At 70.0% G+C, this 56,366-nt stretch carries 51 protein-coding genes (2 of these 51 running past the window's edge); 32 read left to right on the plus strand and 19 right to left on the minus strand.

The features are described from left to right. Window positions 1-242 carry the 5' portion of a hypothetical protein gene (locus ACF1FZ_RS12380; protein WP_391773316.1) on the minus strand. Its footprint begins 343 nt before the window's first position, so the window shows 242 of its 585 coding nt (coding positions 1-242); it begins with the start codon at window positions 240-242; its stop codon lies beyond the left edge, outside the window. Between the two features lie 292 nt (window positions 243-534). Between ACF1FZ_RS12380 and hemL the strand changes: the two genes are divergently transcribed. The 7 genes from hemL (at window position 535) to ccsB (ending at window position 8,271) form a co-directional block, all read left to right on the plus strand. After that, on the plus strand, window positions 535-1,842 hold the full coding sequence (hemL, locus tag ACF1FZ_RS12385; RefSeq protein ID WP_391773317.1) for a glutamate-1-semialdehyde 2,1-aminomutase: 1,308 nt from the start codon (window positions 535-537) through the stop codon (window positions 1,840-1,842). Further along, window positions 1,839-2,537 carry a histidine phosphatase family protein gene (locus tag ACF1FZ_RS12390; RefSeq protein WP_391773318.1) on the plus strand — a complete coding sequence of 233 codons (699 nt, stop codon included), beginning with the start codon at window positions 1,839-1,841 and terminating at the stop codon, window positions 2,535-2,537. The genes hemL and ACF1FZ_RS12390 overlap by 4 nt, the downstream gene beginning before the upstream one ends. Window positions 2,538-2,795: 258 nt before the next feature. Next, window positions 2,796-4,049 carry a hypothetical protein gene (locus tag ACF1FZ_RS12395; RefSeq protein ID WP_391773319.1) on the plus strand — a complete coding sequence of 418 codons (1,254 nt, stop codon included), beginning with the start codon at window positions 2,796-2,798 and terminating at the stop codon, window positions 4,047-4,049. A 67-nt stretch (window positions 4,050-4,116) separates the two neighbouring features. Continuing rightward, window positions 4,117-4,719 (plus strand): TlpA family protein disulfide reductase, encoded by a 603-nt coding sequence (locus ACF1FZ_RS12400; RefSeq protein ID WP_391773320.1) that lies wholly within the window; start codon window positions 4,117-4,119, stop codon window positions 4,717-4,719. Window positions 4,720-4,781: 62 nt separating this feature from the next. After that, the gene (locus tag ACF1FZ_RS12405) at window positions 4,782-5,489 is read left to right on the plus strand and encodes a cytochrome c biogenesis CcdA family protein (protein ID WP_391773543.1); all 708 of its coding nucleotides are present in this window, start codon (window positions 4,782-4,784) and stop codon (window positions 5,487-5,489) included. Between the two features lie 5 nt (window positions 5,490-5,494). Beyond that, window positions 5,495-7,192, plus strand: a complete 1,698-nt coding sequence (locus tag ACF1FZ_RS12410; RefSeq protein WP_391773321.1) for a cytochrome c biogenesis protein ResB — start codon at window positions 5,495-5,497, stop codon at window positions 7,190-7,192. Continuing rightward, entirely contained in the window at window positions 7,189-8,271 is a 1,083-nt protein-coding gene (ccsB, locus tag ACF1FZ_RS12415; RefSeq protein WP_391773322.1) for a c-type cytochrome biogenesis protein CcsB, read from the plus strand. Before ACF1FZ_RS12410 ends, ccsB begins: the two co-directional genes overlap by 4 nt. A gap of 63 nt (window positions 8,272-8,334) precedes the next feature. Here ccsB and ACF1FZ_RS12420 read toward each other — a convergent pair whose 3' ends face one another. Continuing rightward, window positions 8,335-9,660, minus strand: a complete 1,326-nt coding sequence (locus ACF1FZ_RS12420; RefSeq protein ID WP_391773323.1) for an aldehyde dehydrogenase family protein — start codon at window positions 9,658-9,660, stop codon at window positions 8,335-8,337. Continuing rightward, on the minus strand, window positions 9,657-10,352 hold the full coding sequence (locus ACF1FZ_RS12425) for a type 1 glutamine amidotransferase domain-containing protein (RefSeq protein ID WP_391773324.1): 696 nt from the start codon (window positions 10,350-10,352) through the stop codon (window positions 9,657-9,659). Before ACF1FZ_RS12425 ends, ACF1FZ_RS12420 begins: the two co-directional genes overlap by 4 nt. Window positions 10,353-10,527: 175 nt before the next feature. Between ACF1FZ_RS12425 and ACF1FZ_RS12430 the strand changes: the two genes are divergently transcribed. Then, the gene (locus ACF1FZ_RS12430; RefSeq protein WP_391773325.1) at window positions 10,528-10,968 is read left to right on the plus strand and encodes a MarR family winged helix-turn-helix transcriptional regulator; all 441 of its coding nucleotides are present in this window, start codon (window positions 10,528-10,530) and stop codon (window positions 10,966-10,968) included. 65 nt (window positions 10,969-11,033) lie between these two features. Here the strand turns inward: ACF1FZ_RS12430 and ACF1FZ_RS12435 are convergent, their stop codons facing one another. Further along, window positions 11,034-11,420, minus strand: coding sequence for a PLD nuclease N-terminal domain-containing protein (locus ACF1FZ_RS12435; protein WP_391773326.1), 387 nt, complete (start codon window positions 11,418-11,420; stop codon window positions 11,034-11,036). A gap of 89 nt (window positions 11,421-11,509) precedes the next feature. Here ACF1FZ_RS12435 and ACF1FZ_RS12440 point away from each other — a divergent pair, with 89 nt between their 5' ends. Beyond that, window positions 11,510-12,967 carry a menaquinone biosynthesis decarboxylase gene (locus ACF1FZ_RS12440; RefSeq protein WP_391773327.1) on the plus strand — a complete coding sequence of 486 codons (1,458 nt, stop codon included), beginning with the start codon at window positions 11,510-11,512 and terminating at the stop codon, window positions 12,965-12,967. Continuing rightward, window positions 12,964-13,875 (plus strand): menaquinone biosynthesis prenyltransferase MqnP, encoded by a 912-nt coding sequence (gene mqnP, locus ACF1FZ_RS12445; protein ID WP_391773328.1) that lies wholly within the window; start codon window positions 12,964-12,966, stop codon window positions 13,873-13,875. Before ACF1FZ_RS12440 ends, mqnP begins: the two co-directional genes overlap by 4 nt. Here the strand turns inward: mqnP and ACF1FZ_RS12450 are convergent. After that, window positions 13,865-14,461 carry a rhomboid family intramembrane serine protease gene (locus ACF1FZ_RS12450; protein WP_391773329.1) on the minus strand — a complete coding sequence of 199 codons (597 nt, stop codon included), beginning with the start codon at window positions 14,459-14,461 and terminating at the stop codon, window positions 13,865-13,867. The two genes, mqnP and ACF1FZ_RS12450, sit on opposite strands and share 11 nt — an antisense overlap. Before the next feature lie 113 nt (window positions 14,462-14,574). Between ACF1FZ_RS12450 and ACF1FZ_RS12455 the strand changes: the two genes are divergently transcribed. Beyond that, entirely contained in the window at window positions 14,575-15,240 is a 666-nt protein-coding gene (locus ACF1FZ_RS12455) for a UbiX family flavin prenyltransferase (RefSeq protein WP_391773544.1), read from the plus strand. Window positions 15,241-15,250: 10 nt separating this feature from the next. Here ACF1FZ_RS12455 and ACF1FZ_RS12460 read toward each other — a convergent pair whose 3' ends face one another. Beyond that, complete coding sequence (locus ACF1FZ_RS12460; protein WP_157841704.1) at window positions 15,251-15,400, minus strand: hypothetical protein; 150 nt, start codon at window positions 15,398-15,400, stop codon at window positions 15,251-15,253. A 121-nt stretch (window positions 15,401-15,521) separates the two neighbouring features. Here ACF1FZ_RS12460 and ACF1FZ_RS12465 point away from each other — a divergent pair, with 121 nt between their 5' ends. From ACF1FZ_RS12465 to ACF1FZ_RS12485, 5 genes are all read left to right on the plus strand, one after another. Next, window positions 15,522-15,977: an Lrp/AsnC family transcriptional regulator gene (locus ACF1FZ_RS12465; RefSeq protein WP_391773330.1), complete on the plus strand. Its 456-nt coding sequence runs from the start codon at window positions 15,522-15,524 to the stop codon at window positions 15,975-15,977. Between the two features lie 91 nt (window positions 15,978-16,068). Beyond that, complete coding sequence (mqnE, locus tag ACF1FZ_RS12470) at window positions 16,069-17,232, plus strand: aminofutalosine synthase MqnE (RefSeq protein ID WP_391773331.1); 1,164 nt, start codon at window positions 16,069-16,071, stop codon at window positions 17,230-17,232. 113 nt (window positions 17,233-17,345) lie between these two features. Continuing rightward, complete coding sequence (locus tag ACF1FZ_RS12475; RefSeq protein WP_391773332.1) at window positions 17,346-17,873, plus strand: GNAT family N-acetyltransferase; 528 nt, start codon at window positions 17,346-17,348, stop codon at window positions 17,871-17,873. Between the two features lie 114 nt (window positions 17,874-17,987). Beyond that, on the plus strand, window positions 17,988-18,284 hold the full coding sequence (locus ACF1FZ_RS12480; protein WP_391773333.1) for a DUF4229 domain-containing protein: 297 nt from the start codon (window positions 17,988-17,990) through the stop codon (window positions 18,282-18,284). Between the two features lie 390 nt (window positions 18,285-18,674). After that, window positions 18,675-20,036 (plus strand): dicarboxylate/amino acid:cation symporter, encoded by a 1,362-nt coding sequence (locus ACF1FZ_RS12485; RefSeq protein WP_391773334.1) that lies wholly within the window; start codon window positions 18,675-18,677, stop codon window positions 20,034-20,036. A gap of 55 nt (window positions 20,037-20,091) precedes the next feature. Here ACF1FZ_RS12485 and ACF1FZ_RS12490 read toward each other — a convergent pair whose 3' ends face one another. Continuing rightward, on the minus strand, window positions 20,092-21,288 hold the full coding sequence (locus tag ACF1FZ_RS12490) for an alpha/beta hydrolase family protein (RefSeq protein ID WP_391773335.1): 1,197 nt from the start codon (window positions 21,286-21,288) through the stop codon (window positions 20,092-20,094). Between the two features lie 235 nt (window positions 21,289-21,523). Here ACF1FZ_RS12490 and ACF1FZ_RS12495 point away from each other — a divergent pair, with 235 nt between their 5' ends. Next, entirely contained in the window at window positions 21,524-22,144 is a 621-nt protein-coding gene (locus ACF1FZ_RS12495) for a TetR/AcrR family transcriptional regulator (RefSeq protein ID WP_391773545.1), read from the plus strand. Window positions 22,145-22,150: 6 nt separating this feature from the next. On the opposite strand, the gene ACF1FZ_RS12500 is transcribed toward ACF1FZ_RS12495, so the two are convergent. Beyond that, window positions 22,151-22,990, minus strand: a complete 840-nt coding sequence (locus tag ACF1FZ_RS12500; RefSeq protein WP_391773336.1) for a MaoC family dehydratase — start codon at window positions 22,988-22,990, stop codon at window positions 22,151-22,153. A 3-nt stretch (window positions 22,991-22,993) separates the two neighbouring features. Further along, on the minus strand, window positions 22,994-24,316 hold the full coding sequence (locus ACF1FZ_RS12505; RefSeq protein WP_391773337.1) for a 3-oxoacyl-ACP reductase: 1,323 nt from the start codon (window positions 24,314-24,316) through the stop codon (window positions 22,994-22,996). A gap of 74 nt (window positions 24,317-24,390) precedes the next feature. Between ACF1FZ_RS12505 and ACF1FZ_RS12510 the strand changes: the two genes are divergently transcribed. The 6 genes from ACF1FZ_RS12510 (at window position 24,391) to ACF1FZ_RS12535 (ending at window position 35,102) form a co-directional block, all read left to right on the plus strand. Then, the gene (locus ACF1FZ_RS12510; protein ID WP_391773338.1) at window positions 24,391-25,668 is read left to right on the plus strand and encodes an acetyl-CoA C-acetyltransferase; all 1,278 of its coding nucleotides are present in this window, start codon (window positions 24,391-24,393) and stop codon (window positions 25,666-25,668) included. 120 nt (window positions 25,669-25,788) lie between these two features. Next, on the plus strand, window positions 25,789-27,705 hold the full coding sequence (locus ACF1FZ_RS12515; protein ID WP_391773339.1) for an AMP-dependent synthetase/ligase: 1,917 nt from the start codon (window positions 25,789-25,791) through the stop codon (window positions 27,703-27,705). A 255-nt stretch (window positions 27,706-27,960) separates the two neighbouring features. Beyond that, window positions 27,961-29,529, plus strand: coding sequence for an APC family permease (locus ACF1FZ_RS12520; RefSeq protein WP_391773340.1), 1,569 nt, complete (start codon window positions 27,961-27,963; stop codon window positions 29,527-29,529). Between the two features lie 157 nt (window positions 29,530-29,686). Next, window positions 29,687-30,532, plus strand: a complete 846-nt coding sequence (locus ACF1FZ_RS12525; RefSeq protein ID WP_391773341.1) for an LLM class F420-dependent oxidoreductase — start codon at window positions 29,687-29,689, stop codon at window positions 30,530-30,532. A 134-nt stretch (window positions 30,533-30,666) separates the two neighbouring features. Next, window positions 30,667-32,151 (plus strand): peptidoglycan D,D-transpeptidase FtsI family protein, encoded by a 1,485-nt coding sequence (locus tag ACF1FZ_RS12530; protein WP_391773342.1) that lies wholly within the window; start codon window positions 30,667-30,669, stop codon window positions 32,149-32,151. Window positions 32,152-32,525: 374 nt separating this feature from the next. After that, window positions 32,526-35,102: a bifunctional FO biosynthesis protein CofGH gene (locus ACF1FZ_RS12535; RefSeq protein WP_391773343.1), complete on the plus strand. Its 2,577-nt coding sequence runs from the start codon at window positions 32,526-32,528 to the stop codon at window positions 35,100-35,102. 25 nt (window positions 35,103-35,127) lie between these two features. Here the strand turns inward: ACF1FZ_RS12535 and ACF1FZ_RS12540 are convergent, their stop codons facing one another. After that, on the minus strand, window positions 35,128-36,063 hold the full coding sequence (locus ACF1FZ_RS12540; protein WP_391773344.1) for an SDR family oxidoreductase: 936 nt from the start codon (window positions 36,061-36,063) through the stop codon (window positions 35,128-35,130). 194 nt (window positions 36,064-36,257) lie between these two features. Next, entirely contained in the window at window positions 36,258-36,632 is a 375-nt protein-coding gene (locus tag ACF1FZ_RS12545; RefSeq protein ID WP_391773345.1) for a MerR family transcriptional regulator, read from the minus strand. A 59-nt stretch (window positions 36,633-36,691) separates the two neighbouring features. Between ACF1FZ_RS12545 and ACF1FZ_RS12550 the strand changes: the two genes are divergently transcribed. From ACF1FZ_RS12550 to ACF1FZ_RS12560, 3 genes are all read left to right on the plus strand, one after another. Further along, window positions 36,692-37,798: an alkene reductase gene (locus ACF1FZ_RS12550; RefSeq protein WP_391773346.1), complete on the plus strand. Its 1,107-nt coding sequence runs from the start codon at window positions 36,692-36,694 to the stop codon at window positions 37,796-37,798. Between the two features lie 246 nt (window positions 37,799-38,044). Further along, window positions 38,045-38,518: a carboxymuconolactone decarboxylase family protein gene (locus ACF1FZ_RS12555; RefSeq protein WP_391773347.1), complete on the plus strand. Its 474-nt coding sequence runs from the start codon at window positions 38,045-38,047 to the stop codon at window positions 38,516-38,518. Window positions 38,519-38,730: 212 nt separating this feature from the next. Continuing rightward, a complete protein-coding gene (locus ACF1FZ_RS12560) occupies window positions 38,731-39,846 on the plus strand; it encodes an ADP-ribosylglycohydrolase family protein (protein WP_391773348.1) in 1,116 nt (371 codons plus the stop codon). A 115-nt stretch (window positions 39,847-39,961) separates the two neighbouring features. Here ACF1FZ_RS12560 and ACF1FZ_RS12565 read toward each other — a convergent pair whose 3' ends face one another. The 4 genes from ACF1FZ_RS12565 to ACF1FZ_RS12580 form a co-directional block, all read right to left on the minus strand. After that, window positions 39,962-41,539, minus strand: coding sequence for a sodium:solute symporter family protein (locus ACF1FZ_RS12565; RefSeq protein ID WP_391773349.1), 1,578 nt, complete (start codon window positions 41,537-41,539; stop codon window positions 39,962-39,964). 539 nt (window positions 41,540-42,078) lie between these two features. Beyond that, a complete protein-coding gene (locus tag ACF1FZ_RS12570; protein ID WP_391773350.1) occupies window positions 42,079-42,285 on the minus strand; it encodes a DUF397 domain-containing protein in 207 nt (68 codons plus the stop codon). Between the two features lie 186 nt (window positions 42,286-42,471). Then, window positions 42,472-43,329 (minus strand): helix-turn-helix domain-containing protein, encoded by an 858-nt coding sequence (locus ACF1FZ_RS12575; RefSeq protein ID WP_391773351.1) that lies wholly within the window; start codon window positions 43,327-43,329, stop codon window positions 42,472-42,474. 238 nt (window positions 43,330-43,567) lie between these two features. Beyond that, window positions 43,568-44,287: a GPP34 family phosphoprotein gene (locus ACF1FZ_RS12580; protein WP_391773352.1), complete on the minus strand. Its 720-nt coding sequence runs from the start codon at window positions 44,285-44,287 to the stop codon at window positions 43,568-43,570. 164 nt (window positions 44,288-44,451) lie between these two features. Between ACF1FZ_RS12580 and ACF1FZ_RS12585 the strand changes: the two genes are divergently transcribed. The 3 genes from ACF1FZ_RS12585 to ACF1FZ_RS12595 all read left to right on the plus strand — a co-directional run bounded on the left by ACF1FZ_RS12585 (window position 44,452) and on the right by ACF1FZ_RS12595 (window position 50,218). Then, window positions 44,452-47,073 (plus strand): serine hydrolase, encoded by a 2,622-nt coding sequence (locus ACF1FZ_RS12585; protein ID WP_391773353.1) that lies wholly within the window; start codon window positions 44,452-44,454, stop codon window positions 47,071-47,073. Between the two features lie 213 nt (window positions 47,074-47,286). Next, window positions 47,287-49,116 (plus strand): MFS transporter, encoded by a 1,830-nt coding sequence (locus tag ACF1FZ_RS12590; RefSeq protein WP_391773354.1) that lies wholly within the window; start codon window positions 47,287-47,289, stop codon window positions 49,114-49,116. A 229-nt stretch (window positions 49,117-49,345) separates the two neighbouring features. After that, entirely contained in the window at window positions 49,346-50,218 is an 873-nt protein-coding gene (locus tag ACF1FZ_RS12595) for an oxygenase MpaB family protein (protein WP_391773355.1), read from the plus strand. Between the two features lie 283 nt (window positions 50,219-50,501). Here the strand turns inward: ACF1FZ_RS12595 and ACF1FZ_RS12600 are convergent, their stop codons facing one another. Then, a complete protein-coding gene (locus ACF1FZ_RS12600; protein ID WP_391773356.1) occupies window positions 50,502-51,584 on the minus strand; it encodes a Gfo/Idh/MocA family protein in 1,083 nt (360 codons plus the stop codon). A 319-nt stretch (window positions 51,585-51,903) separates the two neighbouring features. Next, entirely contained in the window at window positions 51,904-52,242 is a 339-nt protein-coding gene (locus tag ACF1FZ_RS12605) for a hypothetical protein (protein WP_391773357.1), read from the minus strand. 355 nt (window positions 52,243-52,597) lie between these two features. Between ACF1FZ_RS12605 and ACF1FZ_RS12610 the strand changes: the two genes are divergently transcribed. Then, on the plus strand, window positions 52,598-52,723 hold the full coding sequence (locus tag ACF1FZ_RS12610; RefSeq protein ID WP_382194852.1) for a hypothetical protein: 126 nt from the start codon (window positions 52,598-52,600) through the stop codon (window positions 52,721-52,723). Window positions 52,724-53,791: 1,068 nt separating this feature from the next. Here the strand turns inward: ACF1FZ_RS12610 and ACF1FZ_RS12615 are convergent. Beyond that, the gene (locus ACF1FZ_RS12615; RefSeq protein WP_391773358.1) at window positions 53,792-54,457 is read right to left on the minus strand and encodes a YdcF family protein; all 666 of its coding nucleotides are present in this window, start codon (window positions 54,455-54,457) and stop codon (window positions 53,792-53,794) included. Continuing rightward, complete coding sequence (locus tag ACF1FZ_RS12620; RefSeq protein ID WP_391773359.1) at window positions 54,454-55,248, minus strand: GntR family transcriptional regulator; 795 nt, start codon at window positions 55,246-55,248, stop codon at window positions 54,454-54,456. Before ACF1FZ_RS12620 ends, ACF1FZ_RS12615 begins: the two co-directional genes overlap by 4 nt. Window positions 55,249-55,408: 160 nt before the next feature. On the opposite strand from ACF1FZ_RS12620, the gene ACF1FZ_RS12625 reads away from it, so the two are divergent. Together ACF1FZ_RS12625 and ACF1FZ_RS12630 are read left to right on the plus strand one after the other, a co-directional pair. Further along, window positions 55,409-55,738 (plus strand): hypothetical protein, encoded by a 330-nt coding sequence (locus ACF1FZ_RS12625; RefSeq protein ID WP_109878396.1) that lies wholly within the window; start codon window positions 55,409-55,411, stop codon window positions 55,736-55,738. Between the two features lie 2 nt (window positions 55,739-55,740). Then, a protein-coding gene (locus ACF1FZ_RS12630) for an FtsK/SpoIIIE domain-containing protein (protein WP_391773360.1) crosses the window boundary here: on the plus strand, window positions 55,741-56,366 show its beginning. 721 nt of this gene lie beyond the right edge of the window; the window shows 626 of its 1,347 coding nt (coding positions 1-626); it begins with the start codon at window positions 55,741-55,743; its stop codon lies off the right edge, out of view.

A 56,366-nucleotide genomic window follows, 5' to 3' on the forward strand; every position in this document is an offset into this window, starting at 1 on the left:
TCGTCTCCGCCCAGTTCCTCGGGACGCATGGAAATGGGCACGCGTGCGGCGGTGGCCCCGTCAGGGGCACCGAAGTATTTGTAGGTCACCCCCACCCGTCCACTGCTCCTGCTCCCGGAACCATCGGCACCACCCGCCTGAACGTCCCGTACCCGCTCGGCCTTGCGCCGGTGCCGCCCTCGCCGGGCAGGCTCGGGCCCCAGGTCGTCGGTCCCTTCGCCCACTCCGCCACCGCGATGCATATCTCATCCACCCGACTACTTCTTAGGAGACACAGCCCCGCCGCGCAACCCGATCATCGTCAGTGACCTCCCCCACGGGCGTGCGGTGAAACACCTGTCCGCAATACCGTCGACGCCTCTGACACCATGGCATGTGTGAGCTTTCCCTATGACGCCCAAGTTTCGCAGACGCGAGGAGACTGACGCCCTTTCGTTGTACGAGCCTCATACGGGAAGAGCGCGCTCCCCGCTCACCGGCGGCCGGAGTGTTCCGGCCGGCCCCCCGATCCCCGAACCGCAGATCAGGACCAAAGTGGCGTATTCATACGAAGCCCCAGTTTCGCAGACGCTTTTCGACCGTGCGTCCCTCGTGACGCCCGGTGGCGTGAACTCTCCCGTACGTGCCTTCCGGGCCGTGGGCGGTACGCCCAGGTTCATGGTGTCCGGTGCGGGCCCGTACCTCACCGACGCCGACGGCCGTGAGTACGTCGACCTCGTGTGTTCGTGGGGGCCGATGATCCTCGGCCACGCGCACCCCGACGTCACCGCGGCCGTCCAGGAGGCGGTGGCCCGCGGCACCTCGTTCGGTACGCCCGGAGAGGGTGAGGTCGCGCTCGCCGAGGAGATCGTGGCCCGGATCGACCCCGTCGAGCAGGTGCGGCTGGTGTCGTCCGGCACCGAGGCGACGATGTCCGCGATCCGGCTCGCCCGTGGATTCACCGGCCGCGCCAAGGTGGTGAAGTTCGCCGGGTGCTACCACGGGCACGTCGACGCGCTGCTGGCGGCGGCCGGCTCCGGGGTCGCGACCTTCGGCCTGCCCGACACGCCCGGCGTGACCGGCGCCCAGGCCGGGGACACGATCGTGCTGCCGTACAACGACCTGGAGGCCGTGCGCGCCGCGTTCGCCGCGCAGCCGGGTGAGATCGCCTGCGTGATCACCGAGGCGTCGCCGGGCAACATGGGTGTCGTACCGCCGCTGGACGGTTTCAACGCCGGGCTGAAGGAGATCTGCGCCGCCAACGGCGCGCTGTACATCTCCGACGAGGTGATGACCGGATTCCGTACGTCGAAGGCCGGCTGGTACGGCATCGACGGGGTGCGGCCCGACCTGATGACCTTCGGCAAGGTCATGGGCGGCGGCTTCCCGGCCGCGGCCTTCGGCGGGCGCGCCGACGTGATGGCTCACCTGGCCCCCGCCGGCCCCGTCTACCAGGCGGGCACTCTCTCCGGGAACCCGGTCGCCACCGCGGCCGGCCTCGCCCAGCTGCGACTGCTCGACGACGCGGCGTACGCGAAGGTCGACGCGGTCTCCGCGGAGCTGCGCTCCCTGGTCGGGAAGGCGTTCACCGAGGCGGGCGTCGCGCACACGGTGTCGGCGGCGAGCAACATGTTCTCCGTCTTCTTCACCGAGGCGCCCGTCCGTGACTACGAGGACGCCAAGAAGCAGGAAGCTTTCCGCTTCACCGCCTTCTTCCACTCGATGCTGGAGCAGGGCGTGTACCTGCCGCCGTCCGCCTTCGAGTCCTGGTTCGTCTCCACCGCCCATGACGCGCGGGCTCTGGAGCGGATCGCCGCGGCGCTGCCCGCCGCGGCCCGCGCCGCGGCGGGGGCCGTCGCATGAGCGGGACCGGCGACGACAGGGCGAAGGACATCACCGTCGTCCATCTGATGCGCCACGGCGAGGTGCACAATCCGGACGGCGTGCTCTACGGGCGCCGTTCCGGCTACAGCCTGTCCGAGCTCGGCCGCCGGATGGCCGACCGGGTCGCCGAGCACCTGGAGAAGCGCGACGTCACGCATGTGGTGGCCTCCCCCCTGGAACGCGCCCAGGAGACGGCCGCGCCGATCGCCGCGTCGCACGGTGTGGACCTGGCCACCGACGGGCGCCTCATCGAGGCCGCCAATGTCTTCGAGGGCAAGACCTTCGGGGTCGGTGACGGCGCGCTGCGCAGGCCGGAGAACTGGAAGCACCTCACCAACCCCTTCAAGCCGTCCTGGGGCGAGCCGTACATCGAGCAGGTCGTACGGATGATGGGCGCCCTGGACGCCGCGCGCGACGCCGCGCGCGGTCACGAGGCGGTCTGCGTCAGCCATCAGCTGCCGATCTGGATCGTGCGTAGCTTCGTGGAGCGGCGCAGGCTGTGGCACGACCCGCGCAAGCGGCAGTGCACCCTGGCCTCGCTGACGACCTTCACGTACCAGGGCGACACGATCGTGTCCGTCGGGTACACCGAGCCCGCCCGGGACCTGGTGCCGGCGCACCTGCTCGCGGGCGCGAAGCCGGTCAAGGGGAAGTCGAAGGCCTTCGGGGCCTAGGGCTGTCCCGCCGGAAACTGCGGGACAGCCCTAGGGGTCTTCCGTTCGGCACGAGCCGGACGGGAGGCCCTGGCCGCCGCATCTCGCGCACAGCGCTCCGCGCGCTCCGCCGTTCTGTGTGTCATGTGCGGCACCTGTAAGGGTCTGTTCACGTGACAACTTTTGTGATTATCAGCGGAACCCTCGTGTTGCTTCCCTCATCTAAGCCATCGCCAGTTTGTATGGCATTGAGGTAATACGACCGTAGATGGGGACGCTATGCGTGAAATCAACCGGAGGGGTCTGCTCGGGGCCGGGCTGGGAGCCGCAGCCGCACTGTCGATGACCGGCTGCGGCTCCCCCGGCTCTCCGGACGGCGGCAGGCCGGATCCCGAGAAGGGGTCCCGGGGCGGCGAAGGGCCGCACGGCAACGGCGGTCGTCCCGGAGAAAAGGTCAGGCTCATCGGTGACGGCTCCACGGCGGACACCGGAAAGCAGCCGAACCAGCCCGCCGCGCCCGTTCCGCTCGAGCCCGGCCAGAAGCCGCCGCAGTTCGTGATCTTCTCCTGGGACGGGGCGGGCGAGGTCGGCAACGGTCTCTTCCCGCGTTTTCTCGAACTCGCCGAGGAACACGACGCGGCGATGACCTTCTTCCTCTCCGGGCTCTACGTGCTGCCCGAGTCGAAGAAGTCCCTCTACCGCCCGCCCAACAACCCCCGGGGCGCCTCCGACATCGGCTACCTCACCGATGACCACGTCAAACAGACCCTGAAGTACGTCCGCCAGGCCTGGCTCGACGGGCACGAGATCGGCACCCATTTCAACGGGCATTTCTGCGGCGGTCCAGGATCCGTCGGAAACTGGTCGCCCGCGCAATGGCGGAGCGAGATCGATCAGGCGGTCTCGTTCGTCACCGAATGGCGGACGAACACCGGCTGGACGGATCTCGACCCGTTGCCCTTCGACTACCGCAAGGAACTGGTCGGCGGCCGCACACCCTGCCTGCTCGGCCAGGACAATCTCCTCCCGACCGCGAAGCAGCTGGGCTGGCGTTACGACGCGAGCTCACCCGGCGGCACCCAGATGTGGCCCGAGAAACGCCAGGGCGTCTGGGATCTCCCGCTGCAGGCGATTCCGTTTCCCGGCCACACCTTCGAAGTCCTCTCCATGGATTACAACATTCTCGCCAACCAGTCGAAGAATTCGACCAACGGCATGCCCTCGCGCTATCCGGGATGGCGCACCCAGGCCACCGAGGCGTATGTCACCGGATTCGACCGCGCCTACGAGACGAACCGCGCGCCCTTCTACATCGGCAACCACTTCGAGGAGTGGAACGGCGGCATCTACATGGACGCCGTGGAGAACGCGCTCACACACATGGCGGGCAAGCCCGACGTGCGCCTCGTCTCCTTCCGGCAGTTCGTCGACTGGCTCGACGTACAGGATCCGGCAGTGCTCGCGAAGCTGCGTACGCTCCAGGCCGGGCAGGCCCCCGGAGGTGGCTGGAACACCTTCTTCAAGCAGGCCTGACAAGGGGCTTCACGGGCATCGAGGGGGGTGCCCAAGATCCCTGGAACTGTCATGCGAAACTTTTCACATGAGCTATGGCCGCGCACCCCGACGCCGCTTCACCCTGCTCGCCGCCACGGCCGTGGCCGGTGCCCTGGTCCTGTCCGCATGCGGCGGCGGCACCAAGGCCGGCGGTGGCGGCAACACGAACTTCGTCACCGGCAGCGGCGGCGTCTCCACCGTGGCCAAGGGTGAGCGTACGGACGCGCCGGAGCTCGACGGCACGACCCTGGACGGCAAGGCGCTCGACATCACCGACTACAAGGGCAAGGTCGTCGTCCTGAACTTCTGGGGATCGTGGTGCGGCCCCTGCCGCGCCGAGGCCAAGCACTTCCAGAAGGTGTCGCAGGAGACCGAGGACCAGGGCGTCCAGTTCGTCGGGATCAACACCCGGGACCCCCAGAAGTCCCTCGCGGTCAGCTTCGAGGAGGACTTCGGTGTCACCTACCCGAGCATCTACGACCCGACCGGGAAGCTGCTCCTGCGCTTCCCGAAGGGCACGCTGAACCCCCAGGCCATTCCGTCGACCGTGGTCGTCGACCGGGACGGGAAGCTCGCCGCCCGCACACTCGCCGCCCTCGACGCGCAGAAGCTGCGGAAGATGATCGACCCGCTGATCGCGGAGAAGTGACCCGGGTGTCCGAGCTTGCCGTGGTCGCCGGCGGAAACGAGACGGTCTTCAGCGGCGCCCTCATGGTGGCGCTGCCCATCGCCCTCCTCGGTGGTCTCGTCTCGTTCTTCTCGCCGTGCGTCCTGCCGCTGGTGCCCGGCTACCTCAGCTACGTCACCGGGGTCAGCGGCGCCGATCTGGCCGAGCGGCGCCGGGGCAGGACCGTCGCCGGGGCCTCGCTCTTCGTCCTCGGCTTCACCGTCGTCTTCGTGTCGGGCGGCGCGCTCTTCGGCTTCTTCGGCCAGACCCTCCAGGAGTACAGCGGGACGCTCTCCAAGGTCCTCGGCGTACTGATGATCCTCCTGGGGATCTTCTTCATGGGCCTCATGCCCTGGATGACGCAGCGCGAGTTCCGCATCCACAGGAGGCCCGTGACCGGACTGGCGGGCGCACCGCTGCTCGGTGCCCTCTTCGGCATCGGCTGGACCCCGTGCCTCGGCCCGACGCTCGCCTCCGTCAACGCACTCGCGTTCGACCAGGCGACCGCGGGCCGCGGGGCGATCCTGTCCGTGGCGTACTGCCTCGGGCTCGGCGTCCCCTTCGTCCTGGCGGCGATCGCCTTCCGCAAGGCACTCGGCGCGTTCGGCTGGGTCAAGCGCCACTACGCATGGGTCATGCGGACCGGCGGCGGCATGATGATCGTGACCGGGATACTCCTGCTGACGGGCGCCTGGGACGTGCTCATCCAGGAGATGCAGGTCTGGTCCAACGGCTTCACTGTGGGGATCTGAGTTTCATGAGCAACACCGACATCAGGGATGAGCGCGACCTCGGCCAGGCCGGGGAGCAGCTCTCCACCGCCCCGCGCGAAGAGGCCGCCGCCGCCTCCGTGCCCGCCATGGGCGTCATCGGCTGGGCCCGCTGGTTCTGGCGGCAGCTCACCTCGATGCGGGTCGCCCTGATCCTGCTCTTCATGCTGTCGCTCGGCGCCATCCCCGGATCGCTGATCCCGCAGAACAGCGTGGACGAACTGAAGGTGCAGACCTTCAAGGAAGCCCACACCACCGTCACCCCGATCTACGAGAAGCTGCAGTTCTTCGACGTCTACAGCTCGGTGTGGTTCTCCGCGATCTACATCCTGCTGTTCATCTCGCTGATCGGCTGCATCATCCCGCGCACCGGCCAGTTCATCGGCCAGCTGCGCGGCCGCCCGCCCGGCGCCCCGAAGAAACTGACCCGGCTGCCCGCGTACACCACCTGGCGCACGGACGCCGATCCCGGGCAGGTCCGCGAGGCCGCCCTCGGCATCCTGCGCAAGCGCCGCTTCCGCTCGCACGTCGTGGGCGGCGCGGTGTCCGCCGAGAAGGGCTATCTGCGCGAGACCGGGAACCTGTTGTTCCACATCGCGCTGATCGTCATGCTGGTCGCGTTCGCCGGGGGACAGCTCTTCAAGTCCGAGGGCGGCAAGCTCATCGTCGAGGGGGACGGCTTCGCCAACACGATCACCCAGTACGACGACTTCAAGTCCGGCTCGCTCTTCGACAACGACGATCTCGCTCCCTTCAGCTTCGACCTGCAGGACTTCGTCGGGACGTACGAGCGCACCGGCCCCCAGCGCGGCACGCCCCGGACCTACGAGGCCCGGGTGACGTACTCCGAGGGTGCGCACGGGAAGACGAAGAAGAAGGTCATCGAGGTCAACAAGCCGCTCGTCGTCGACGGCACGAAGGTCTACCTCAACGCGCACGGCTACGCCCCGGTCGTCTCGGTCAAGGACGGCAGGGGCAAGGAGGTCTACAGGTCCTCCGTCCCGCTGCTGCCCATCGACAACAACGTCACCTCCACCGGCGCGATCAAGGTGATGGACGGTTACAAGGACAAGAACGGCGAGAGGGAGCAGCTGGGCTTCCAGGCCTTCTTCGTCCCGACGTTCGCGGGCGACGGCAAGGGCACGATGTTCTCGCAGTACCCCGGCCTCGACTACCCGGTCCTCGCGCTCAACGGCTACTACGGCAGCCTGGGCGTCGACTCCGGACTGCCGCAGAACGTGTACCAGCTCGACACGTCGCAGATGAAGCAGTTCGAGGACAGCAACGGCGACCAGCTCAAGAAGCGGCTGCGTCCCGGCGAGACCATGAAGCTCCCCGACGGCGCGGGTTCGATCACCTTCGAGAGCGTCGAGGAGTGGGCGAGCTTCCAGATCACACGCCAGCCCGCCAGCGGCTGGGCCCTCACCGGCGCCGTCGCCGCCATCGTCGGACTCGCCGGTTCGCTCTTCATCCAGCGCCGCCGCGTGTGGGTGCGGGCCGTGAAGGGACCGGACGGGGTCACCGTCGTCGAGATGGCCGGCCTCGGCCGCAGCGAGTCCGCGAAGCTCCCCGAGGAGCTGGCCGACCTCGCGATCGCGCTGCACACGGTGGCGCCCACCGCGCCCGACCCCGAATCCGAGACCGAACAACCCTCCGAAGAACCTGCCGAAGGGGCTGAGAAGTGAATCTCGCCGCCGCAACCAACGAGAGCCTGGCGAACGCCAGCAACACGCTGATCTACTCGTCCATGGCCGTCTACACCCTGGCCTTCTTCGCGCACATCGCGGAGTGGGTGCTGGGCAGCCGCAGCAAGGTCGGCCGCACGGCCGCCGCGCTGAAGAAGGAATCGGCCGCCGGCGGCTCCACGGTGAAGGTGCGGGTCGCGCAGCGGGGCGGCACCGCCGTACTGGACCGCCCCGAGGTCGTCACCCGGTCCGCCGCCGGCACGCGCGACGTCCCGGACGGCCCCGGTGCCGCCGGCGGCACCTTCAAGGGCGACCTGTGGGGGCGGATCGCGATCTCCCTGACCGTCGTGGCCTTCGCCGTCCAGGCGGCCGGAGTGGTCGCACGCGCCCTGTCGGTGCAGCGGGCCCCCTGGGGCAACATGTACGAGTTCTCGATCACCTTCTCCACGGTGGCCGTCGGCGCGTACCTGACCCTGCTGGCGCTGCGGAAGAACGTCCGCTGGATCGGTCTGCTGCTGGTCACCACCGTCCTGCTGGACCTCGGCATCGCGACCACCACGCTGTACACCGAGAGCGACCAGCTGGTGCCGGCGCTGCACTCCTACTGGCTGTGGATCCACGTCTCCACCGCCATCATCTGCGGCGCGGTCTTCTACCTCGGCGCCGTCGGCACCCTGCTCTACCTTTTCCGCGACAGCTACGAGAACAAGCTGGCCAACGGCATCACGCCCGGGAAGTTCGCGACCTCCGTCCTGGAGCGGCTGCCCTCCGCGAAGACCCTGGACACCTTCTCGTACCGCGTCAACGCCGCCGTGTTCCCGCTGTGGACTTTCACGATCATCGCGGGCGCGATCTGGGCGGGCGACGCCTGGGGCCGCTACTGGGGCTGGGATCCCAAGGAGGTCTGGTCCTTCATCACCTGGGTCGCGTACGCCGCCTACCTGCACGCCCGCGCGACGGCCGGCTGGAAGGGGCGCAAGGCCGCCTACCTGGCGCTGGCCGCCTTCGGCTGCTGGCTCTTCAACTACTACGGCGTGAACATCTTCGTCACCGGCAAGCACTCCTACGCCGGGGTCTGACCGGCACAGCCGTGAGGGCGCGACCGCACCGCGGCGGTCGCGCCCTCACGGCATGTACGGGTGTCAGCCCAGCGGGGTGTCCAGAACCGCCTTGCGGTGGCTGAACGTCTCCAGGGAGTACCGGCCGTGGTAGTTGCCCATGCCGCTCTCGCCGACCCCGCCGAACGGCAGGTCCGAGACGGTCAGGTGGGCCAGCGGCAGTCCGATGCCGACCCCGCCCGAGGAGGTCTCGGACAGCAGCCGCTCCCGCACTGCGGGGTCCTGGGTGAACGCGTACAGGGCGAGCGGCTTGTCACGGTCGTTGATGAAGCCGATGGCCTCGTCGAGCCCGTCCACGGTGATGACCGGCAGGACCGGACCGAAGATCTCCTCCCGCATCACGGGGGAGTCCGGGGCGACATCGGCCAGCACCGTCGGGGCGATGTACTTCTCGTCCCGGTCGTGGTCGCCACCCGTCACCGCGCGGCCGGAGCCCAGGAGGCCCACCAGCCGGTCGAAGTGGCGCTCGTTCACGATCCTGCCGTACTCCGGGCTGGTGGACGCGTCCGGCCCGAACAGTGCCTCGACCGCCGCCTTGAGGGCGTCCTCCAGGGCCGGCGCGGTCTCCGGGTCGGTCAGGACGTAGTCGGGGGCGACGCACGTCTGGCCGGCGTTGAGGAACTTCCCGGAAGCCAGCCGGGCGGCCACCGTCTCCAGGTCCGTGCCGCGGTCCACGAACGCGGGTGACTTCCCGCCCAGTTCGAGCGTCACCGGCGTGAGGTGCTTCGCCGCCGCGGCCATCACGATCCGGCCTACCGTGCCGTTGCCGGTGTAGAAGATGTGGTCGAAGCGCTCGGCGAGCAGCGCGGTGGTCTCCGGGACCGCGCCCTCCACCACGGCGACCGCGTCCGTGTCCAGATACCGCGGCAGCAGGCCGGCCACGGCGGCGGAGGTCGCGGGCGCCAGCTCGCTGGGCTTGGCGACGACCGCGTTGCCCGCGGCCAGCGCGCCCACGAGGGGCGCGAGAAGCAGCTGGACCGGGTAGTTCCACGGAGCGATGACGAGGACGACCCCGAGCGGGTCCTGCACCGTGTGCGCCGTGGCCCCCTTGAGGACCGCCGGTACGGGGGCGGGCTCGGGCTCCAGCCAGCCCTCCAGGCGCTCCAGGGTGTGGTCGATCTCGCGGACCGTGAAGTCGATCTCGGTCCGGTAGGCCTCCTTGCGGCTCTTGCCGAGGTCGGCGCGGAGCGCCTCGGCCAGTGCGTCGCCGCGCTCGGTGAGCAGGGCGCGCAGCCGCGTCAGCTGGGCGGTACGCCAGGCGAGGTCCCTGGTGCGACCGGTACGGAAGGTGTCCCGGAGCCGGGCGACGACCTCGGCCGGTGCCTCCCGCACGGTCGTGGCGGCGCTCACAGGGCCGCCACGATCTCGCGGGCCAGCTGCTCGGAGGAAGCCGGGTTCTGGCCGGTGTGCAGGTTGCGGTCGTGCACGGTGTGCACCGCCCACGGTTCGGCGGCGGCGTAGTCGGCGCCGAGCTCGACGAGGCGGTTCTCCAGCAGCCAGGGCGCCTTGGCGGCGAGGCCCGCCTGGGTCTCCTCGGCGTTGCTGAAGCCGGTCATGCGGTAACCGGCGAACGGCCAGCTGCCGTCCTCGCGGCGGGCGGGCAGCAGTGCGGCGGGCGCGTGGCACAGCACGGCGACCTGGGCGCCGGAGTCCAGGGCCGAGGTGAGCAGCCGGCCGGACACCTCGTTGACGGCGAGGTCCTCCATGGGCCCGTGGCCGCCGGGGTAGAAGACGACGTCGTACGAGGTGGGGACGACGTCTTCCAGCCGGGCGGGGATACGGAGCAGCTCGTCGATCGAGGCGAGGTAGGAGGCGACGGCGTCGGCCTGCTCCTGGCCTCCGTTGGCTTCGGCGGCGAGGCTGGCGGTGTCCACGGTGGGGGCCACGCCGCCGGGGGTGGCGATCGTGATGTCGAAGCCGGCCTGCGTGAAGACGCGATGGGGGGCCGCGAGTTCCTCGGCCCAGAAGCCGGTGGGGTGGGTGGTGCCGTCGTTGAGGGTCCAGTGGTCGGCACCGGTGAGGACGAAGAGTACGGAGGGCATGGGGGATGCTCCCTACGAGACGCGAGACGTACGACGCGTGGACTTGAAGCTTGATATGCTCAAGCAATACCCTTCATGTAACGGGTCAAAGTTGAGCATGTCAAATGAATGCGGGTGCGTGGCGGACTGGGTCCGGGCCTCCGGACCGCGTGTACCGATCGAAGGATGACCGACCATGACGACGGAACCGGCACCCCGCGCCGTCCCTACTCCGGACGAACTGCTGGAACCTCTCGCAGTCGTCGTCCGCGGCCACCACGACGACCTCACCGCGGTCGCCGGCCGCCACGGTCTCAGCACCTCGCAGGCCCGGGCGCTGATCGCTCTCAACGAGCCCATGCCCATGAGCGCGCTGGCCGGTCACCTGGTGTGCGACGCCTCCAACGCCACCGGGCTCATCGGCCGCATGGAGGCCCGCGGGCTGGTGACGCGCACTCCGGCGCCCGGCGACCGCCGCTCCAAGGTGGCCTCCCGCACAGCGGAGGGCACCGAGCTGGCGCACCGCATCCGTGCCGAGATGCGCGTGGTGCACGAAGCCCTGGAGGCTCTCACTCCCGAGGAGCGCACGGCGCTGCTGCCCCTGCTCCACCGGCTGGGACGCCTGCTGTCCTCATGAACGCGTGACGTGCCCCATGACGTGACGTGCGTCATGACGTGACGTGACTCGTCACGTGGTGCGGCTCATGACGTGGCGGGCGGAGTCGTGTCCTCGGGGCCGGCGCCGCCCTCCCGGCGCTTGGTCTCCTCCTCGCGGCGGCGCAGGTCCGCCTCCCGGTCATCGAGGCGGGACTCGTCCTTCCCGGTCTCGCTCTTCAGCGACTTCAGGAAGTCCGGGTTGTCGTCGGGCGCCACCCATGCGGTGCGGCGCCCGCGCCCCCCGCCCGGCGCGGTGCGGGTCTTGCCCGCGGCGAGCCAGACGACCGGCCCGACGATCCAGAACAGCAGGATGATGAAGACCCAGGCGACCTTCGGCAGGTGCTTCGTCTCGTTCTCCGGGGTGTTCAGACAGTCGATGAACGCGAAGATCGTCAGTGCCAGCGGCAGAAGAAAGATCAGGGCCCTGAGCATCGTGCAAGATCCCCCGAGGTGAGGTGAGGGGGCGCACGGACCGCCCCCGGTGACGGGCCCAGGGTATCGGGTGTCCGATACTGGGCCTTATGGCTTACGACGATCTTCGCTCCCTGCTCCGTGCTCTGGAGCGCGAGGGCGATCTCAAGCGCATCAAGGCCGAGGTCGACCCGTATCTGGAGGTCGGCGAGATCGTCGACCGGGTGAACAAGGCGGGCGGCCCCGCGCTGCTCTTCGAGAACGTCAAGGGGGCGTCCATGCCCCTGGCCATGAACGTCTTCGGGACCGACCGGCGGCTGCTCAAGGCGCTCGGGCTGAAGTCCTACTCCGAGATCAGCGACAAGATCGGCGGCCTCCTCAAGCCGGAGCTGCCTCAGGGGTTCGTCGGGATCCGTGAGGCGTTCGGGAAGCTCGGCGCGGTGACGCATCTGCCGCCGAAGAAGGTCAAGTCCGACAGCGCCCCCGTCCAGGAAGTCGTCCTGACCGGCGACGACGTGGACCTCGACCAGCTGCCCGCGCTCTTCACCTGGCCCGGGGACGGCGGCTCCTTCTTCAACCTGGGCCTCACGCACACCAAGGACCCCGAGACGGGGATCCGCAACCTCGGGCTCTACCGGCTGCAGCGCCACGACAAGCGCACCATCGGGATGCACTGGCAGATCCACAAGGACAGCCGCAACCACTACCAGGTCGCGGCCAGGCGCGGGGAGAAGCTGCCCGTCGCCATCGCCTTCGGGGCGCCGCCCGCCGTCACGTACGCCTCCACGGCACCACTGCCCGGGGACATCGACGAGTACCTCTTCGCCGGTTTCGTCCAGGGCAAGCGGATCGAGATGGTCGACTGCAAGACCGTCCCGCTCCAGGTCCCGGCGCAGGCCGAGGTGGTCATCGAGGGGTGGCTGGAGCCGGGCGAGATGCTGCCCGAGGGCCCGTTCGGCGACCACACCGGCTTCTACACCCCGCAGGAACCGTTCCCCGCTCTGAAGATCGACTGCGTGACCATGCGCAGGCGTCCGCTGCTGCAGTCGATCGTGGTGGGCCGGCCGCCCACCGAGGACGGCCCGCTGGGGCGTGCCACCGAACGGTTCTTCCTGCCGCTGCTCAAGATCATCATTCCGGACATCGTGGACTACCACCTGCCGGAGGCGGGCGGTTTCCACAACTGTGCGATCGTGTCGATCGACAAGAAGTACCCCAAGCACGCCCAGAAGGTGATGAGTGCCATCTGGGGGGCGCACATGATGTCGCTGACCAAGCTGATCGTCGTCGTGGACGCCGACTGTGATGTCCACGACCTCCATGAGGTGGCCTGGCGGGCGCTCGGCAACACCGACTACGCCCGTGACCTGCTGCTCACCGAGGGCCCGGTCGATCACCTCGATCATGCTTCCTACCAGCAGTTCTGGGGTGGCAAGGCCGGGATCGACGCGACGCGGAAGCTGCCCGAGGAGGGCTACACCCGGGACGGGGGCTGGCCGGAGATGGTCGAGTCCGACCCGGAGACGTCCGACCGGGTGACGCGACGCTGGAAGGAGTACGGACTGTGAGCGCCTCGGCCTCCGCCGGCGCCGTGCCGCAGCCCCGCAGCAAGCCACGCGCGTTCCTGCGGCTGGTGATGATCGAGCACTCGGTCTTCGCGCTGCCTTTCGCGTACATCGCCTCGTTGACCGCGATGTTCCAGCTGGACAGGACGTTCCACTGGGGCACGCTGCTGCTCGTGACCGTCGCGATGGTCGGGCTGCGTACGTTCGCGATGGCCGCCAACCGGATCATCGACCGGGAGATCGACGCCCGTAATCCGCGCACGGAGGGCCGGGAGCTCGTGACCGGCGCGGTCACGGTGAAGTCCGCGTGGACGGGCGCGGTCGTGGCCGTCGTCGTGTTCCTCGGCGCCGCCGCCCTGCTGAACCCCCTCTGCCTGGTGCTGGCGCCGGTCGCCGTCGTGCCGATGGTCGTCTACCCGTACGGCAAGCGGTTCACGAACTTCCCGCACGCGATCCTGGGCCTCGCCCAGGCCATGGGACCGATCGGCGCCTGGCTGGCGGTGACCGGGAGCTGGTCGTGGGACGCGGTGATCCTGGGGCTGGCCGTCGGCATCTGGATCGGCGGCTTCGACCTGATCTTCGCGTGCCAGGACGTGCAGGCCGACCGGGCCCACGGGGTGCTCTCCTTCCCCGCGCGCTTCGGGATCCCGGCCGCGCTGTGGGGCGCGCGGGTCTGCCACGTGGTGACGACCGGGCTGCTGGTGTGGTTCGGCCTGGCGACCGACGCGGAGATCTTCTACTGGATCGGCATGGCGATCGTCGCCGTGGCCTTCGTCTACGAGCACCGGGTCGTGCGGCCGCACGACCTGTCCCGGCTCAACCGGGCCTTCTTCTCGGTCAACGGCTTCATCGGCATAGCGCTCTTCGCCTGCGCGCTGCTCGACCTGCTGGTGCGGGGCCTCACACCGTGACGTAGGTCCGGGGGCGGCGGGGGCGGCGGAGGAAGAACGCCGCCGCCACCCCGCCTATGAGGCCGAAGAGGTGGCCCTGCCAGCTGATGCCGGAGTCCGTCGGCAGCACGCCCCAGAGCAGGGAGCCGTAGACCGCGGCGATGATCACGCCGATGACGACGTCCAGCGGGCGCCGGTCCACGAACCCGCGGACCAGAAGGTAGCCGAAGAGGCCGAAGACCACACCGGACGCGCCGAGCGTCACCGTGTCAGGCGGCGCGGTGAGCCAGACGCCGAGGCCCGCCGTCACGATCACCACGAGGACCACGGCGGCGAACCTGCGTATCCCGCCGAGCGCGGCGATGAAGCCGAGGACCAGCAGCGGGACGCTGTTGGACGCCACGTGCTCCCAGCCGCTGTGCAGGAACGCGGACGGCACGACGTCGGCCAGTTCCGGGACTTCGCGGGGGCTGACGCCGTAGGTGTCGAGGGAGTTGCCCGTCGCCATGTCGACGCCCTCCAGGAGCCACAGCAGCGCGAGCCAGGCGAGCATGACCGTGCCGGCCGTGACGGCCCGTGCGGTGGCGCTCGTGCGTGTGCCCTTCATGGCCACCCCCTGCCCATGGCTGTTCCCTCGTCCGTTGCAACGTCCGGAGCCCCTGGCTCAGTTCCTGGAGCAGAGCGCCGGATAGGCTCGACGGTGTGAGTACCGGGACTTCGATGAGTCAGCAGCAGCGCAGACCTTGGATTGTCGGGGTGTCGGGCGCATCGGGCACGCCCTTCGCGGCCGCGGTGCTGCGCGGGCTGCTGGCCGCCGGGGAGAGCGTCGATCTGGTGGTCAGCCGCGCCTCGCGGCTGACGCTCCTGGACGAGACGGGGATCGCGTTCCGCGACGCCCACTGGCAGGAGGACCTGCGGAGCTGGCTGGCGCGGGGCGCGGACGGGAAGCCGGACGCCTTCGGCCCGGACATCACCGGTGTACGGCACTGGGCGGCCGGCGATCTGGCGGCCGGACCGTCGTCGGGGTCGTATCCGGCGAAGGGGATGCTGATCGTCCCGGCGTCGACGGCGTGCGTGGCGGGGGTGGCCCTCGGGCTCTCGAAGGATCTGCTGCAGCGGGCGGCGAGCGTGACGCTCAAGGAGCGGCGGAAGCTCGTCGTGGCCGTACGCGAGACGCCGCTCAGCGGCCGGACACTGAAGCAGATGGTCGCGCTCGACGAGGCGGGCGCCGTGGTGCTGCCCGCCTCGCCGGCGTTCTACGCGGGAGCGACGCACATCCAGGACCTGGTGGACTTCGTCGCGGGGCGGGTGCTGGACGCGGCAGGGGTGCCGCACCAGCTGTACCGCCGGTGGGAGGGGGAGCTCGGTGGCGCCTCCCGGGGCTGATCCGGCGGGGTCAGCGCTTCTTCCTGTTCACGCGCGGGGTGCGCGTGCGGTCGACCCGGTGGGCGGCGGCGGGCTGGTGGGCACGCGAGCGGTTGGCCAGGTCCTGCAGCTCGCGCATCCGGGCGTAGGCCATCTCGATCGAGTACACGGTGAAGGTCACTCCTGAAGATTCGAAAGCTTTTCTTGGATGGTGGAGAAGATTTACAGGGCTTGACCCTGTTACGCCTTAGATTCTACACATAAGCTCGCGGTACTGCTGAACAATGGAAGGTTTCAGTCATATGGACGCGGTGGACAGACAGCTCATCCAGGCCCTGAGGGAGAACGGCAGGGCCTCGTACGCCGAGCTGGGACGGCTCGTGGGGCTTTCCGGGCCCAGCGTCACCGACCGCATCAACCGGCTGGAATCCGCCGGTGTCATCACCGGTTACCGCGCGACCGTCGACGCCGCCTCGCTGGGGCTCGGGGTCACCGCGCTGATCGGCATCTCCCTCTCCGACGCCGCCGACCACGAGGACGTCGCGCACCGGCTGAAGGACCTCGCCGAGATCGAGGACTGCTGGTTCATCGCGGGTGACGACTCGTTCATGCTCAAGGTGCGGGTGGGGGACGTGGACGGTCTGGAGAAGACGATCCGCAGGCTCGGCGGCACGAAGGGCGTCTCCCGGACCCGGACGACGGTCGTGCTCTCCACCAAGTGGGAGAACCGGGTCGGGGAGCTCCCCGAGGAGGAGTGACGCGGAGCGGTGACGGGGGTCCTCCCGCTCTTCGGGCGGGGGAGTACCGTGGGCTGCCGGATCTGTCACACGGAGATATGGAGGCGCCCTGGTGGACGCGGGACTCAAGCGCGAGCTGGAGGAGAAGGTCCGGGCCGGCGAGCGGCTGACCCGCGAGGACGGGATCGCGCTCTACGAGTCCGACGACCTGGCCTGGCTCGGCGGGCTGGCTCACAAGGTGCGTACGCGGAAGAACGGCGACGTCGTCCACTTCAACGTCAACCGTCACCTCAACATGACCAACGTGTGCACCGCGTCCTGCGCGTACTGCTCGTTCCAGCGCAAGCCGGGTGAGAAGGACGCGTACACGATGCGCATCGAGGAGGCCGTCCGGCTCGCGAAGGCGATGCAGGGCGAGAACCTCACCGAGCTGCACATCGTCAACGGGCTGCACCCCACCCTGCCGTGGCGCTACTACCCGCGCTCGCTCAGCGCGCTCAAGGAAGCCCTGCCGGAGGTGGCGCTCAAGGCGTTCACGGCGACGGAGATCCATCACTTCGAGACGATCTCCGGGCTCTCGGCCTCGGAGATCCTCGACGAGCTGATCGAGGCCGGTCTGGAGTCGCTGACCGGCGGTGGCGCGGAGATCTTCGACTGGGAGGTCCGTCAGCACATCGTCGACCACAACACCCACTGGGAGGACTGGTCGCGCATCCACCGCCTCGCGCACGAGAAGGGTCTCAAGACCCCGGCGACGATGCTGTACGGGCACATCGAGGAACCCCGTCACCGCGTCGACCACGTGCTGAGGCTGCGGGAGATGCAGGACGAGACCGGCGGCTTCCAGGTCTTCATCCCGCTTCGCTACCAGCACGACTTCGTGGACATGAAGGACGGCAAGGTCCGTAACACCCTCCAGGCGCGGACGTCGATGGCGACCGGCGCGGAGGCGCTCAAGACCTTCGCGGTCTCGCGGCTGCTCTTCGACAACGTCCCGCACGTCAAGGTGTTCTGGGTGATGCACGGCGTGCAGACCGCGCAGCTCGCACTCCAGCACGGTGCGGACGACATGGACGGCTCGGTCGTCGAGTACAAGATCACGCACGACGCCGACGACTACGGCACGCCGAACAAGCTCGGCCGCGAGGACCTGCTGGAGCTCATCCGGGACGCGGGCTTCCGGCCCGTGGAGCGCAACACCCGGTACGAGATCCTGCGCGAGTACCCGGGCCCGGACGCCGGGCGGCGCGAGACGCCGCAGCCGATGCGCGTCTGAGGCACCACCGCGCGCGACGCCCCCGCAGTGTGAGAAAGCCCCGGCCGGCCGGGGCTTTCTCGCGTGGTGGACGCAGGTTGAGCACTGTCTCCCGTAATAGTTAATCTGCCTGTATGGCGCTTACTTTTGAAGTGGATCCCGCGTTCGGCCGAACTTTGCGGGACGGCATCACCGCGCTCTGGGTCGATGTCAGCAACGCGGGCGGAGCCGTCGGCTTCGTGCCGCCCGTCACCGACGAAGAGGTCCGGCCGGAGCTCCTCAAGCACCTCGCCGGGATGGCGGAAGGCCGCACCCGCCTGGTCATCGGGCGGGACCAGGACGGCACGGTGGCCGCCACCGCCTTCCTCACCCGCAACACCCACCGGCTCATGCAGCACTGGATCGGCGTCTACACGGTCATGGTGCACCCGCGCCACCAGGGCAAGGGCTTCGGGCGCGCCCTGATGACGGCCACGGCCGACGCCGCCCGGGGGCTCGAGGGGATCGACGCCATCCGGCTCACCTGCCGCAGCGGCACCGGGGCGGACCGCTTCTACGCCTCCTGCGGCTACAAGGAGGTGGGCCGGATCCCCGGCGCCATCCGGGTGGCCGAGGACGACTACCGCGACGACATCATCATGCTGCTCCCGCTCTTCCGGTAGCGGCCCCGGGGGCAGACCCTGCGAACTGATCGAATTCGGGGCATGCTTCACTGGTCGGGCAGGATTCCGGACTGCACGACCGCAGGAACGTCGGACGTAGAGAGAAGGCCAGCCGTGTCCGCTGCCAAGCCGAGCGCAACGATCCGGTACACCGCCATGCGCCTGCTGATTTTCGTCGGCTGCTTCTTCGTCGCCGGCGCGGCGGTCCATTTCGGCGTGCTTCCCGCAGGCGTCGGCGGCTCCAACGTCGTCTGGGTCATCCTCCTGGGCCTGCTGCTCTCCGCGCCCCTCAGCTTCATCCTGCTGCGCAAGCAGCGCGACGAGATGTCCGAGCAGATCGTCTCGTCGGTCGACCGGACCAAGGCCAGGCTCGAGGCGAACCGCACCCGCGAGGACAGCGTCACCCGGTAGGCGCCGCGTAAGGTTCCTCACACCCGAACCCCGTACGACGAGACCCCGGACCGGAGCAGCCGCTCCTGTACCGGGGTTTCGGCGTGTCCGGACCCGGCCGGACAGAATGATCAAGAAGCAGACCTTTGAGGTTCTCAAAGTTTCGGTGTTAACGTGTTCGGCATGATGACGGCAGTGCGCACCCACCACGCCCCGGGCGTCCCGCTCGTGGCGCGCCTGCACGTCGATCTCTGCCGCTGTATGTCCGCGGTCTGTTGCCGCAACGTCTGAACCGGCATCATGCAGCGGCGCCGCCCCCGGCGCGGGCGCCGCACCCCCGTCCCCCTGTTCGACCGCACGACCGTACGTCTGTCCTCGTACGCACCGGTGCGTCACATCTGGAGTGTGTCCGTGTCCGCGAATCCCGCGCCCACCGCCGAGACCGAAGCCGGTAAGCCGTCCGGTTCCGGTTTCCGCCTGCCCAGCATCCCGTTCTGGATACAGATCGTCGCCGGTCTGGTTCTCGGTGTCCTGCTGGGCTGGCTCGCCCGCAGCCAGGACGTCAGCTGGCTCGTCACCACCCTCGACAAGGTGGGCGGCATCTTCGTCCAGCTCCTCAAGCTGGCCGTCGCGCCCCTCGTCTTCTTCGCGATCCTGGTGTCGATCACCAACCTGCGCAAGGTCAACAACGCCGCCAGGCTGGCCACCCGCACCCTGCTGTGGTTCATGATCACCTCACTGATCGCCGTCGCCATCGGTCTCGCGATCGGCCTGGTCACCAACCCGGGCGCCGGCACCGGCCTCACGCCGAAGGACGGCGCCAAGCCCGAGAACGCCGGCTCCTGGATCGACTTCCTCACCGGTATCGTCCCCACCGACGTCATCACACCGTTCACCGAGCTGAACGTCCTGCAGATCGTCTTCATGGCGGCCGTGGCCGGCATCGCCGCGCTCCAGCTCGGCGAGAAGGCCAAGCCGATCCTCGTGCTCAGCGAGTCGGTCCTCGAACTGCTCCAGAAGGCCCTGTGGTGGGTCATCCGCCTCGCCCCGATCGGCACCGTCGGCCTCATCGGCTACGCGATCGCCGACTACGGCTGGGACCTGATCGGCAAGTACGCCACGTTCACCGCCGACGTGTACATCGGCTGCGCCCTCGTGATGTTCGGCGTCTACCCGCTGCTGCTCGCCACGGTCGCCAAGGTCAGCCCGCTGCAGTTCTTCAAGGGAGCCTGGCCCGCGATCCAGCTGGCCTTCGTCTCCCGCTCCTCGGTCGGCACGATGCCGGTGACCCAGCAGGTCACCGAGCGTCTCGGCGTCCCGAAGAACTACGCGAGCTTCGCCGTCCCGTTCGGCGCCACGACGAAGATGGACGGCTGCGCCGCGATCTACCCGGCGCTGGCAGCGATCTTCATCGCGCAGATCTTCGACATCCAGCTGGGCATCGGTGACTACATCCTGATCGCGTTCGTCTCGGTGATCGGCTCGGCGGCCACCGCCGGCCTCACCGGCGCCACGGTCATGCTGACCCTCACCCTGTCGACCCTGGGCCTGCCGCTGGAGGGTGTGGGCCTGCTGCTGGCCATCGACCCGATCCTGGACATGATGCGCACCGCCACGAACGTGGCGGGACAGGCTCTGGTCCCCGTGATCGTCGCGGCCCGCGAGAAGATCCTCGACCACGACGCGTACAACTCGGCGTCGGCCTCCCCGGTCGAGGAGCCCGCGGACGAGGTGCGTGACACGGAGACCAGGGGCGTCCCCGTCACGGTGTGACCTCCCCCTGCTCACCGGCGCCCCCGGACTCCGTGTCCGGGGGCGCCGGCGTGTGTCAGGGGCGGCTGAAGACGACCTCGGGGTTGCCGGGGGTGGGGCCGTCCAGCAGGGGCTGGTGCCGTCCGCGCAGGTGCTGGTCGAAGAAGGCGCTGACGTAGTCACGCGTGATCCGGACCTGCCGGTCGGTGGAGAGCGTGACCGTGGGGTCCAGGGTCACCTCCATCCGGTCCTCGAGGACGGGCACGTCCGTGAAGCTGGAGTGGCCTGAGCCCTCCACACCGAGCCAGCGCTTCCAGCCGCCCAGCCGCTGCCAGCCCTTGTCCCACGAGTCGTCCTCACCACCGGGGTGGTGGAACGAGGTGGTGCCGAGCATCAGGAAGGGCCGGTCGCCGACGCCCGGGCGCGGAACCGGGTCGAAGAAGGTGCCGTCCATGTTGACCCCCGCGTCGACGCGGGCATCGGTGAACATCGTGGAGGCCGCGGCGCTGCCGCCGATGGAGTGGCCCGCCACGGCGACCCGGCGCCGGTCGATCATGCGGGCGTTTTTCCAGACGGGGCGGGACCCGGTCAGCCGGTCGAGCACGAAGGAGAGATCGGAGGCCCGTCCGGTGGAGACGGTCTTCAGCACTTTCCGTTCGGCCGCCTCGTCCGGTGCCGCCTCGACCGCGTCACACGCCGCGCACGTGAGGATCCGCCCGCCGGGGAACGCCGTCCCCATGGATTCATGGGCGTGATCGACGCTCGCCACGACGTAGCCGCGGCTCGCCAGGTCCTCGGCGAGGGACGTCAGGGTGGCCCGGGGGTTACCGAAACCGGGGGAGAGCAGCACCAGGGGGAACCGGCCCCGTGCGGTGTCCGCGCCCGTGCGGGCGTGGGTGCCGAGGGAGCTCGTCCTGGCAGGGGCGTCGTCCCCCAGCCCGCGGCCCGCCAGGAGGGCCTCGGCCTCCTTCGCGCTCATGTACGGGGCGGGGACCCCCGGGCCGCCGGCCCGGGCCGGGTAGTGGACCGACACCATCAGTTCGCGGTCCCCGGCCCCGGGGACCCAGGGGTCGGTGCGGCTGCGGTCGGTGAGGTGCAGGACGTCCGCCCCCACGGCGTACGGGCCGGTCGGACGGGGCAGTCCGGCCGGGACCGCGGTGGACGCGGCCGGGGCGGGGCGGGACAACGCCTGGGCGGTGACGGCGGGAGCGGCCAGCAGGGCGAGGGCTGCGAGGGCCGCGACAGCGGTCCGTCTGCGGATTCTGGTCGTCATGTGAAGGACACTAGGCAGCCGGACCGAAGAGGACATCGGACCCGGGGGCGATCCCGTGGGGGACCTGAGGCGTACGGGCGGGATACCGCAGGTGCAGGGGACGACTACCGGCCACCGCGGCCGGGCCGCGCCCCTTCCCAGCGACGGCTGTCGGGGCCGCGCCGTACTCTTACCGAGGAGTAGCGCAGTGGGGGCGGGAGGGATGTCTGACGTGAGTGCAGTGAAGAGCAAACGGATGCCGCGCGCGGTGCGTGAGAAGCAGATGATGGACGCGGCTGTGCAGACCTTCGGGCAGCGCGGATACCGGGCCGCCTCGATGGACGAGATCGCGGAACTCGCCGGTGTGTCCAAGCCCTTGGTCTACCTGTACCTCAATTCGAAGGAGGAGCTCTTCACCGCGTGCATCCGCCGTGAGGCGAAAGCGCTGGTGGAGGCGATACGGGCGGCCGTGGAGCCGGGGATTCCGGCAGACAGGCAACTGTGGTCGGGGCTGCGGGCGTTCTTCACCCACACCGCGGAGAACCCGGACGGCTGGGCGGTGCTGCACCAGCAGGCGAGCTCGCACGGGGAGCCGTTCGTCAGCGAGGTGGGGGCGCTGCGGAAGGAGATCGTTGCGTTCGTGACCGGTCTGATCGGTGCGGCGGCGCGCGAGGCGCACAGCGATCCCGCGCTGCCGGACCGGGACGTGGCGGGGCTCGCGCAGGCACTGGTGGGGGCGGCGGAGGCGCTCGCCGGGTGGGCGAACGTCACTCCCGGCGTCTCGGCCAAGGAGGCCGCGTCCACCCTGATGAACTTCTCGTGGGCGGGCCTGGAGAACCTCATGCAAGGGCGCGGCTGGCAGTCCCGGGGGGACTGAGCGGGCTCAGTCCTCCCGGGCCACGCTGCCGGTGAGGTGGACGCGGCTGCCGCTGCGCACCTGGAAGGCGGAGCCCGTGGCGGCGTACGTCACGGTGGAGGGCAGCAGGACGGGCGCCTTGAAGTCCGCCCGCACGGACCGGATCCGGCCCGGCTCGCCCGCCCCGGCCCCGGTTCCGGCTTCCGCCAGGCAGCGGGCGACGGTCCACATGCCGTGAGCGATGTGCCGGGGGAAGCCGAAGAGCCGTGCCGTCACGGGGTGGAGGTGGATGGGGTTGCGGTCACCCGAGGCTGCTCCGTACCGCCGTCCGAGGCCGGTGGGCAGCCGCCACTCCGCCACGGCGGGCAGCTCCGGGGAGACGTCCGGGGAAGGAGCGGGGGCGGCCGCCGCTCCGGTCGCGTGCCGGGACAGGTAGCCGCTGCGTGACTCCCAGACGAGTTCGCCCCCACGCCGCGCCTCGGTCACGACCGTGACCTCGGTGCCGCGCCGGTGGGGCGCCAGTTCGTCCGCGTGGACGGCGAGTTCGAGCTCGTCCGCCGGGTGCAGTGTCCGGTGTCCGGTGATCTCGATCCAGGTGTGGACCAGTCCGAGTACCGGGAGGGGGAAGTCGCGGCCCGTCATCAGCCGCATGGCCGGCGGGAAGCCCAGCACGTGCGGATAGGTGAGCGGCACCGGGCCCGATTCGGCGAAGCCGCAGATCCTGCTGTACGCGGCGAGGGGGCCGGGGGGGATGCGGGCGGGCGGGAGCACCGCACGGCCGGCGGGCAGCGTGGCGCCGGGGCGTCCGGCCCGCTTGAACGGTGAGGTGAGGGCTCCGCGGACGAGGGACAGACCCAGGCCGGTCATGGGTCACGCCCCCAGCAGGCTCTGGCCGCAGACCCGTACGACCTGGCCGTTGACCGCGCTGGACGCGGGCTGGGCGAACCAGGCGGTGGTCTCGGCGACGTCCACCGGGAGGCCGCCCTGGGACAGGGAGTTCATCCGGCGGCCGGCCTCCCGGATGAAGAAGGGCACGGCGGCCGTCATCTTCGTCTCGATGAAGCCGGGCGCGACGGCGTTGACCGTGATGCCGTGCTCGGCGGCGGCGCGCGGAGCCAGCGAGCGGACCAGGCCGATGATGCCCGCCTTGCTCGCCGCGTAGTTGGTCTGGCCGTTGTTGCCCGCGATCCCGGCGATGGACGCGGTGGCGACGATCCGGCCGCCGCGGCGCAGGGTGCCCGACCCGACGAGGGCGTCCGTGGTGCGCAGGACGCTGTCCAGGTTGACGTCGATGACCGAGGCCCAGCGGTCGGCGGGCATGTTGGCGAGCCGGCGGTCCCGGGTGATGCCCGCGTTGTGGACGAGGATGTCCAGCCCGCCGGGGACGGCCGCGGCCATGAGACCGGCTGCGTCGGGTGCGGTGATGTCCAGCGGCAGGGCGGTGGCGCCGAGGCGGTCGGCGGTGCGGACGAGCTGTTCCCGGGCCTGCGGGACGTCCAGGCAGATCACCTGGGCGCCGTCCCTGGCCAGGACGGAGGCGACGGAGGCGCCGATGCCGCGCGCCGCGCCGGTGACGATCGCGGTGCGCCCGGTCAGCGGCGCCGCCCAGTCGGTCACCTCTCCGGGGGCGTCGGCGGTGAGTTCGATGACCTGGCCGCTGATGTAGGCGGCGCGGGGGGACAGCAGGAAGCGGAGCGTGGACTCGGCCGAGGCCGGGCTCGCCCCGGGTGCGAGCCGCAGCAGCTGCGTGGTGGCACCCCGGCCGATCTCCTTGCCGAGTGAGCGTACGAACCCTTCGAGGGCCTGCTGGGCCGCCGCCTGGTGATGGTCGTCGGGGGACGGCGCGGTGCCGAGGACGACGACGCGGCCGCCGCCGGCCAGCGACCGTACGACGGGGTGGAGGGCGGCGTGTACGCCGGCGAGTCCGGCGGCCGTGGTGACGCCGGTGGCGTCCAGGACGACGGCGGCCGGGCGTTCGGCCCGGCCGGTGACCTTCAGGCCGGTCGTGGCGAGTACCGGGCCGAGCGCGCCCGGGTGGGCGGAGCTGCCTGCGGTGAGGTGGAGCAACGGCCCGTCCAGGGAAGGGGTTTCCAGCGTCCAGCGGCGCAGCGGGGCGGGCTGGGGCAGGCCGAGTCCGCGGGTCAGGAATCGGCCGGGTGCGGTGCCGGTGAAGTGCAGATAGCGGTCGGCCATTGTCTGGACTCCTGCTCGGTCGTAGATTTACTCCGGAGTAAGGTTACTCAAGGGTCAGGAGTTGTCGAGATGAGTTGGTCGAATTGATTCCCCTCGCACTTCCGCGGCCGCGCCGGGTCGCGGTCATCGGTGGCAGCCGTATCCCGTTCGCCCGCTCCGACGGCCCGTACGCGCAGGCGTCGAACCAGGACATGCTGACCGCCGCGCTGGACGGGCTCGTCGAGCGCTTCGGCCTGGGGGGACAGCGGGTCGGCGAGTTCGTGGCCGGGGCGGTGCTCAAGCACAGCCGGGACTTCAATCTGGCCCGCGAGACCGTCCTGGGGTCGGCCCTGGACCCGCGCACACCCGCCTACGACATCCAGCAGGCGTGCGGTACCGGTCTGCAGGCCGTGATCGCCGCGGCCAACAAGATCGCACTCGGCGCCGTCGACTCGGCGATCGCGGGCGGCGCGGACACCGCGAGCGACGCGCCCCTCGGTGTCAACGACCGGTTGCGCAGGATTCTGCTGGAAGCCCGCCGCGCCAGGTCGACGGGAGCCCGGATCAGGGCACTCGCCGCAATCCGTCCCGGCCACCTCGTCCCCGACATCCCCCGCAACGCCGAACCCCGCACCGGCCTTTCGATGGGTGAGCACGCGGCGGTCACCGCCCGGAAGTGGGGGGTGACCCGCGAGGACCAGGACCTGCTGGCCGCCACCAGCCACCGGCGTCTCGCCGCGGCGTACGAACGCGGCTTCCTGGACGACCTCGTCGTCCCGTACCTCGGGCTGGACCGCGACCAGAATCTGCGTCCCGGCTCCACCGTGGAGAAACTGGCCACGCTGAAGCCGGTGTTCGGCGCCGGTGACCCCGGCGCGACGATGACCGCGGGTAATTCGACCCCGCTCACCGACGGCGCGGCCACCGTGCTGCTGGCGAGCGAGGAGTGGGCCGGGGCGCACGGTCTGGAACCGCTGGCGTACCTGTCGCTGTACGAGACCGCCGCCGTGGACCATGTGAACGGCGAGGACGGGCTGCTGATGGCACCCGCGTACGCCGTCCCGCGCCTGCTGGAGCGTGCCGGGCTGACCGTCGGGGACTTCGACCTCTTCGAGATCCACGAGGCCTTCGCCTCCCAGGTGCTCGCCACCCTGGCGTCCTGGGAGGAGCAGGGGCTCGCCCCCGTCGACAGGGACAAGCTGAACGTGGTCGGATCGTCCCTCGCCACCGGCCACCCCTTCGCCGCGACGGGCGCCCGGATCGTGGCGACCCTGGCCAAGCTCCTCGCGGAGCGGGACGCGCCGGGACGGGGACTGATCTCGGTCTGCGCCGCGGGCGGCCAGGGGGTCACCGCCATCCTGGAACGCCCCTGACCGCGGTCCGGGTCCCCCGACCGCCCATCCGTACGTGAACGACCCCGCGCACCCAGCAGCCGCCTCGGCGCCGGCCCCACGGACGGGCCCGGCGCCGGACCCCATGTCGAGGAGCCGCTCGTGTCCACGCCCGCCCCCGCCGCAACCGCCGCCTCCGCCGTCCCCGCCCTGGTCGAGCCGACCAAGGTCAGGGCGGCCGACGGCACCGTAAGGGAAGTCTCCGTGCCGCCCCTGGTGCCGGCCGTGCGACGCGGCTCGCTCGCGGAGATCCCCTTCGACAACGCCAGGGAAGCCCCGGCCGAGGCGGTCCTCAGCCGCAAGCAGGCCGACGGCAGCTGGCAGGACGTGACCGCCGCCGAATTCGCCGCGGAGGTCCAGGCCGTCGCCAAGGGCCTGATAGCCGAGGGTCTCCAGAGCGGTGACCGGATCGCGATCATGGCCCGTACGACCTACGAGTGGACGCTGTTCGACTTCGCGTCCTGGGCCGCCGGGCTGGTCACCGTGCCCATCTACCCCACCTCCTCGGCCTTCCAGACGCGCTGGATCCTCCAGGACTCCGGGGCGGTCGCCTGCGCGGTGGAGACGAAGGAGCAGGGCCGGCTGGTCGGTCGGGAACGGCAGCAGCTCGGAGACCTCACCCATCTCTGGCAGTTCGACACGGGTGCGACGGACCGGCTGAAGACCCTGGGCGAGGACGTGCCCGACGCGGCCGTCGACGCCCGTCGTGGTGCCCTGGGACCGGACAACCCCGCCACCCTCATCTACACCTCGGGCACCACGGGCCGGCCCAAGGGCTGTGTCCTGACCCACGGAAACTTCTTCGCCGAGGTCGACAACGCCATCGAGCTGCTCCATCCGGTCTTCAAGTCGGTTTCCAAGTACCCCGCGTCCACCCTCCTGTTCCTGCCTCTCTCCCATGTCTTCGGCCGGATGGTGGCGATCGGCTGCATGCGTGCCCGGGTCCGGCTCGGGCACGCGCCGTCCATCCGGACCGACGACCTGCTCGCGGACCTGGCCGGCTTCAAGCCGTCGTTCCTGCTGGCCATCCCCTACGTCCTGGAGAAGGTCTACAACACCGGCCGGGCCACCGCCGAGAAGATGGGCCGCGCCTCCTCCTTCGACCGGGCGGCCCGCATCGCGCAGCGCTACGGCGAGGCGGTCGAGGCGGCGGAACACGGCACGGGTCCCGGCCCCGGCATCGGGCTCCGTGCCGCCCGCGCCCTCTACGACCCGCTGGTCTACCGGCGTATCCGGGCCGCGCTGGGCGGTCACGTCCGGTACGCCATCTGCGGCGGCTCCCCGCTGGGGCACAGGCTCGCGGCCTTCTACGCGGGAGCGGGCATGCAGATCTTCGAGGGCTACGGCCTGACCGAGACCACCGCCGCCGCCACGGTCACCCCGCCCCTCAAGCCCCGGCTGGGCACGGTGGGCTGGCCGCTGCCGGGCACCGCCGTGCGGATCGCGGACGACGGCGAGGTCCTGCTCAGCGGCGGCCAGGTCTTCAAGGGCTACTGGGACACCGAGCGTGGCGAGGCCACGCCGTACACGGATGACGGCTGGTTCCCGACGGGTGACCTGGGGGCTCTGGACGACGACGGCTACCTCACCATCACCGGCCGCAAGAAGGACATCATCATCACGTCCGGCGGCAAGAACGTCACCCCCGCTCCGCTGGAGGACTGGCTGCGCGCCCATCCGCTGATCAGCCAGTGCATGGTGGTGGGGGACGACCGGCCGTTCATCAGCGCCCTGATCACCCTGGAGCCGGACGGGCTGGCCCACTGGCGCCGGATGCGCAAGAAGGAGGGCGTCCCCCTGCGCGAGCTCGTCCACGACGAGGAACTGCTCGCCGTGTTGCAGCGCGCGGTCGACGAGGCCAACCGGCTCGTCTCGCGCGCCGAGTCCATCCGCAGGTTCACGGTGCTCCCCCAGGACTTCACCGAGGAGAGCGGGCACCTCACCCCGTCGCTGAAGCTCAAACGCGACGCGGTCATGCGGGACTTCGAAGCGGAGGTCGAGGAGCTGTACCGCGCGTAGCCCCGGAGGGCCTCACGACGACTCCGAGGCGGACGCCGGGAATACGACGGGAAAATTTTGAACCGGCACAAAGCGGTCAGGGGTGCGATTCCCGTACGTCTGTACGTCCCGCCTCGGAGCATTGTTTGCAAGGTGAAAGCTGTTCAAAACCTTTGATGTGAGTGGTCACATCCGGTAATCTGGCGGCGAGTCAAGGGTGAGACATCGGAGTCTCACCCTCCGGATGTGGAAATCGCAGCACATAGCGTCCTCTCCATGACTGAGCTGGACGCGCGGCCACAGGCCGGAGACACGGTACGGGGAAGCGTCCCGGCCGACGGCGGCGTACGCGAGAAGGGCCTCGGGGGCAACTCCGTCGGCCTGATGGGCAGCGCCGTCCTCGGTATCTCCACCGTCGCCCCGGTGTACTGCCTGACCTCCACCCTCGGGTCCACCGCCGGTGAGGTCGGTGTGCAGATGCCCGCCGTGTTCCTGGCGGGGTTCCTCCCGATGCTGCTGGTCGCCTTCGCGTACCGGGAGCTCAACAAGGCCGTGCCGGACTGCGGCACCTCGTTCACCTGGACGGTCAAGGCCTTCGGGCCGCGCCTGGGGTGGATGTGCGGCTGGGGCCTGGTGATCGCCACGATCATCGTGCTGTCGAACCTCGCCGGCGTCGCCACCTCCTACTTCTGGCTCCTGGCGGGCGAGGTCTCCGGCAGCGAACGGCTCGCCGCCCTGGACGACAGCAAGCCGGTCCACATCCTCACGTGCCTCCTCCTGATCGCCGTGGCCACGGCGATCAGCTACCGGGGGATGACCGCCACCAAGGGGGTCCAGTACACCCTCGTGGTGCTTCAGCTCGTCGTCCTCGCCCTGTTCGTGACCATGGCCGTGCAGAAGGCGGGCAGCGGTGATCTCTCCAGCACGCCGACGGACTTCTCCTGGTCCTGGCTGAACCCGTTCGCCGTCCGGTCCTTCGCCGCCTTCACGGCGGGGCTCTCCCTCTCCATCTTCATGTTCTGGGGCTGGGACACCTGTCTCACCGCGAACGAGGAGACCGTCGGATCCGAGAAGACGCCGGGCCGGGCCGCGCTCGTCTCGATGGTCGTCCTGGTCGGCTCCTACCTCGCCACCGGTATCGCCGCCCAGATGGCCGTCGGTACCGGCGGCTCGGGCCTCGGCCTCGCCGCTCCGGAGACCTCCGACAACGTCTTCGCCGCCCTGGCCGGTCCGGTCATGGGCCCCGGCCTCGGCATCCTGCTCTTCCTGGCGGTGCTGGCGTCGGCGGCCGCGAGCCTGCAGACCACCTTCATCCCGGTGGCGCGCACGGTCCTGGCGATGGCGACGTACGAGGCACTGCCCGCGTCGTACGCCAAGGTCCACCCGCGCTTCAGGACCCCGGGGCGGGCGACCGTCGTGGCGGGCGTCGCGACCGGCGTGTTCTACACGGTGATGACCCTGGTCAGCGAGCACGTCCTGGTCGACACGATCTACGCGCTCGGCCTGATGATCTGTTTCTACTACGCGCTGACCGCCTTCGCCTGCACCTGGTACTTCCGTGCCGAGCTCACCCGGTCCGCCCGTGACCTCGTCCTCAAGGGCCTGTTCCCCGCCGTCGGCGGCATCCTGCTCGCAGCGGTCTTCGGCAAGACCCTCCACGACATGTGGGACCCGGCCTACGGCTCCGGCTCGTCCGTCCTCGGCGTCGGTTCCGTCTTCGTCATCGGTGTCGGGCTGCTGCTGCTCGGCGTGGTGCTGATGGAGGCCACGCGGCGCCGCAGCCCGGCGTTCTTCCGCGGTGAGGTGCTGACGAAGGAGACGCCGGCGTTCGTGGTGAACGACTGAGCGGTCCGGCCGGCGTGCCGGTGTCCGGGCCCCCGGCCCCGGCGGGGCGAGGCGGGAGTCGCGGACGGAAGGGGACAACTACCCCTGCGGAGTGGGTTCTGCGGCCGCTCGACCGCATACCTTGGAGCCGTCACGCACGACGACGGAGGTGCCTCTCATGCGGATCGCCACGACGATCTTCCTCACCGACGAGACGATCACGCCGGTCCGGCTCGCGCGCGAGCTGGAGCAGCGGGGGTTCGCCGGGCTGTACCTGCCCGAGCACACCCACATCCCGGTGAGCCGGGAGAGCCCGTATCCGGCGGGTGGTGAGTTGCCGGACGAGTACGGGCGCACGCTCGACCCCTTCGTCGCCCTGGGGCAGGTCTCCGCCGTCACCGAACGGCTGTCCCTCGGCACCGGCATCACGCTGATCGCCCAGCACGACCCCATCGACCTGGCGAAGCAGGCCGCCACGCTCGACCACCTCTCCGGCGGCCGCTTCACGCTCGGCATCGGCTTCGGCTGGAATGTGGAGGAGGCCGCGGACCACGGAGTGCAGTGGTCGACCCGGCGCGCGCTCGGCAGCGACCGGCTGGCACTGATGAGGGCCCTGTGGGCGGACGAACCGACATCGTACGAAGGTGAGTTCGGTTCTGTCCGGGCGAGCCTGGCCTATCCGAAGCCGGTGCAGCGGCCGCGCGGACCGGTGAGCGGCCCGCGCACCCTGATCGGCGGGGCGGCCGGCCCGAAGCTGTTCGCGCAGATCGCCCGGGACGCGGACGGATGGCTGCCGATCGGCGGACGCGGCCTGTCGGAGTCCGTGCCGCGGCTGCGTACGGCCTGGGAGGAGGCGGGCCGCGACCCGGAGCAGCTCCAGGTGGTGCCCTATGCGGTCCGGCCCTCGCCGGGGAAGCTGGCATACTACGCGGATCTGGGCGTCGAGGAGGTCGTCCTCCAGTTGCCCCCGGCCGGGGAGGGCGAGGTGCTGCGCGCTCTGGACGCGTACGCGGCGTACCTGTGACATGCCTGTGGCCGGGAACGTACCGGCGTGATCCTGCGGGGAACCATGAACGCTAAAATCGCATCTATCACCTCCGGACATCGATGGTGCGGCCCGTGTGCGTGTGTGCCCGGCTGCCTGGGAACGGGAGCAGGATGAACAGGCCGTTGCGGCACATAGCCATCTTCTGCGGGCTGCTGATGCTGGCCCTGCTGATACGGGCCAATTGGCTCCAGTACGCCACGAGCCAGGAGCTCGCCACCCACGAACACAACCGCCGGGTCAAGATCACCCAGTTCGCGACCCCGCGCGGCGACATCATCGTGGGCGGCAAGGCGATCACGGGGTCGAAGGCGGTCGAGGGGACCGACTTCAAGTACCAGCGCACGTTCAAGCAGGGTCCGATGTACGCCCCCGTCACCGGCTACGCCTCCCAGGCACAGGGCATGTCCCTCCTGGAGAACACGTACGACAGCATCCTCAGCGGCGAGGACGAGCGGTTCGCCTTCCGGCACGCCAAGGACATCCTCACCGGGGAGCCCCGGCGAGGCGGTGACGTCGTCACGACCATCGACCCCAAGGCCCAGGCGGCTGCCTACAAGGGCCTGACCGACCTCGACGCGCGGGGGGCCGTCGTCGCCCTCGAGCCGTCGACCGGCAAGGTCCTCGCCCTGGTCTCGACACCCTCGTACGACCCCTCGGTCTTCGCCGGCAACTCCTTCAAGGAGGGCGACAGGTTCCAGGCGCTGGTCGACGACAAGGGCAAGCCGCTCGCCAACCGCGCGCTGCGCGAGACCTTCCCGCCCGGCTCCACCTTCAAGATCCTCACCGCGACGGCCGCGCTGGAGCACGGCGTCATCACGGACGTCAACGCCCCGACCGACGCCGTCTCCCCGTATCCGCTGCCGCTGTCCTCGAACAAGATCGGCAGCGAGGCGGGCGACAAGGTCTGCAACAAGGCGTCGCTGAAGACGGCCATGCAGCACTCCTGCAACAACGTCTTCCTCGACGCCGCGGCCGAGCTGGGCGTCGACAGGATGCGGGAGACGGCGGAGAAGTTCGGCTTCAACGCCGACGTCTACGACGAGGAGTTCGGCGACATGCTCGCCACGAAGAGCCTCTACCCGAAGGAGCTCGACAAGCCGGGAACCGCCCTCACCGGCATGGGCCAGGGCAGCCTCACCAGCACCCCGATGCAGATGGCCATGGTGACGGCGGCCCTCGCCAACAACGGCAAGCTGATGCAGCCGTACATCGTCGACAAGCTGCAGGGGCCGGACCTGACCGCCATCGAGGAGCACAGCCCGAAGGTGAAGAGCGAGCCCGTCTCCGAGGAGACGGCGAAGAAGGTCCAGGAAATGATGGAGTTCACCGCCAAGGAGGGCAGCGCGAAGCGCGCCCTGATCGACGGGGTGACGGTGGGCGGCAAGACGGGTACGGCGCAGCGGGGCAACGACGTCACCAAGGAGGTGCCGTACGGCTGGTTCGTCTCGTACGGCAAGAACCCCGACGGCCGGGCGGTCGCGGTGGCGGTCTTCATCGACCCGACAGCGATGGACATCTCCCGCTCCGACATCTCGGGTGGCGGCCTGGGCGCGCCGATCGCACGCAACGTGATGAAGGCGGTCCTGGGCAAGTAGGCCGGGCCCTGGAGATGTGGCGGCCCCCGCCCGGCGACGCGCCGGGCGGGGGCCGCCGTCATCCGGCGGCCGGGGCCCCGGCGGTGACTGCCGCGCGGAGCACGGACGTACGCCGGTTCGCGCCTGTGCCGGGGGCGGGGAACCGGCAAGGTGTCACTCCTGTGCGGAAGCGCGCACTTCACGCACCTTCCCGGGGCGGCGCGGCGCGGGGGGCGTCGAGCGGGCCGTCCAGGGGCCCGGGAGGCGGTCGTCGCGGACGACGGCCCCGCAGGGACGAGCCGGACATGACGGCCGGGGTGCCGGCGGTCCCCGACCGGTCACGCCGGACAGAGGCCCTGGTCCTGAGGGAGTGCCGCGCTCGTATGCTCGGGTTCATGACCGATGCTCAGCGCCCCACGACCAACGCCATGCGGCGTGCCCTGCGGCGGGCTCGCGACGGCGTCGCCCTCGACACGGCCGAGGCCGCCGTCCTGCTCCAGGCGCGAGGGGACGACCTGACCGATCTCGCCGCCTCCGCCGCCCGCGTGCGGAACGCGGGGCTGGAGGCCGCGGGCCGGCCGGGGGTGATCACGTACTCCCGCAAGGTCTTCATCCCGCTGACCCGGCTCTGCCGCGACACCTGTCACTACTGCACCTTCGTCACCGTGCCGGGAAAGCTCCGCAAGGCCGGCCACGGAATGTTCCTGTCACCGGACGAGGTCCTCGACATCGCCCGGAAGGGCGCCGAAGCGGGCTGCAAGGAAGCCCTGTTCACGCTCGGCGACCGGCCCGAGGACCGCTGGCCCGAGGCGCGGGAGTGGCTGGAGGCGGAGGGCTACGACGACACCCTGGCGTATGTGCGGGCCATGGCGGTGCGGGTGCTGGAGGAGACGGGGCTGCTGCCGCACCTGAACCCCGGTGTGATGACGTGGACGGACCTGCAGCGGCTGAAGCCCGTCGCGCCGTCCATGGGCATGATGCTGGAGACGACGGCGACCCGGCTGTGGGCGGAGAAGGGGGGCCCGCACCACGGGTCCCCGGACAAGGAGCCGGCCGTCCGGCTGCGCGTGCTGGAGGACGCCGGCCGGTCCAACGTGCCGTTCACCACCGGCATCCTGATCGGGATCGGCGAGTCGTACGAGGAGCGTGCCGACTCCCTCTTCGAGCTGCGCAGGACGGCCCGCGCCTATCACGGCATCCAGGAGGTCATCGTCCAGAACTTCCGCGCCAAGCCGGACACCGCGATGCGCGGGATGCCGGACGCGGAGCTGGAGGAGCTGGCCGCGGCCATCGCCGTCGCCCGCCACGTCCTGGGTCCCTCGGCGCGCATCCAGGCCCCGCCGAATCTCGTCGACGCCGAGTACGCCCTGCTGATCGGCGCGGGCATCGACGACTGGGGCGGTGTCTCGCCCCTCACCCCGGACCATGTGAACCCGGAGCGCCCCTGGCCGCACATCGAGGAACTGGCCGCCAGAACCGCGGAGTCCGGATTCGAGCTGCGCGAACGCCTCACCATCTACCCGGAGTTCATCCAGCGCGGCGAGCCCTGGCTCGACCCCCGCCTCCTGCCGCACGTGCGTGCCCTCGCCGACCCGGAGACGGGCCTCGCGAGGGAGGGCGCGATCCCGGCCGGGCTGCCCTGGCAGGAGCCCGACGAGGGGTTCGGCTCGTCCGGCCGTACCGACCTGCACCGCACCATCGACACCGAGGGCCGCACCGGCGACCGCCGCGACGACTTCGACGAGGTGTACGGCGACTGGGAAGCCCTGCGGGAGGCCGCCGCCCCCGGCATGGTCCCGTCCCGCATCGACACCGACGTACGCCAGGCCCTGGGCCAGGCCGCCGACGATCCCACGAAGCTCACCGACGACCAGGCCCTCGCCCTGCTCCACGCGGACGGGCCGGCGCTGGACGAACTGTGCCGGATCGCGGACACCCTGCGCCGTGACGTGGTCGGCGACGACGTCACCTACATCGTCACCAGGAACATCAACTTCACCAACGTCTGCTACACCGGCTGCCGCTTCTGCGCCTTCGCCCAGCGGCGTACGGACGCCGACGCCTACACCCTCTCCCTGGACCAGGTCGCCGACCGCGCGGCGCAGGCATGGGACGTCGGCGCGGTCGAGGTCTGCATGCAGGGCGGCATCCACCCGGACCTGCCCGGCACCGCGTACTTCGACATCGCGCGGGCGGTCAGGGAACGCGTACCCGGCATGCACGTCCACGCCTTCTCACCGATGGAGGTCGTCAACGGCGCGACCCGCACCGGCATGTCCGTCCGGGACTGGCTGACGGCCGCGAAGGAGGCCGGCCTCGGCTCGATCCCCGGCACGGCGGCGGAGATCCTCGACGACGAGGTCCGCTGGATCCTCACCAAGGGCAAGCTGCCGACGGCCGACTGGCTGGAGGTCGTCAGGACGGCGCACGAGACGGGCCTGCGCTCCTCGTCCACGATGATGTACGGCCATGTGGACCAGCCCCGCCACTGGCTCGGCCACTTCCGGACGCTGGCCCGCCTCCAGCAGGAGACCGGCGGCTTCACGGAGTTCGTGACGCTGCCGTTCATCCACACCAACGCCCCGGTCTACCTGGCGGGCATCGCCCGCCCGGGTCCCACCGACCGCGACAACCGGGCCGTCACCGCGATGGCCCGCCTCCTGCTCCACCCGCACATCACCAACATCCAGACCAGTTGGGTGAAGCTCGGTGCGGAGGGGGCCGCCGAGATGCTGCGCTCGGGCGCGAACGACCTCGGCGGGACCCTGATGGAGGAGACCATCTCCCGTATGGCGGGATCGAGTTACGGCTCGTACCGCTCGATCCAGGACCTCGTGGCCATCGCCGGCCTGGCGGGCCGGCCGGCGAAGCCGCGTACGACGTTGTACGGCGAGGTCCCGGAGGAGCGCGTCAGGGCCGCGGCGGCGTCGGACGGGCACCTGCCGGAACTGCTGCCGGTGCTGGAGGGCTGAGCTTCCGGCCGGCACGAGGGGCTCGTCACCGGTATCCCGTCGCGTCGGCCGGCTCGCCCCGGTCGGCGACCTCGGTCAAGTAGCGCCAGCAGTCGGGGCGGGAACCGTCGAGGTCGGTGAAGCCGTACTCCTGCGCGAGCTGTCCGCTGGACAGCGACCGGCCGTTCCAGCGGGAGAGGCCGGCGTCACCGGCCAGGGCGGCGACCGCGCGGCCGACGTAGGCCGGGCTCTCCGAGATGCAGAAGTGCGGTACCTCGCTCAGCGCGTCGCGCCAGCTCTCCTCGGCCACGCCGAAGGCGTCGAGCATCATCTCCGAGCGCAGCCAGCCGGGGGTGAGCGCCACCGCCGTCCCGCCGTGCGGTTCCAGCTCGTGGGCGAGCACGAACGCCATGCGCAGCACGCTGTTCTTGACCAGGTCGTAGAAGTAGGAGTTGCGGTAGTTCGCTCCGTTGTACGCGGCTGTCCCGTCGGTCATCTCGACCACGAGCCCGCCCGGCCTCCGCACCAGCAGGGGCAGCACGAAATGGCTGGTGATCGCGTGCGTCTCCACGCCCAGCCGGAGCAGCCGCAGTCCGTCGTCGAGGTCGTGTTCCCAGACCGGCTCGCCGAACGCGAACAGCCTTTCGCCGCCCCAGATGTCGTTGACGAGCACGTCGAGCCGCCCCTGCTCGGCGTCGATGCGCTCGGCCAGCGCACGGACCTGCTCGGGCACCAGGTGGTCGGCCGGTACCGCGATGCCGGTACCGCCCGCGGCGGTGACGAGTTCCGCGGTCTCCTCGATCGTCTCAGGCCTGTCGTACTCCGAGCGCTGCTCCCGTGTGGTGCGGCCGGTGACGTAGACGGTCGCACCGGCCGCGCCGAGCTGGACCGCGATGCCGCGGCCGGCGCCCCGGGTGGCGCCCGCGACCAGCGCGATCTTTCCGCGGAGTGCCGGTACCGAAGTGGTTGACGTGTCGGACATGAATCCCCTCGAGGTCCTGATCTGCCTGTACGACCCGGCCCACGCAGGTCATCGAAGACGGCCGGTGGAACCATGCTCGACGCGAAACCCGACAGCTCGTGTCGTGTTTCTCCGGCGAGTCCGGCGAGTCCGGCGGGTCCGGCGGCCGGCACGGGCGCAGGGGACGCGAACGGCCGGGCCGGACGGTGCGAGGCTCAGCCGCCGCTCACGGTCCCGCCCGCAGCCGCGGTGATCACGTCGTCCAGCACCTCCCGGGAACGGCGCAGCTCGTCGATCTTCCGGTCGATGCGGTCGCGCTCCGCTGCGAGGTCGCTGACCAGGCGCGGGGTGGCGGTCTCGGAGGGGCCGCCGTCCGCGTCCCGTACGCAGGGCAGCAGCTCGGCGATCTTCGAGCTGCACAGCCCTGCCGCGTAGAACTCCTGGATGCGGATCACGCGGTCGACCGCACCCTCGGGGTAGTCACGATGCCCGCCGGGTGTACGGTCCGCCGCCAGCAGGCCCTGGGTCTCGTAGTAGCGCAAGGAGCGCTCGCTCACGCCCGTACGCCGGGCCAGCTCGCCGATCCGCATGGAGTTCCTCGCCTTCCGGACTTGAATCTGACATAGGTGTCAATCCTTACCATTTCGGCATGACGAACGCAGCCGCTTCCTCCGCGAAGCTCTTCGAGGCCGTCGCACTCGGGCCCCTCACCCTCCCCCACCGTCTCGTGATGGCACCGCTGACCCGGAACCGTGCCACGCCCGAAGGCGTACCGACCCCGCTCATGGCCACCTACTACGCCCAGCGCGCCTCGGCGGGGCTGATCATCGCGGAGGCGTCCACGCCGGACGCGGTGGGGCAGACGTACCCGAACATCACGGCCATCCACAGCCCTGCCCATGTCGCCGGATGGCGCCGGGTCACCGACGCGGTCCGTGCGGAGGGCGGGCGTATGTTCCTCCAGATCCAGCACGGCGGGCGCGCCGGGCACCCCGGCACCAGCGGGCTGACGCCGGTCGCCCCCTCACCGGTCGCGCTGCCGGAGACGATCCACACCCCGGCCGGGCGCGTGCCTTCGGTCGTACCCCGCGAGATGACCGGCGAGGACATCGCGTCCACCCTGGCGGACTTCGCCTCCGCTGCCCGCAACGCGATCGACGCGGGCTTCGAGGGAGTCGAGGTGCACGGTGCCAACGGCTATCTGCTCCACCAGTTCCTGGCCCGGGGGACCAACCGGCGGACCGATGCGTACGGCGGACCCGTGGCCCACCGCATCCGCTTCGCCGTGGAGGTGGTCGAGGCCGTGGCGGCGGAGATCGGCCCCGAGCGGGTCGGCCTGCGCGTCTCTCCGGGGAACACGGTCAACGGCATCGAGGAGGGTGACACGGAGGAGATCTACCCCGCGCTGCTCGGAGCCCTGGCGGAGAGTGGCCTGGCCTATCTGCACGTGGGGTACGCCGACCCGGAGGACCCCGTCTTCCAGCGCATCCGGAAGGACTGGCCCGGCACGCTGATCGCCAACCCCGTGCTGCCGAAGGACCGCATCCCGGACGACGGGGGCATGGCCCACGCCGAGCGGCTGCTGGCCGCCGGGGCCGACGTGATCGCGCTCGGCCGCCCCTTCCTCGCCAACCCGGACCTGGTCCGCCGCATGCGCACGGGTGCTCCGGTGAACCAGGTCCGGGACGCGTACCTGATGTACGTGGGCGGGGCGACGGGTTACACGGACTATCCGACGCTCCCGCCTGGCGCGTGAAGTCCGGGACCCGGACGAGGAGGGGGGCGGCGCCCGGCCGTGAAGTCCACGCGAGCCGCCCGGGCGGACGCCGTCACCGCCGTCGCTGCAGCCGGTCCTGCGCCACGGTGCGGTTCCGAGGCCGGGAGCGGGAAGCGCAAGGGATGACACCTGCGGGAGATCCAGGTCACATGGAGCCATGTCACATCCTGCCGGGGCCGGTCCGTCGAGGGGGTGTAAGCAACGGCGACAACTCAGGAGCTGATCATGAACGCTCGTCTCGACCTCTTCGGCAACAAGGCCTCCGCCACCTTCCTGAGGCACATCAACTCCGCCGGGAAGGTGGTCACCGATTCGGGCCTGCCCGCCGCGACGCAGGAGCTGGTCAAGATCCGCGCCAGCCAGATCAACGGGTGCGGGTTCTGCACCGACATGCACACCAAGGAGGCCACGGAAGCGGGCGAGACCGCGCTGCGGCTCAACCTGATCGCGGCGTGGCGCGAGGCCACCGTCTTCACCGACGCCGAGCGTGCCGCCCTGGAGCTGACGGAGCAGGGCACCCGCATCGCCGACGCCGCCGGCGGGGTCCCGGACGACGTGTGGGCGAACGCCGCCGAGCACTACGACGAGGACCAGCTCGTCGCTCTGGTGGCTCTGATCGCCGTCATCAACGCGTACAACCGTCTGAATGTGATCGTTCAGCAGCCGGCGGGTGACTACCGGCCCGGCATGTTCGGCTGATCTCCCTCTCCCGCGGCCGGGCGCACTCCCGGCCGCGGGAGCACGGGCCGGAAACAGTGGCCGGGAGTACAGGCCGGAAATCATGAGGAATGCCGCGCACAAGTGCTCTCGCGTACCAGTCCGTACATACTGTTCCGTCCCTGAGACGGCTCTTCCCGTTCGATTACAGTGCTTGCGCAGCCGCTGACGGCAGGCCGGACGGGAGGGGCACGGTGAGCACAGGGACCACAACGGTCTGGGGCCGTGCCCAGCAGCAGGACTTCCGCGGCCGGGTACGGGGATCGCTGCTCGGCGGCGCCCTCGGGGACGCGCTCGGGGCGGGCGTCTCGGAGCTCACCCTGGAGGCCATACGCGCCGCCCACGGCGTGGACGGGGTGGCCGACTTCGTGCCCGTGCACGGCAGGAGGGGCGCCGTCACCGCCGTCACCCAGCTCACGCTCTTCACCGTCGACGGGCTGATCCGGGCCCAGGTCCGTCGTGACACCGGCGCTTGGCACCCGCCCACCGACGTGCACCGCGCCCACCTGCGCTGGGCGGCCACCCAGAGCGCCTGGGGGCCCGACGAGCGCCGCAAGGACAACGGCTGGCTGGCCATGGAGGAGTGGCTGTACACCCGTCGCGCCCCCAGCCGGGAGTGCCTCATCGGCTTCGGTGACGCCACGATGGGCACGCTCGCCGCGCCCAAGAACCCCGCCGCGCGGGATTCGGCGGCGCTCACCCGCTCCGCGCCCTTCGGGCTGCTCGTGGGCTGGGAGCCCCAGCTCGTCCTCCAGCTGGCCGTCGAATGCGCCGCCCACACCCACGGCCACACCACCGCCCAGCTCGCGGCCGGAGCACTCGCCGTCATCGTGCACGGACTGGCCCGCGGGGAGACCCTGGACGGCTCGGTACAGCACGCGCTCGCACTGCTCGCCGAACGCCCGGACCACGAGCAGGTCACCGATGCTCTCCGGCAGGCCCTCGGTTCCGTACGCCAGGGCATCCCCGGGCCCGCCCTCATCGAGGCGCTCGGTGACACCGACTCCGCGGAGGAGGTCCTCGCCGTGGCGTTGTACTGCGCGCTGGTGGGTGAGGACGTACGGCACGGGCTGCGTCTCGCCGTGAACCACTCCGGGCCGTCCGCGGCCACGGGGGCCGTCTGCGGAGCCCTCCTCGGAGCGCTGCACGGCGAGACGGCCCTGCCGCCGGCCTGGCTGGCGGAACTGGAGGGACGCCCGACCCTCCTGGAACTCTCCGACGACTTCGCGATGGAGATGACCCAGGGGCCCGCCCTGCACAGTCCGGCCGCCGCCGCCCCGGGCTGGCTGGCCCGCTATCCGCGGGACTGAGCGGCGGGGACCCGGAAGTGCTTCGGAAGAGCTCTCGTTTCATCAGCAGAGGTGGGCGGACGCCGCCGCGCCCGCCCACCGTTCATGTGCCCCCGCCTGTGGGGCGGTCAGGCCTTCACGGCCTGCGCTCAGGAACTCCCGTGTTCTCCGGGCCGGGCTTCTGCGCGGGCACGGCTGCCGCCGCGGCTGCGCCGTGGCCCCCGTCGTCCGTGTTGATCTTCTCGATCAGGGCGTCGCGCTCCGGGGTGTCCTCGGGCTTGACGAACCCGATGACGATGTAGAGCACGAGGGAGATCGCCAGCGGGAGGGCCACCTGGTACTGCAGGGCGACGTCCGTCTTCACCGAACCGTCGAGGTTGTAGTTGGTGAAGAAGAAGGCGAGCAGCCCCGCTGCCCAGCTGGTGAGCGCCGCCGTCGGGCCGGACCGGCGGAACCTGCGCAGCAGGCCCAGCATGAAGGGGATGGCGATCGGGCCCATCAGGCCGGCCACCCACTTGATGACGACCGAGATGATGTCCTTGAACGTCGGTGAGTTGATCTGGGTCGCCAGTGCCATGGACAGGCCGAGGAAGGCGAGCGTGGACAGCCGCGCGGCCAGGAGCCCGCTGCGGTTGCTCCAGGTCCGGGCCGCCTTCGAGAAGACCGGCGCGATGTCCCGGGTGAAGACCGCGGAGATGGCGTTCGCGTCGGAGGAGCACATGGCCATCGTGTGCGAGAAGAAGCCGACGACGACCAGGCCCAGCAGCCCGTGCGGCAGCAGCTGCTCGGTCATCAGGGCGTAGCTGTCCGAGGCGTCCGGTTTCCTGGCCTCGACGAGCAGTGGGGCCACCCACATCGGGAAGAAGAGCACGACCGGCCAGACCAGCCACAGAACGGCGGACAGATAGGCCGAACGGGTCGCGGAGCGTGCGGAGTCCGTGGCCATGTAGCGCTGGGCCTGGTTCCACATGCCGCCGTTGTACTCGAAGGTCTTGATGAAGAGGTACGCCAGGAGGAAGGTCACGGTGTACGGACCGGCCGTCGGCTCCGTGTGGCCCTCGGGCAGCTTGTCCCAGACCGTCCACAGCGAGCTGAATCCGCCGAGCTTGCTCATGACGATCACCAGCATGGCCACACCGGCGAAGAGCTGGATGATGAACTGCCCCAGCTCGGTGAGCGCGTCGGCCCACAGCCCGCCGACCGTGCAGTAGACGGCCGTGATGACGCCGGTGATGAAGATGCCCTGGGTGAGGGTGATGCCCGTGAAGACGGAGAGCAGCGTGGCGATGGCGGCCCACTTGGCACCGACGTCGACGATCTTCAGCAGCAGACCGGACCAGGCCAGGGCCTGCTGGGTCGGGACGTTGTAGCGGTTCTTCAGGTACTCCAGCGGTGAGGCGACGTGCAGCCGCGAGCGCAGCCGGTTGAGCCGGGGTGCGAAGAGCTTCGCGCCGATGCCGATGCCGATCGCGATCGGCAGCGACCAGGTCACGAAGGACGTGACGCCGTACTGGTATGCGATACCCGCGTAACCGGTGAACATCACCGCGCTGTAACCGGACATGTGGTGCGAGATGCCCGACAGCCACCACGGCATCTTGCCGCCGGCCGTGAAGAAGTCGCTGACGTCGTCCACGCGCTTGTGCGACCAGAGTCCGATCGCGACCATCACACCGAAGTAGCCGATGAGCACGGCCCAGTCGAGACTGTTCATGTGCCCCCTCCAGGGGTCCGCCTTGTGAACGGGAACGCACTTCGTCGGTACGGCCGTTCAGCGGGGCCCCGTGCGGGAACGGGACTTGGGGATTGAACCGCCTGTCCGGGTCCACGGTCAAGCTTTTCTCGATCAGAGATGTGAACGCAGATCAGCAAGGCGAACGATTTTACTCTTTCTTGACCTTGCCGGGCGTTGTCGTGAACGTGAGCGCGGCCACACGATGAGCGGGCACTTCGTCAGGCTGTGCAGAGATCGACGCAAGGCGGGAACGCCAGAGAACGCAGAACGACCGCACGGGATGCGGGTCCCGTGCGGCCGGGGAAAGGGGAAGGCTGCACGACGTGATGCCCACGCGCTGATGGAGCCGGGCGCGCTGCCGGTGTCGGCTGCTGAGGTTCTGGGGTGTGAAGTACGCCGGTCGGCGGCGCCGGGTGCGATGACGGGCCGAGCCCCCTCGGCCAGGACGGCGAACCGGTCGAGAGGGCCCCTGGCGGTCGTACGCGGTGACCGGTGCGGCGCGCGAGCCGAAGAGTCGGTCAGGCGTTGACCGAACCCGACGCGATGTCGTGCACGAAGGTGTTCCACGCTCCGGAGACGAAGGAGAGCGAGGGGCCTTCGGGGGCCTTCGAGTCGCGCACGGCGATGGCCTGCGCGACGGGCGACTTCACCTCGACGCACGCCCCGTTGCCGCCGGAGTACGACGACTTCGTCCAGTTTTCCGTAGCACCCTGAAGAATGGCCATGTTCACTCCGGTTCAGAGAGTTGATGTAAGTGGCACCAACTTCGTTCCTGTTGGCGTGATCGACGCTACCCGCCAACATCCCTTGGTAGGAGCGCCGTTCACTCGACCGGATGGCATATCCCATGCAGGTCTTCCGCTGTGAGGTGAGGGCGGTGTATCTTCTCGCCCTCACCTCACCGGAGGCTCTCAGCGGGTGTAACCCTTGGCGATGTCACTGATGAACTGGCGGGTCTGGTCCACGTTCAGCGCCTGTGCCCGCAGGTGCTCGTACATGACGCTGTAGCGCTGCACGTCGTTCGCCTTCTCCAGGTAGAGGTCGCTGGTGACCCCCTCGATGTACACGACGCTGGAGTCCGCGGCGTCCGGGAACTCCAGAATGGCGTACTGGCCGTTGATGCCGGGATGCGCCCCCATGTCGAAGGGCAGCACCTGCACGGTCACATGAGGCAGCTGGGACTGTCCGATGAGGTGCTCGAGCTGTTCGAGCATGACCTGCCTGCCGCCCACGAGCCGGCGCAGGGCTGACTCGTCGATGACGGCCCACAGACGCAGGGGATGCTCGGGGGCGTTGACGCGGTCCTGGCGACGGGCGCGGACGTTCACCCGCTTCTCGATGTCGGACGGTGGTGCCTCCGGCAGTGCGCCGTTGATCAGTGCCTCCGCGTAACTCCGGGTCTGCAGCAACCCGGGGATGACCTGGGGTTCGTACACCCGGAGGGATTCGGCATCGGTCTCCAGCCCGATGTACACGCTGTACGGGATGTCGCCGAAGGCGTGCCACCAGCCCTGCTGGCGGGAGTCCTTCGCCATCTGCATCAGGGAGTCGACGATGCGGTGGTCCTCGACCTCGTACACCCCGCAGAGATCGCGTACGTCGCGCTGGCTGATGGAGCGGCGGCCGTTCTCCAGGCGGCTGATCTTCGACTGCGAGACCAGCAGCCGCTCGGCCACCTCCTCGGCCGTCATGCCCTTGATCTCACGGAGGCGGCGCAATTCCTGGCCCAACCGGCGTCGCCTGACGGTGGGATTGACGTTGGTCGGCACGGAAACGGCACCTCCGGCTATGCAGCTCTTGTAGCTGTGCGTATCTGCTGCTCAGCAGATTGCCACCCGAGCCCCCGGGCGCGCTGGGAAATGACCACACGCAATCACCGCACGCAGGAGCACGGGGCAGCCGGTGGATCCGGCTGCCCCGCGCCTGGTGCGGCTCCCGAACCGGGTCATGGGGACGTCGGTGCGGCGGTATTCGGTGCTCCGCGCAAGTGTCCGCGCGGTCGTGCTGTCAGTGGGCGGAGGTGTGCGCCATGCTGCCGCGCCGTGCTTGCGCTTGCGGCTGCAACGGCACGCCCGCCGTCTGCTGATTGCGGCGCGGCTGGACGGCCACGCCGTTCTGGACGTCCATCACGGCATGCGCCACGAGGCCGCCCATCGGGTCGTGTCTGATCAGGTCCCGGAGCCGGGAGCGCGACGAGCGCCCCTCGTTCCCGGGGTACAGGTGCTTGCCGAGACCGACCGCGTGGGCCAGTGCGGCGAGCGCCGCGGTCCGCGGGTCCGGCGGTACGCCGGTGCGGATCGCACTGTCCAGCCGGGCTTTGATGTCCCGGCTGATCGCCGTGTCCGTCGCCTGGTAGCGAGTCGTCGGCAGCACTCCGCACATCTGGCCCGCCACGGCATGAACCATGCCGCACCGCTCCAGATGAGCGAGGTAGATCTGGCGAAGTCCCAACCGGGGCCCGCCGATCCAGTGGACCGCCCGAACCGGACTGCCACGACGGCGCAGCAGTTCCAGTGCGGAGTCCAGAGTCGGATCTCCTGTCGGCCGTGGCATCACCACGGCGATACGATCCCCGTCAGGGGCTATCCGTCCTGCCAGAGCCAGCTCCACTAGCTGTGCCCCGGCCAGGCCGAGGTCGAGCGACTGCGGCTGCGCTGTGGTACCCGTGGTCGGGTCCAGAGCGAGCAGCAGAAGCTCCTCCGGAATTGTTCTGCGGCTCCTGCCCATCCATGCCTCCCCGCGTGGATGAGTGACAGGGTGACCCCTCTCACATTGGTCTGTCGAGGGTGCCTGGGTGCTTTGTGAGGGAACCGTTAGGTATGTCGTTCTCGTCTAGCGGCTCGTCCAAGGGTTCACACAGGACACTGGTAGATGGTTCGGACAGCGCGGGCATGTCCCCGCGGCTCATCAAGGAGGTACCGGTGGCGGGCGAGTCCCCCGACATGTCGGAGCAGCGGAAGTCGTCGGGGACGGCTGAGGAACGCGATCCGCGTCTCGCCGTGCTCCGTGAACCGGCCGCGGCGGGCGGGAACACGGCGGGCGGAGCGACGGACGCCGCGACCGACAGCGAGACGGCGGTCTTCCGTCTGCCGCCCTCCAGGAGCGCCGGCGCCCCGGAGGGCGCCTCCTCCGCGTCCCCGGAGGCCTCAGAGAGCCCTGAGGGGGCTCCTGAGCCCCAGGAGGAGGCCGAGGAGCGGCGCGGGGAGGAGGCGGCGCCCGGGGCGGCCACGCCGGCGCCTGGGGCGCCGGTGGGCGCGGCGGAGCCCGCCCCGGCGGCGAAGGAGGCGGATCCGGTCCCGGAGGCCGAAGCCGGCCCTGCGGCCGCGGCCGACCGGGGTGCCGGGGCCGACGCGGGTCCGGGCGGCGGAGCCGCGTCCGGTGCCGGCGGCGTCCCGGGCTCCGGGCGCGAGGAGACCCCCGAGGCCGCTTCCGGTTCCGGGCCCGGGACGGAACCCGGTCCGGAGGCCGGCTCGACGCCGGCCGATACCCGGCTGTGTGCCGCCGTGGCGGCGTGGGTCTCGACCGATCCTGAGGACGAAGCCGCAGCTCAGGGCGGTACACCCAAGGACGGGAACAAGGGCGGGGCCGGCGGCAGCGGCGACGAGGTGGCTGCCGGAGGCGGGAAGGCGGCGGACTCCGGCGACACGAAGCCGGCAGCTGCCGCTGAGGAGCCGGGCGCTGACGGCGAGACGCCGGGCGCCGCCGACGCCCCGGACACCGGAGGCGACGGCGACGGCGGTGATGCCGGCGAGGACGAGGCCGCCGGCACCGGCGGCGTACCGGCCGTCAGCGCCTCCGGCGACGCTCCCCGTGTCCCGAAGACCCGTGCGGAAGCCTCTCCGGCGAAGGAGCCCGAGCTCTCCCGTGACGAGCGAGGAGTCGATCACCCGACCGCCGTCTTCAAGGCGCCGCGTGCCGAGCGGCTCGACCAGCCGACGACCGCGCTGAAGCTGCCGGCGAAGGAGAAGGAGGCGGCGCGGAAACCCGCATCCTGGGCCGCCGGAGCCCCGTCAGGGGATTCCGGGTCCCCCAAGTCCGCCAAGTCTCCCGGGCCCTCCGAGTCGCCCTCCGAGCGGACCAGCAAGTTCGTGCCGCTGCGCTCGGACGACGTACGCCCCGCGGCCGTGGTCGGCCCCACAGTGACCCCGGACGTCGCGGCGGAGCCCGGCACCCCCGGAGCCCCCGGGGCCGGTCTCACCGAGGCCGAGCGGACCAGGCAGCAGCCCATGCCGCCCAAGCCGCCGCTCGACCTGCTCGCCGAACTGACGAACACCCCGCCGCCTCCGGAGACCCCGGTCCGCACCGCGGTCCGGCGGGTCAAGATCTGGACGCCGCTGGTACTCCTCCTCCTGGTCGCCTTTGCGATCGCGCAGGCGGTCCGCCCGCTTCCCGAGCCCGTACTCGAGCTGACGGCGAAGCAGACGTACGACTTCGGGGGCGGCAAGCCCTCGCTGCCGTGGCCGGACGAGGGCCAGGGCTTCATGACGGCCACGGGCCTCGGCACGGTCGACTCGTTCGGTGAGCAGGAGGCGGTGCCGATCGGCAGCGTGGCCAAGGCGATGACCGCCTACCTCGTGCTCAGGGACCATCCGCTGAAGAGGGGCGAGGACGGGCCGTCCATCAAGATCGACACCAGGGCGGAGAAGGAGGGCAAGCTCGACGCCGTGGGCGAGTCGACCCTGAACACGGTCAAGGCCGGGGACGTGCTCACGCTGCAGGAAGCCCTCTCGGCGATCATGATTCCCTCGGCGAACAACATCGCCAGGCTGCTCGCCCGCTGGGACGCGGGTTCCGAGGAGGCGTTCGTCAAGAAGATGAACGACACCGCCAAGGAACTCGGCATGACGAAGACGGTCTACACCGACCCGTCCGGGCTGAACGCGACCACCGTGAGCTCCGCCGAGGACCAGGTGAAGCTGGGCGAGGAACTGGTCGAGATCCCGGCGCTGATGGACATCACCAAGCTGCCGTCCTGGACGGACCCGTCGGGGAAGTACCACCGGAACTACAACACCCTCGTTCCGTACGACGGCGCGCTCGGCATCAAGACGGGCTCCACCACCAAGGCCGGCGGCAACCTGCTCTTCGCGGCGCACAAGAAGGTCGGTGACACCGACCAGCTCATCGTCGGCGCGGTCCTCGGGCAGCACAAGCCGTCGATCATCGACACGGTCAACGCGGTGAGCAAGGAGGCCATGATCGCCACCCAGGACCTCCTGGAGAGCCGGACCGTCGTGAAGAAGGGGCAGGTCGTCGGTGTCGTCGACGACGGCTTCGGCCGTACCACCGACGTCGTCGTGGCCGAGGACGTGAAGGCGGTCGGCTGGCCCGGTCTCACGGTCGAGCTCGAACTGACCGACGACGGCAAGACGATCCCGAACGCGGCAGCTGCGGGCACGAGGGTCGGCACGATGACCGTCGGAGAGGGCGCGAGCCAGGTGGAGGTAGCGGTCACGCTGGGTACCGCACTGGCCGAGCCGTCCTTCGGCGACAAGCTCACCCGCATCACCTGACCGGTCCACCCCCTGCCCGCCTCTTCGCGTGGGCAGGGGGTGGGGCGCGGGAGGGGGCCCGTCCGCCGACGGGGCAGCGCGGGGAAAAAGCCGCGTGCTAGCGTCCCGAAAGCAACGGGGGGCCGCCGGGCGCGTCCCTCCGCATACGGACGAGGCCCGTGCGGCACATGGACGCTTCGGCAGGCCTGGGCAGTGAACAGGGGGAGAGTCGCAGTGACCACCGCTGAGCCGGCACGGGCGAGTGCCGGCCCGCCGCCTGCCGAAGAAGGCCTCTCCGTCCGGATCCCGGCCCAGGCGGCCGGAGACGGTGCCGACGACGGCGGTTCGATACGGAGCCGCCTCCGGCGCCACCCGGTCCTGCTGACGACCGCGGTCGCCGCGGCCGCACACCTGCTCTGGTTCTTCTTCTTCGCCAACAGCGGCGGCGACATCGCCGCCCAGGACGCCTGGGCCGAGTTCGTCGGCCGCCACCCCGGCACCGCGTACAACCTCGCCTGGTACGGGGGCATGCACCCGGTCTCGTACAGCGTGGTGTCGCCCTACCTGATGTCGGTGCTCGGCGTGCGGACGACGATGATGGTCGCCGGTACCGTCTCCTCGGCGCTCACCGCCCTGATCCTGGTGCGGGTGCCCGCCGTCCGTAACCCCCTCGCGTGTGCGCTCGCCGGAGTCTTCGCGTACCTGTGCAACGCCCTGTCCGGCCGGGTGACGTTCGGGCTCGGCATGATGTTCGCCCTGGGAGCCGTCGCCGCGGTGTTCTGCTGGCCGTACCGCTGGCGTGACAAGCGGTGGGCGAAGGCGGCCGTCGCGGCGCCCCTGGCCGGCCTCGCGACGGCGGGCAGCCCGGTCGCCGGGCTCTTCCTCGGCGTGGTCGCGGCGGCGCTCTTCCTGAACAAACGACGCCCCGGCGCGTACGCGGTCGGTCTGCCACCCGTCCTGGTGGTGGCCCTGTCCTCGTGGTGGTTCCCGTTCTCGGGCACGCAGCCGATGTCGTTCGGGACCCTGTCGCTGCCGTTCGTCTTCGCCGTCCTGGTGTTCTTCCTCGTCCCCCGGGACTGGCACACCGTCCGCACGGCCGCCGCCGTGTACGGGGCGGGCACACTCCTCACCTACGTCATCGACTCGCAGATCGGGTCGAACGTGTCGCGCATGGCGATGCTGTTCGCCGGTGTCGTGCTGCTGGCGTCGCTGCCCTACACGGCACCGCGCACCCGCCGCTGGTACGCCCTGGTCCTCGCCTTCGCCGGGCTGAACTTCTGGATCGGCTTCAAGGGTGTGGACGACATCGTGCGCACCGCGCCCACCGCGTCGTGGGCCCGTGAACTGGCTCCGCTGGTCAATCAGCTCCAGGAGGCCGGGGCGGAGCGGGGCCGGGTCGAGGTGGTGCCCGCCAGCAGCCACCGTGAGGCCTCGGCGCTCGCGCCGTACGTGAATCTGGCCCGCGGCTGGAACCGGCAGGCCGACATGAAGCGCAATCCGCTCTTCTACGACGACACCCTCAACGCCGCGAACTACCGCGAGTGGCTGGATCGCTGGGCCGTCCACTACGTGGTGCTGCCGACCGGCGAACCCGACTCCGGGGGTGAGCAGGAGGCGGCGCTCGTCGAGAAGGGGCAGCCCTATCTGAAGGCGGTCTGGAGCGACGCCAACTGGAAGCTGTTCCGGGTCCTGGACCCGGTGCCGCTCGCCGATCCGCCCGCGACGGTGGAGCGGGCCGGCGACGACGAGCTGACGATCCGGGTGCGGTCGGCGGGCCGTGTCCTGATCCGTATCCCGTACTCCCGCTGGCTCGCCGTCGTGGACGACGAGGGCAGGAGCGTGGAGCGGCCGCAGGAGACGGAAGCCTCCAGGAAGCGTTCGGCGGAGGACGACAGTGCCCCGAAGGACTTCACCAACGTCCATGGCTGTCTGATCAAGGTGGAGGAGGACGGGGACGGCGACGAGTGGACCGAGCTCCTCGCGCCCCGTCCGGGGGTCTACCGCCTGGCCGCGCCGTACCAGCTCCAGCCGGGCACGCCGTGCCCCGAGGAGCTGCGCCGGTAGTGCGGGAAGCCGCCCTCCGGGGGGAAGCACGGGCGAGGCGGGCTGCCACGAGGCGCCGGCAGCGCGGGCGCCGGACCCACCGGATTTCGTTCGGCGCCCGCTGCCTGCCGGACTTGCACGGGCCGGATGCGCGCCAGGACCGGTGACGCGGCCGGCCGGGGTGCCGCCGCCCGGGGCCGAGCCCCCTGCGGGCCGGACCGGACCCCGTCGGTGAGCGCATACTGGTCCTATGGACGCGTCCACGCGTGCCGCACCCCGCCTGCGGGAACGGCTGGGCAGCGCTGTCTTCGCCCGGGTCGCCGGCCCCGCGGGTCCGGAGAACCGTGCCCGTATCCATGGGACACCCGGTCCGCGCTGGTTCGGCCCGGACCGGCCGATCCGTATCGTGCACGGCGATGCGTCCATGTTCATCGGCGGGCTCCGGGCGCTCCTGCTCCAGTCCCTGCACCCCTTGGCCATGGCTGCCGTGGAAGCCCATTCCGGTTACCGCGGCGATCCCTGGGGACGGCTCCAGCGCACCAGCACCTTCCTCGTGGTGACCACCTACGGAACGGCGGACCACGCACAGCAGGCGGTCGACCGGGTGCGCTCCGTACACGGCCAGGTGCGCGGGACGACTCCGTCCGGAGAGCACTACGCCGCCGCCGACCCGCACCTCCTCGGCTGGGTGCACGTGGCCGAGGTCGAGAGTTTCCTGCTCGCGCACCAGCGCTTCGGGGCCGAACCGCTGGACGCCGCCGGGTACGACGGCTACGTCGCCGACACGGCACGCGTGGCGGAGGCACTCGGCGTCACCGATCCTCCGCGCACGCGCAAGGAACTCACCGCCCGCCTCGGGGCGTACCGCGGTGAACTGCGCCCGACCGGAGAAGCACGCGAGGCGGCACGCTTCATCCTGCTGCACCCGCCCCTGCCCTGGGCCGCCCGCGCACCCTACGCAGTCCTCGCCGCGAACGCCGTCGCCGCTCTCCCCCGGTGGGCCCGCACGTCGCTGGGACTGCCCCGGTTGTCCGGCATGACCGAAGCCTGCGTGGCCCCGACCGGACACGCACTGACCGCCACGATTCGCTGGGCGATGGCTCCACCACGCCGGTCGCCGTGACCACGGGACCGGGCAGGCGGTACGGAAGGGGCGCCCGTGGTCCGGCGCGGAGAGCGCGCGGCGAGTGAATGACGTGCCGCCCATGCGGTGGAGGGCCGGTTCGAGAGGATCAAGCCTCCGGACCGTGTCTCGACGCAGAGCCCCGGCAGGATTCGAACCTGTGACACCGGCTTCAGGAGTCCGATCCGTGTCCGCTCCGGCTGCTGTCGGTGACCGGTGCGACGGCCGGGCGGAACGCGAGGGTGTGCCGCCGTCTGCCGCCCGTCGATGTCAGCTGTCGATGTCAGGAACTGCTTGGTCCGCAGCTCTCCGGACCGGTCGTCAGCACGGGTACCGGGACCGGACGGGAAGCACCGGCCAGTGACTCCGCGCCGGCCACGCCGACCAGTGACGCGGCCACGGCGGGCCGTACCGGTACCAGCGGCGGCTCTCCGCGCTCCACCGTGGCCCGGAAGGCGCGCAGTACTCGTACGGTGCCCTCGGCCCCGCGTGCCACGGGTTCCCCGGCGAGGGTGAGCGGCACAGGGGTGCGTTCCTCCTCGCGTGCGTGACCCTCCGGGGCCGCCCAGCCCTCCGTCCTGATACGGACCGACCAGGACCGTTCGCCGGCGGCCCGGACGGACTCGGCCAACGCCTTGGTGCCGCGTACGGAGATCCAGCTCCAGTGGCTGTCGGGCTCACCTTGGAGGAACCCGTGCCGGGTGAGAGCCAGCGCCCCGGTGGACAGCCGTACCGCCATGACGACCGCGGCGCGTGGGTCCGCTTCGTCCACCGGGAACGCCGACACCTCCACCGGCCAGGCGTCGGTGAGGGCAAGCACCGGTGAGAGGGTGTGCGTGCAGTACGCCGTGGGGGCGATGCGCCCGCGCCAGTGCGCCGGGTCGCCGACCAGGCCCGTGACATCGGCCGGGGACATGCCGTGCAGGTAGTCCGCTTCGATCAAGCTGATCCGTCCCAGCTCCCCGGCCTCGATCGCCTGCCGGATGAGACGGACGTGCGGATGGGCCACGTAGTTCTCGGCGAAGGAATAGGTCGCGGACGATCTGTCCGCGGCCGCGATGAGCCGCTCTCCTTCCGCGGCGTCCACACACGCCGCGGACTCGGACAGCACATGCACCCCACGGTCCAGGAACGCGATGGCCAACGGCGCGTGCTCGTCGAAGTCGTTGGCCAGGACGACCCCGTCAAGACGATGCTCCAGCAGCTCCTGCCACCGTTCCACCAGCACCGCACCGGGTAACTGCGCCCGCGCCACGGCGCGGCGTCCGGGGTCGTGGTCACATGCCGCCACGACCTCCATGCCCACCCTGCGGCACCAGTCCGCCAGGTGAAGCCCCATCCTGAGCCCTACCACTCCTACCCGCATACGGACATCCTCTTCCGAAACCCCTTTCCTTCACAGCCGATTTCCCACCGTGAAAACGCAGCAGGTGGAGGGACCGGCCGAGGCGCACGTCCCGGACACGACGAAGGGCCGGCCCGGGAGGGAAACCCTCCTGAGCCGGCCCTTCTCTCTGTGCCCCCGGCAGGATTCGAACCTGCGACACCCGCTTTAGGAGCGAGGTTGGTCGACTCGGTGGCTGATCTGCGAAAGGAGCCCTCCACAGGGCGTGGGCTTCACGGCCTGTGGACGCCTGCTGTTCCCCGTGACTACCCGCTCGTTCTGGCACGGTTATGGCACGCGTTCAGTCGCCCTGGAACCACAGGTAGCTGCCGGGGGTGTTGGCGCACTGCTGTAGTTGCGTTGCGAGGTCGTCCAGTGCGGCAACCTGGTGCTGATCGCTGCACTGTTGACGCAGACTGCTGATCTCGGTGAGTGCGACGGCGGCCTCCTGCTCGTTCATCAAGGTGTCTCCGTACGGATCAACAGCGGTGAGCCGCCCAGGCACCCCTAGCAGTTGCAGGGAGCCCAGCGCATCGGCCAACGCATCCCCATGCCCGTACGAGCTACGCAGAAGTGTTGCTCGGGATTTGCGCCAGTTTCGCGTTGGCCGTGCGGAGTGCAGCTCCAGGTCGATCCCCATGGGCCCAAGTCTCTCGCAGGCTCCATGAGAGCCGCCAGCATTTGATCCGTAGCTCTATGTGGAGCGGTCGCGAACGGTCACACCGGCCACGTTACGGCCTCCAGAGGACGCCACCGGATGGGTCCGGTTGCTGGGGTTGCTGTACTTCGCTGCTGTACAGCAGGATCGAGCGATGTCCCGATCAGTAGGCGCACACACCGCCGATCCGTGCCCTCGGTGTTGCATCGAGGCGGTCCGTCCGGGCAGGCCGATGACTATTGCGGGGCACGATGCAGTCGGCTACCTCTGCGATCACTGTGCGCACACATGGTCTCGGCCGGTCGAGGATGACCTGGAGGTCTATGACGTCGTAAGGGTGGACCTCCCTGATGCTACGCGCTACGGCACCGCCTGGCAGGTGGAGGCCGACCGCGTCCAGGTACGCGGTACGGGCGGTGACTGGCTGCTGTGGGTCGAACGCTGGAGAGTCATCGCCTACTGAAGACTCTTCGCGGGGCCGAGCCGAAAGATCTGTGAGGCCAGGGAAGGGTCTTTACTCCCTGGCCTCATCCCTGTCAGGTCGAACATAGAGGGTCGGCGACATCGGTCAAACCCACCGAAGTCCTCGGCTGACCGTCCGCTCAGGTTCAGTGTCGTTCGCCGGTGCCCGGGCCTGTTGGTGTCAGTCGTTGATGTCAGGCACCCAGGGCCGCGATCCGCGTTGGCTGCTTATGTGATTGAGCTGGCTACGGAGCTCAGGGATCATGAGTGCATGAGCGCTGAGTTAAGTCGAATTGTGGGTATAGCAACCGTCCTGGGCGGTATCGCTCTGGCATTTTGGCTGGTCTTTGGCCCTCCTCAGGATTGGGAGGGAGGAACGCGATGGCTGCGGCACGCCCTCGCGCTGGGCTCTCTTGGGGCCATTAGCCTCGGGGCCCGGTTGTCCTTCCGCAGCGGCAAGGAAGACGGGCCGGATACAGCGCCCGACTAGGTCGGCGGAACGGTTCTGAGCTGGTGACTCGACCTCTGTCCTGCGGTCGTGTGAGCGGTCAACGCTGTGACCTGGGGCCGAGAAGGGGTGCTCTTTGAGCGCTGCCCAGCTATCACCACCCACCGCATCCCACCACTCACCCCAGCTCCCATCCCGTCCGCCTTCGACCCACACTCCGTGGAGCGGTCGTGGTTCAGGGCGTCAAGGTGGAGCGCGCCACTGTACGAACGACCTTGACGCCCTGGGCCGCGACTGCTCGGCTCTGCCTGGGTCGAAGGTGGTCGGGATGGGAGCCCACAACGCTCACCACGAATCCGCCGGCACCCGCAAACGGCGCCATCGCCATCCCGGTGCCGTAGCGCCCCCGCCGGAGGCATCGTCTTGAAGCCGCAGGCTTGTTTCTCGTCTCATGCCCCCTACGGGCCTATCCACTGCGGGTGCGCGTCGGCGGCGGCAGCGCCGAGCGGGCCGAAGGCAGGAGCGCGGGCGCAGCCAGAGCCGGGAAGCGCGCCCGGCGGAGCGGAGCGCAGCCGGGTGCCTTGATGAGGTAGAGAAACCTGTAACAGCACTCGGCGGCGGTCAAGCAGAATGCGAATCGTTCGGCAGGAGGCGGCTGGTGAAACCGGCTTGGCGGAGTCGCTGGTACGCCTCGGCCACGTCGGCAGGGACGGGCTGGCGGATCATGAATCCCTGATCGGGATAGATCATCAGTCGCTGCAGCGCGCCCGTAAGCATGTCGATCACCAGGCGTGCGTCACCGATGGAGTCCACGTACTCGTCCAGCGTCATCGGTGTCGAAGCGCTGACGATCTCCACCTCGGGCCACAGCTTGCGTGCAGTGGCGTATGCCCGCCGTTCCTCGTACGGCTTGCTGATCAGCAGGACAGAAGCCACCTCGACGCCCCCCTCCTCCAGCACCTCCCGCGAGAAACGGATGTTCTCACCCGTGTTGCGCGCCTTCTGCTCCACAAGAACAGCGGAGCTGGGCACACCCAATTCGAGTGCCCGCTCCCGGTAGTGGACTGCTTCCCCGCGAGGCATTCGCTCCCGGGTCGTGGGGCTCGTGGCTCCGGTAAAGAGCAGAAGCGGCACCAATCCCCGCTGATACAGGTCCGCCGACGTCTCCGCTACTCCCAGATCATGGCTGCCGAGCCCGATGGCAACGGAGCAGGGTTGAAGAGTGTGGCCCATTTGGTGGTAGTCCCAAATGCGCCGAGCGTCGGCCCAGTCCTGTGCAGAGATCACTGCGAGCCTTCCTTGTCCCTCGCGGAATCAGGCACCTGGAAGTCGTATTCCCAGGCGAATCGTGATGCCGCGTGCACCCCGATGGCGAACTCCACGACCGTGCCGTCAGCTGTGAACGTCGTTCGGTGCAGTTCAACAACTGGCTCTCCGGGCGGCAGCTGCAGAAGCCTCGACTCGTCCGGGGTGGCTGCCCGAGCGAAGATCCGTTCTCTCATGTGGTCGATCTCGTAACCGGCGTCGAAGAGCACGCGGAAGCCTCCGCCCCGGCCGGCAGGCCCGGGAGTTGGGTCAACGATGCGGGTTCCCTCGACGTGTTCGGGTCGGTAATAGCTCGTCAAGGTGTGGGTGGGCTGCTCGCCTTCCTTCACAAGCCGCGCCCGCGCGTACACCTCAGCTCCTTCGGGTAGGCCGTGAGCTGCCGATACGGCGGGGGGAGCCTCCACGCGGCTGACAGTCTGCGTCTGCTCGTTCCGGCGGTAGGCACGTCCACTCGCCACACGGTCCGCGATGAACGCCACTTCGTCGCCATCGCGCCACTTGGCCTTGTCGTATCGAGCGATACCGAGTCGCTTGAGGGGAACTTGCTGGCGCACGACTGTGCCGTGACCGCGGGATGAAGTGACCAGACCCTCTGCTTCAAGAGCCTTGTAGGCGGCGTGGACGGTGGACTTTGAACCCTCGCCCGCCTCCACAAGCTCCCGGATGTGCGGAAGCTGCGCGCCCGGAGCGTAGTCACCGCCCCTGATCTGTTCGGCCAGCTTGTCTGCTAGCTCTCGCCACTTGGGCGCCATCCCGAACCCCTCTCGTCGAAACCAAGTCAAACACAGTCCCAGGACTGTTGACAGTCCCAGGACTACGGGTCATTATCTTGCTTAGCGGTTCGCAGTCCTAGGACAGCGGGCCCTGGGGGTCCTTATTTGGGCTGCTCCACATCAATCCAGGGAGTATCAGATGCCGTCGTTCAAGATCGATGTTTCGACCGCTGTCGTGTTCGTTGCGACGCCTCCGACGCCGAAGCTCGTGAGCAAGCAGACCGGTGAGATCGCGATGGACCGGGAGACCGGTGCCCCGCTCGCGACAGTGGGCCTGCTGATCTCGGATGAGGGGGAGGGCAACCTCTACCAGGTGACGGTGCCGAGCACGGGTGTCCCGGAGAACCTGGCCCCGGGGACGCCGGTCACGGTGATCGGGCTCAAGGCGCGGGACTGGGAGAACACGTTCAACGGTCAGACCCGGCACGGGATCAGCTTCCGCGCGGTGGCCATCACGGCGGGTGCCTGATCATGTCGGACCTGACCACGGTGATCGAGGTGGCGGGGGCCTTATCGGCTGCCGGTGGACTCGGCTACGCGAAGGTGCGCGCTCCTCGCGTGTTCTGGTCGCTGGCCGGTCTGCCGGTCGCCCGGGTCCGCTTCGCCGCCACGTACCGCTCCACGATGGATGTCTGCGGGCTGACGGTTCAGCCGTCTCGCCTGCGGGCGTTCATGGTCCGTAACGTGGCCCGCCGCCAGGACGTCCAGCCGGTCCCTCCCAGGGTTCGCCGGGTCCGCGGCTCCTCCACCGGAATGCGGGTCACTCTCCGCCTCCCGGCCGGTCTGGAGCCCGCCGACGTGGCAGCCGCTTCGGAACGGCTCCGGCACGCCTGGGGCGTCCACTCCGTCCACGTTGTAGAGATCAAGCCCGGCTTCGTCGAACTCCGCATGACCGGGTATGACGTGCTGCGGCGAGTGAAGATGCCGCGCCGCCTGCCCCGCAAGGTCACCTCGGGCCCGCTGGTGGTGGCGGTGGCGCTGAGGGAGGACGGGACCGCGTTCGTCCGCGACTACCAGAAGATCCCGCACAGCCTGACCTTGGGTGCGAACCAGTCGGGCAAGTCGATGTATCAGCGCAACCTCATCACCGGTCTAGC

The organism is Streptomyces sp. NPDC014623, assembly GCF_043088245.1.
In the GTDB taxonomy this organism is placed as follows: Bacteria; Actinomycetota; Actinomycetes; order Streptomycetales; family Streptomycetaceae; genus Streptomyces.

What these genes read in the sequence shown, in the direction of transcription:
- ACF1FZ_RS12545 (WP_391773345.1), bottom strand. Translation starts at nt 36,632, where the DNA reads ATGCGGATCGGCGAGCTGGCCCGGCGTACGGGCGTGAGCGAGCGCTCC.
- ACF1FZ_RS12565 (WP_391773349.1), bottom strand. Translation starts at nt 41,539, where the DNA reads ATGAACAGTCTCGACTGGGCCGTGCTCATCGGCTACTTCGGTGTGATG.
- ACF1FZ_RS12595 (WP_391773355.1), top strand. Translation starts at nt 49,346, where the DNA reads ATGGACGCGTCCACGCGTGCCGCACCCCGCCTGCGGGAACGGCTGGGC.
- ACF1FZ_RS12555 (WP_391773347.1), top strand. Translation starts at nt 38,045, where the DNA reads ATGAACGCTCGTCTCGACCTCTTCGGCAACAAGGCCTCCGCCACCTTC.
- ACF1FZ_RS12505 (WP_391773337.1), bottom strand. Translation starts at nt 24,316, where the DNA reads ATGGCCGACCGCTATCTGCACTTCACCGGCACCGCACCCGGCCGATTC.
- ACF1FZ_RS12585 (WP_391773353.1), top strand. Translation starts at nt 44,452, where the DNA reads ATGTCCCCGCGGCTCATCAAGGAGGTACCGGTGGCGGGCGAGTCCCCC.
- ACF1FZ_RS12410 (WP_391773321.1), top strand. Translation starts at nt 5,495, where the DNA reads ATGAGCAACACCGACATCAGGGATGAGCGCGACCTCGGCCAGGCCGGG.
- ACF1FZ_RS12525 (WP_391773341.1), top strand. Translation starts at nt 29,687, where the DNA reads ATGCGGATCGCCACGACGATCTTCCTCACCGACGAGACGATCACGCCG.
- ACF1FZ_RS12490 (WP_391773335.1), bottom strand. Translation starts at nt 21,288, where the DNA reads ATGACGACCAGAATCCGCAGACGGACCGCTGTCGCGGCCCTCGCAGCC.
- ACF1FZ_RS12580 (WP_391773352.1), bottom strand. Translation starts at nt 44,287, where the DNA reads ATGGGCAGGAGCCGCAGAACAATTCCGGAGGAGCTTCTGCTGCTCGCT.
- ACF1FZ_RS12450 (WP_391773329.1), bottom strand. Translation starts at nt 14,461, where the DNA reads ATGAAGGGCACACGCACGAGCGCCACCGCACGGGCCGTCACGGCCGGC.
- ACF1FZ_RS12400 (WP_391773320.1), top strand. Translation starts at nt 4,117, where the DNA reads ATGAGCTATGGCCGCGCACCCCGACGCCGCTTCACCCTGCTCGCCGCC.
- ACF1FZ_RS12500 (WP_391773336.1), bottom strand. Translation starts at nt 22,990, where the DNA reads ATGACCGGCCTGGGTCTGTCCCTCGTCCGCGGAGCCCTCACCTCACCG.
- ACF1FZ_RS12570 (WP_391773350.1), bottom strand. Translation starts at nt 42,285, where the DNA reads ATGGCCATTCTTCAGGGTGCTACGGAAAACTGGACGAAGTCGTCGTAC.
- ACF1FZ_RS12550 (WP_391773346.1), top strand. Translation starts at nt 36,692, where the DNA reads ATGACGAACGCAGCCGCTTCCTCCGCGAAGCTCTTCGAGGCCGTCGCA.
- ACF1FZ_RS12405 (WP_391773543.1), top strand. Translation starts at nt 4,782, where the DNA reads ATGGTGGCGCTGCCCATCGCCCTCCTCGGTGGTCTCGTCTCGTTCTTC.
- ACF1FZ_RS12530 (WP_391773342.1), top strand. Translation starts at nt 30,667, where the DNA reads ATGAACAGGCCGTTGCGGCACATAGCCATCTTCTGCGGGCTGCTGATG.
- ACF1FZ_RS12605 (WP_391773357.1), bottom strand. Translation starts at nt 52,242, where the DNA reads ATGGGGATCGACCTGGAGCTGCACTCCGCACGGCCAACGCGAAACTGG.
- ACF1FZ_RS12520 (WP_391773340.1), top strand. Translation starts at nt 27,961, where the DNA reads ATGACTGAGCTGGACGCGCGGCCACAGGCCGGAGACACGGTACGGGGA.
- ACF1FZ_RS12625 (WP_109878396.1), top strand. Translation starts at nt 55,409, where the DNA reads ATGCCGTCGTTCAAGATCGATGTTTCGACCGCTGTCGTGTTCGTTGCG.
- ACF1FZ_RS12390 (WP_391773318.1), top strand. Translation starts at nt 1,839, where the DNA reads ATGAGCGGGACCGGCGACGACAGGGCGAAGGACATCACCGTCGTCCAT.
- ACF1FZ_RS12620 (WP_391773359.1), bottom strand. Translation starts at nt 55,248, where the DNA reads ATGGCGCCCAAGTGGCGAGAGCTAGCAGACAAGCTGGCCGAACAGATC.
- ACF1FZ_RS12435 (WP_391773326.1), bottom strand. Translation starts at nt 11,420, where the DNA reads ATGCTCAGGGCCCTGATCTTTCTTCTGCCGCTGGCACTGACGATCTTC.
- ACF1FZ_RS12395 (WP_391773319.1), top strand. Translation starts at nt 2,796, where the DNA reads ATGCGTGAAATCAACCGGAGGGGTCTGCTCGGGGCCGGGCTGGGAGCC.
- ACF1FZ_RS12495 (WP_391773545.1), top strand. Translation starts at nt 21,524, where the DNA reads ATGCCGCGCGCGGTGCGTGAGAAGCAGATGATGGACGCGGCTGTGCAG.
- ACF1FZ_RS12440 (WP_391773327.1), top strand. Translation starts at nt 11,510, where the DNA reads ATGGCTTACGACGATCTTCGCTCCCTGCTCCGTGCTCTGGAGCGCGAG.
- ACF1FZ_RS12465 (WP_391773330.1), top strand. Translation starts at nt 15,522, where the DNA reads ATGGACGCGGTGGACAGACAGCTCATCCAGGCCCTGAGGGAGAACGGC.
- ACF1FZ_RS12425 (WP_391773324.1), bottom strand. Translation starts at nt 10,352, where the DNA reads ATGCCCTCCGTACTCTTCGTCCTCACCGGTGCCGACCACTGGACCCTC.
- ACF1FZ_RS12475 (WP_391773332.1), top strand. Translation starts at nt 17,346, where the DNA reads ATGGCGCTTACTTTTGAAGTGGATCCCGCGTTCGGCCGAACTTTGCGG.
- ACF1FZ_RS12540 (WP_391773344.1), bottom strand. Translation starts at nt 36,063, where the DNA reads ATGTCCGACACGTCAACCACTTCGGTACCGGCACTCCGCGGAAAGATC.
- ACF1FZ_RS12430 (WP_391773325.1), top strand. Translation starts at nt 10,528, where the DNA reads ATGACGACGGAACCGGCACCCCGCGCCGTCCCTACTCCGGACGAACTG.
- ACF1FZ_RS12535 (WP_391773343.1), top strand. Translation starts at nt 32,526, where the DNA reads ATGACCGATGCTCAGCGCCCCACGACCAACGCCATGCGGCGTGCCCTG.
- ACF1FZ_RS12455 (WP_391773544.1), top strand. Translation starts at nt 14,575, where the DNA reads ATGAGTCAGCAGCAGCGCAGACCTTGGATTGTCGGGGTGTCGGGCGCA.
- ACF1FZ_RS12600 (WP_391773356.1), bottom strand. Translation starts at nt 51,584, where the DNA reads ATGCGGGTAGGAGTGGTAGGGCTCAGGATGGGGCTTCACCTGGCGGAC.